This window comes from Nocardia sienata NBRC 100364, assembly GCF_001613205.1.
GTDB classification, from domain to species: domain Bacteria; phylum Actinomycetota; class Actinomycetes; order Mycobacteriales; family Mycobacteriaceae; genus Nocardia; species Nocardia sienata.
Genome location: NZ_BDBX01000039.1, coordinates 57454 through 114412, shown reverse-complemented (window position 1 = coordinate 114412; position 56959 = coordinate 57454). Strand labels below are relative to the sequence as shown.

Here is a 56959-nt window from a genome sequence, read left to right as displayed (position 1 = left end):
CCGGCGTCACCCGACTTCTCCGGATGGAACTGCGTCGCCGAGAGCGCGCCGTTCTCCACCGCGGCCAGGAACCGGCCGGTGCCGTACTCGCACCAGGTCAGTCCGGGAGCGGCGAGGTGGTCGCTGGGAGGCAGCTCCCAGCTGCGGGCGGCGTAGGTGTGCACGAAATAGAAGCGGGTGGTGGGATCCATACCCGCGAAGAGCACGCTGTCGGCCGGCGCGGTGACGGTGTTCCAGCCCATATGCGGAAGCACCGGCGCGTCCAATTTGTCGACGGTGCCGGGCCATTCCCCGCACCCCTCGGTTTCCACACCGAACTCCACACCCCGGTCGAACAGGATCTGCATCCCCACACAGATACCCAGTACCGGCCGCCCACCGGCCAGACGCTGCCCGATGATCCGTTCCCCGCGCACCTCGCGCAGACCGGCCATACAGGCGGCGAAGGCCCCGACACCGGGGACCACCAGGCCGTCGGCGGCGAGCGCGGCCTCGGGATCGGCGGTCACCTCCACCTGCGCACCGGCGCGCACCAGCGCCCGCTCGGCCGAATGCAGATTGCCCGACCCGTAATCCAACAGAACCACCGACGTCATAGCGCTCCCTTCGTCGAGGGCACACCCTGGACGCGCGGATCGGGTTCCACGGCGGCGCGCAGCGCGCGGGCCACCGCCTTGTACTCGGCCTCGGTCACATGGTGCTGGTCGCGGCCGTAGAGCACCCGGACGTGTAACGCGATCCGGGCATTGAGGGCGATCGATTCGAAGACGTGCCGGTTGAGCACCGTCGAATACGGCGCGCCGGGATCGTTGCGGCCACGCACGGGTGCGCCGGGGATGACGGCGTGCAGCAGGTGATCGGGTTCGCCGGTGTGCACACAGTAGGGCCGGCCCGAGACGTCCACCGCGGCATGCGCCAGGGTCTCGTCCATCGGAATGTAGGCGTCGCCGAAGCGGCGGATGCCTTTCTTGTCGCCGAGCGCCTGTCCGAGCGCCTGCCCGAAAACGATCGCGGTGTCCTCGACGGTGTGGTGCGCCTCGATCTCGATATCGCCGTCGGCGCGCACGGTCAGGTCGAAACTGGCGTGGGTGCCGAGCGCGGTGAGCATATGGTCGTAGAACGGGACCCCGGTGGCGATATCGGTCTTGCCGGTGCCATCGAGGTCCAGTTCCACCACGATGCTGGATTCCCTGGTGGTGCGCTCCACCCGCGCGGTTCGGTTCATACTCACTTCCGTCTCGGTGCTCAGCTGTGCGCTGTCGGTTCGGTGGTGGCCAGTTTCGCGCTGACCCGCAGGAATTCGTCGTTCTCGGCGGCCAGCCCGATGGTGGCGCGCAGATAACCGCCGATCCCGACATCGCGGATGAGCACACCTTCGTCCAGGTAGTGCTGCCAGGCGCGCGCGGCATCCGCGAACTTCCCGAACAGCAGGAAGTTCGCGTCGCTGGGGACCACCTCGTACCCCAGCTCGGTCAGCCCCCGGGCGACCCGGTCGCGTTGCGCGGACAGTTCGGCCACGCTCGCCAGTGTCTCGTCGGCATGGCGCAGCGCGGCCCGCGCCGCGGCCTGGGTCACCACCGACAGGTGATAGGGCAACCGCACCAGCAGCAGCGCATCGATGACCGCGGGCGCGGCGACTAGATAACCGAGGCGGCCGCCGGCGAACGCGAACGCCTTGCTCATCGTCCGGCTGACCACCAGTTTGGCGGGGTAGCGGTCGATCAGGCCGACGGCACTGGGTGCGGCGGAGAATTCCGCGTAGGCCTCGTCCACGATCACGATTCCGGGGGCGGCGTCGAGGATCCGGGCCAGATCGGCGGGCGCGATACTGTGCCCGGTGGGATTGTTGGGGCTGGTCACGAAGACCACGTCGGGTCGCCGTTCGGCGAGGGCGGCGAGGGCGGCGTCGATATCGATCGCGAAATCGGCACCCCGCTTGGCCTCGACCCATTCGGTATCGATGCCCCCGGAGATGATCGGATGCATCGAATACGAGGGTACGAAACCCAGTGCCCGCCGGCCGGGCCCGCCGAACGCCTGGAGTAGCTGCTGCAGGATCTCGTTGGACCCGTTGGCCGCCCACACATTGGCCGCGTCCACCGCGACCCCGGTCTGCCGGGTGAGGTAGGCGGCGAGATCGGCGCGCAGGGCCACCGCGTCGCGATCCGGATAGCGGTGCAGATCGGCGGCCGCGGCCCGGACCGCCTCGGCCACATCGTCGATCAGCGCGCGGCTCGGCGGATGCGGGTTCTCATTGGTGTTGAGCTGCACCGGCACGCTGAGTTGCGGTGCGCCGTACGGGGATTTACCGCGCAGGTTCTCCCGCAGCGGGAGCGCGTCGAGACCGATGGCGGATCCGGGAATCGCGGTCGCGGAGGTCGCCGCGGCGTCGGGGGCGGTCACGACAGCGCCTCGAAACGCGCGCGGACGGCCTGGCCGTGGGCGGGCAGGTCTTCGGCATCGGCCAGCGCGACGACATGCCCGGCCACATCTTTCAGGGCCGTCTCGCTGTACTCCACCACGTGGATTCCGCGCAGGAAGGTCTGCACGCTGAGCCCGGAGGAATGCCGGGCACACCCGGCCGTGGGCAGCACGTGATTCGAGCCGGCGCAGTAGTCGCCGAGGCTGACCGGGGCGTAGGGGCCGACGAAGATGGCGCCTGCGCTGCGTACCCGGGCGGCCACGGCCGCGGCATCGGCGGTCTGGATCTCGAGGTGTTCGGCGGCGTAGGCGTTGACCACCCGCAGACCCTGCTCGATATCGTCGACCAGCACGGTGCCCGATTGCGTCCCGGTCAGCGCCGTGGTGACCCGGTCGGCGTGTTTCACCACCGTCAGCTGCGCGGTCAGCGCCGCGTCCACCGCGTCGGCCAGTTCGGGGCTGTCGGTGACCAGCACACTGGCCGCGAGCACATCGTGTTCGGCCTGACTGATCAGGTCGGCGGCCACATGTACCGGATCGGCGGTGGCGTCGGCCAGCACGGCGATCTCGGTGGGACCGGCCTCGGCGTCGATCCCGACCAGGCCGCGGCAGAGCCGTTTGGCGGCGGTCACGTAGATATTGCCGGGGCCGGTGATCAGATCGACCGGCAGGAGCTCGGCGCCGTCGGTATCGGTACCGCCGTAGGACAGCAGCGCCACCGCCTGCGCCCCGCCGACCGCCCATACTTCCTCGACGCCCAGCAGCCGGGCGGCGGCCAGGATGGTGGGGTGCGGGAGCCCGCCGAACTGTTGTTGCGGCGGTGAGGCCACCACCAGCGATTCCACTCCGGCGGCCTGGGCCGGGACGACGTTCATCACGACGCTGGACGGGTAGACCGCGTTACCGCCGGGCACGTACAGCCCGACCCGCTCCACCGGAACCCAGCGCTCGGTCACGGTCCCGCCCGGCACCACCTCGGTGGTGGTGTCGGTGCGCCGCTGATCGGCGTGCACCGCGCGAGTGCGGTCGATCGCGACCTCGAGCGCGGCGCGTACCGCCGGATCGAGCTCGTCCAGGGCCGTGGCGAGTCGCTGCGCCGGGACACGGACGGAGTCCGGGGTGACACCGTCGAATTTCGCGCCGAATTCCAGCGCCGCGGCCGCGCCGCGGTCGCGGACGGCCTCCACCACGGGCCGCACCTGATGCAGTACCGAGTCCACATCGACACCACCGCGCGGCAGCGCGGTGCGCAGTTGCGCGGTCGTGGGAGTGCGACCGCGCAGATCCACGCGGGCGAGCTCGATACGGGATGTCATGGTGGTTTCGGTCCTTGTCTCCGGCCTGGGTACTCAGCACAGGGTGCGGTTCCAAGCCTAACGGGCCGCAACCACCGAATATCCGCGCGGTCGGTGATCAGGAGATCCGGGTGTAGACGAAATCGAGCCAGTGCTCCCAGCTGCGCGGATCCAGCTCGGAGTCCGAGCGCTCCCAGGTGGCGCGGAATGTGGTCCCCGTCTCGTCCAGGTTTCCGGTGAACCGCTGGGAATGACCGGGCGCATCGCGCCACACCCGCCACAGCGGTCCGTCGAAGGAACCCTGGTAGACGCGGTGCTCGCCGAACTGGTCGTAGTGCAGGATGACGAGGCGCTCCTGGTAGAGATCGTCCGCGCCGACGAGCCAGGTCCAGCTGACCCCCGGATCCGGGACCGTGTAGCGGACCGTCAGGAATCGTGCGTCGGGCATCCACTCGATCGCCGTATGCCCGGTGATATCGGGGTACAGGCTCGTGGTCGTCTTCCATTCCCCGGTCATCCTGCCCATCGCGGACAGCGCGGACTCGGTCATCTACGCGTCTCCCATCGGTGGGGCGAACTCTGATGTTCAGCTACAGCGGCGACGCAGTTCCGCCACCCCCTCGCCCTCGAGTTCGTCGAGGACCACCGGACGGCCAACCATCGCCAACGCTAGCGCCTCGCCCCGGCCCCGTACCGCAGGACCGGACCCTTTGACCCAGTCGAAATCTGTCGCGGCGAACTGTAACCCCTTCGTATACCGCCCGGGACGGGCGAACGGGTCGGGCCGGTCGAGCACGGCGCGCAGCCGGTCGGCGGGGATCTCGCGGGGCCGGCCGAGCGGGCGGCGGATGTCCTGCTGGTGGACGAACAGGTCGACCAGACCCAGCCGGGGCCACCAGCGCGATACCGACCCCGCAGCCGCGGCGAACTCCGCCAGCAGCTGCGCCGGCGTCCGCCGCGCACCGATCGCCGCCATGGCGTTGTTGACGCCGTCGATGGAGAAACGGTTACGCACCGTGATCCCGGCGTACTCGGTGAGCGAGATGCTGTCGTAGCGCAGATGGGCCACCAGCTCCCGCACCCGCCAGCCGGTGCACAGGGTGGGCGCGTCCCACTCCGCCTCGGACAGCTCCCGCAGCAGGGCGGTCATCTCGGCGCGCTCGTCGGCGAGCATCCGCCGAATATCCATGTCGCCCACCATAACCGGCCGGACTCCGGTGTGTCCCGGAGCCGACCGGCGGTCAGCGGGTGTCGCTGTCGATCAGCAGACTGCCACCGGAGCTGATGATGCGCAGGGTCGGAGTACGGGTCTGGCCGCCGTAACTGAGATTGTTCACCCGCATATCCACCGAACCGTCGGGATTGTTGCCCTTGTACGCCTCGATCCGGCTGAAATTCTGCACGGTGCGGGTCGACCAGTACTGCTGGAACTCCTGCTGGCTGCCGTACACCTGCTGGGCGGCGGGGGTCAGCAGCGACCAGGACCCGGCGGGATCGAGATAGAACTGTTCGATGAGCTGCCCGGCCTGTACCCATTCCACCGAGCCGGTACTGGCCGTGGCACCGAGCGCGGGACCGCTCGAGGCCGGGGTGTCGGGCGAGTTCGAGACGGTGGCACTGGTGGTGGTGTCGGCCTGCGCCGAACCGCTGTCTCCGGAGTCGGCGGAGTTGAAGAACAGCACCCCGCCGACGACCGCGGCACCGGCGATACCGCCGATCATCACCGCGCGTTTGACTCCGCCGCCCCCGCCCGCTTTCTGCGCGACGGGCTGGGTGGTGGTCGGCGGATGCCCGGCCGGCCGGCGCGGCGGCCGGGACTCCTGCTCGTTACGACCCGGCGACCGTGATTCCGGCCGTCGCCGGGGCGGGGCGTCCTCGGCCGGGGGGCCGTACCGGCCGGGGGCCGGGGATTCCATGGTGCTGACCGCGGCGCCGCCGTGGCCGTTGCGACCGTGGCGGTCGAAGGCCTCGCGCGCCGGAACGAATCCCGCGTGCTCGGCCGCGGCGTTCTCGTAGCCGGCGAATCGGGCCAGTGCTTCCCGGGCCTCGCGCATGTTCGGCCGGTCCCGGGGATCGGAGCTGAGCAGATCCAGTACGAAATCGGTGGCGGGGCCGGCATTCTGCGGTTCGCTCACCTGGCCGTTGGCCGCGGCGTAGAGCACCTTGAGCGGATTGCCCGATCCGAACGGCGGCTCACCCTCCAGTGCGTGGAAGAGCGTGGCGCCGAGAGCGAAGACGTCCGCGGCCGGCGTCGGATCGGCGCCGCGCGCCACTTCCGGCGCGAGATAGGCGGCGGTTCCGCAGATCAGGCCGGTCTCGGTGAGCGTGACATCACCGGTGGCCCGGGAGATACCGAAATCGGTGATCTTCACGGTGCCGTGATCGTCGAGTAGCACATTGCCCGGTTTCACATCGCGGTGCACGATCCCGGCCTGATGGGCCGCGATGAGCGCCGAGGCCACCTGTTCGCCGATCCGGGCGACCTGCGGTAGCGGCAGCGGCCCCTGCGCGGACAGCACCTGCGCCAGGCTGCGGGATTTCATGTACTCCATCACCAGGCACGGATCGCCGCCGTGCTCGGTGATATCGAAGACCACGATGGCATTCGGATGCTGGAACCGGGCAGCGTTGCGGGCCTCCCGGGTCGCGCGCTGGCGGAGCACATCGCGCTCCGCGGGCGGCAGACTGGGTTTGATATGGATCTGCTTGATCGCCACCGACCGTTGCAGACGCTCGTCGACGGCACGCCAGACCACGCCTGTGCCGCCGCTACCAATCTGCTCGACCAGGCGGTAGTGATCCGCGATCAACTGACCGGTATCGATGGCGCCTACTCCGAACCTTCTCGAAATCGTGACATGCCGCGTCCTTGACCACTCACGCGTCCGGGACGAGTGTAGCGGGCACCTCGACCGCCCCAGTGGGTGATGTCACCTTAGCGGGCGGCCGGTCGTGGAGGCGTGCCGGCCGGAGGGCGCGCGGGCGCCGCCCGCGAAACGTGGCGAACGCCGGGCGAACCTGCCCGCCGCCACCGCTGGACCGGCCGGGCGCGGACTGCGGATGGGTCACGCCCGGCCGCACCTACTAGGCTGTTCCGAGTGAGTCTTGTGCTGCTGCCCGCTGTCGATGTCGCCAATGGAGAGGCCGTTCGCCTGGTACAGGGCGCGGCGGGCAGCGAAACCAGTTACGGTTCGCCCCGCGACGCGGCTCTGGCGTGGCAGGAGGCCGGCGCCGAATGGGTCCATCTGGTCGATCTCGACGCGGCGTTCGGCCGCGGCTCCAACCGGGAACTACTCGCGGCGGTCGTCGGTGAACTCGATGTGGCCGTCGAACTGTCCGGTGGGATCCGCGACGACGAATCGCTGAAGGCCGCGATGGCCACCGGCTGCGCCCGGGTCAACCTCGGCACCGCCGCCCTCGAGGACCCGCAGTGGTGTGCCCGGGCGATCGCGGAGTACGGCGAACGGGTCGCGGTCGGGCTCGATGTGCAGAAGGTCGACGGGGAATACCGGCTGCGCGGCCGCGGCTGGGTCAGCGACGGAGGCGACCTGTGGGAGGTACTCGAACGGCTGGAACGCGACGGCTGCTCCCGCTACGTCGTCACCGATGTCACCAAGGACGGCACCCTCACCGGACCGAACCTGGACCTGCTGCGCGAGGTGTGCATGGCCACCGACGCGCCGGTGATCGCCTCGGGCGGGGTGTCGGCCCTGGCCGATCTCACCGCGATCGCCGAACTGGTGCCCGAGGGTGTGGAGGGGGCGATCGTGGGCAAGGCCTTGTACGCGGGCCGGTTCACTCTTCCCGAGGCGCTGGCCGCCGTACGTTGAACCGCGACGATCGAGGTCTGAGGCGATGACCAGGACAGACAGTGAACTGGCCACTCTACTGGCGACCGCCGCCGAGGTCCTCGACGGCGTGAGCGCACGCTTTCTCGAGGGCCGGGGCGCGCCCAGTGCGGTGGCCAAGGGGTCGCGGGATTTCGCGACCGAACTGGATCTGGAGCTCGAACGCACCATCTCCGCCCGGCTGGTCGACCGGACCGGTATCGAGGTGCACGGCGAGGAGTTCGGCGGCCCCACGCTCACCAGCGGCACCGCCTGGGTGCTGGACCCCATCGACGGCACCTTCAACTATTCGAACGGGCATCCGCTCACCGGGACCTTGCTGGCGCTGATCCGCGATGGTGAACCGGTACTCGGCCTGGCGTGGTTTCCGCCGCTGGGCCGCCGGTACGCGGCGGTCGCGGGCGGCCCGCTGCTGCTCGACGGAAAGCCGCAGCCGCCGCTGGCCCCGGCCGTGCTCGACGAGGCGATGATCGGGTTCGGGGCGTTCAACATCGAATCCACCGGACGGGTACCGGGTCTGTTCCGGCATCGGGTCCTCGGTGCGCTCAGCGCGCTGTCCTCCCGGGTGCGGATGCACGGGTCCACCGGTATCGACCTGGCCTTCACCGCCGAGGGCACGCTGGGTGGGGCGATCGTCTTCGGCCACCACCCGTGGGACAACGCGGCCGGCGCGCTCATGGTCCGGTGCGCGGGCGGCGTGGTCACCGACCTCGAGGGCGTGGACTGGACCATCGAATCCGGTTCGGTGCTGGCGGCCGCGCCGGGTGTGCACGCCGAACTGCTGGATATGATCGCCGCGACCAGGGGCAGCGGGTACACCGCCGTCTCCGAGCGGGTGGACACGGCCGGTCCGCGTGGCGGAGAGGAGAACACCTGATGACACTCGCTACCCGGGTGATTCCTTGCCTGGACGTCGATTCGGGGCGCGTGGTCAAGGGCGTGAACTTCCAGAACCTGCGCGATGCCGGTGACCCCGTGGAATTGGCGGCGGTCTACGACGCCCAGGGCGCCGACGAACTCACCTTCCTCGATGTCACCGCCTCCAGCGGCGATCGCGGAACCATGCTCGACGTGGTGACCCGGACCGCCGAGCAGATCTTCATCCCGCTCACCGTCGGCGGCGGGGTCCGCACCGTCGAGGATGTGGACCGGCTGTTGCGCGCGGGAGCCGACAAGGTCTCGGTCAATACCGCCGCCATCGCACGGCCCGAGGTGCTGCACGAGATGTCGCAGCGATTCGGGTCGCAGTGCATCGTGCTGTCGGTGGACGCCCGGACCGTGCCCGAGGGGGAGCCGGCCACCCCGTCGGGCTGGGAGGTCACCACGCACGGCGGGCGGCGCGGGACCGGAATCGACGCAGTCGAATGGGCGATCCGCGGCGCCGAACTCGGGGTGGGGGAGATCCTGCTCAACTCGATGGACGCCGACGGTACCAAGGCCGGTTTCGATCTGCCGATGATCGGCGCGGTGCGGGCCGCGGTCTCGATCCCGGTGATCGCTTCCGGTGGTGCGGGCGCGGTGGAGCATTTCGCCCCGGCCGTGCAGGCCGGTGCCGACGCCGTTCTGGCCGCGAGCGTGTTCCACTTCGGTGATTTGACCATTCCGCAGGTCAAGGACGCCATGCGCGCGGCAGATCTGGTGGTGCGGTGATGGATCAGATCCTCGATCCGGCCATCGCCGCCCGGCTCAAACGCAACGAGGCCGGCTTGGTGGCCGCTGTCGCGCAAGAACGCGCCACCGGCGAGGTGCTGATGATGGCCTGGATGGACGACCAGGCGCTGGCGCGCACCCTGGCCACCCGCCGTGCCACCTACTATTCGCGGTCCCGGCAGCAGTACTGGGTGAAGGGCGAGACCTCCGGGCACACCCAGTACGTGCACGAGGTGCGGCTGGACTGCGACGGTGACACCGTGCTGCTGATCGTCGATCAGGAGGGCGCGGCCTGCCATACCGGTACACATACGTGCTTCGACGCCGATGTACTGCTGGCCGGAGAGTAGGCCGGCGGGTCAGCGTCGCGAATCCGAGGCGGTGGGCGGACCGGACCGTCCGAGGGCTGTTCCCAGGTGGGTAGTGAGGGTCTCGCCCAGGTCGGCCAGGGCCGCGGTCTGTTCGGCGTCCAGGGCCTCGAACACCAGCCGGCGCACCACGTCCATATAGCCGGGCGCTGCCTCCAGGACCTTCTGCTGGCCCTCGTCGGTGAGCAGGGCCAGCACACCGCGACGGCCGGTGGTCGGCGTGCGGGTAGCCCAGCCCATACGCTCGAGCTTGGACACTACATGCGACAGCCTCGATAGCGATGAGTTAGCTCTGTGCGCGAGTTCGCTCATCTGCAGTCGCCGGTCCGGCGCCTCCGAGAGCAGGGTGAGCACCCAGTACTCGAAATGAGTGACCCCGGACTCTCGCTGCAGATCGGTGTCCAAAGCCCCGGGCAGGCGGTTCAACAGTGCGACCAGCGCGCGCCAGGCGCGCCCTTCGACCGGGTTCAGCCAATCCGTCACTTGTCCGCCTTCTCTCCACCCCGGCGACGATTGCGGCAGCGGTCGCTCGGCTATGAAGAGTTTGCCACGACTTCGCTCGGTCGTGTGGCATCTCGGAAACAAGGTGAGTTCACTCACAGGGCCCGCGCGGACCCTGTGAGGGGTCAGGCGTCGGTGCGGCCGCGCAGGAACTCCAGGGCCTTGTCCGCGTGCACATTCGCCCGCAGTTCACTGCTGATCACGGTCAGGATCCGGCGGTCGGTACCGATTACGAAGGTATGCCGTTTCACCGGCATCAGCTTGCCCAGCAGACCACGCTTGACGCCGTATTCCTCGGCGACCGTGCCGTCGGCGTCGGAGAGCAGCGGATACTCCAGTCGTTGCGATCCCGCGAATCCGGCCTGCACGTCCACCGCGTCGGCACTGATCCCGGCGCAGCTCGCGCCGAGCGCGGCGAATTCGGCGGTGAGGTCGCGGAAATGACAGGCCTCCGCGGTGCACACAGGTGTGTTCGCGGCGGGGTAGAAGAACAGCACGAGCGGCCCGTCGGCCAGCAGGGAGTCCAGGGAGCGCAGTGTGCCGCGCTGATCCGGGAGTTCGAACGAGGGGGCGAGCGAGCCGATCTTCATACCCGGACAGTACTGCGGCGGCGTACCGCGCGGGGTGCGTCGCGACGCCTTCGGGTGGAACTGGAATGATAGGCAGATGCACGGCGCGCATACTCCCGCGACTACCTCCCGCGAACAGTTCCTCGAACTCGCTGCCGAACACCGGGTCGTTCCCGTGACCCGGAAGGTGCTGGCGGATTCGGAGACGCCGCTGTCGGCCTATCGCAAACTGGCCGGTGACCGCGCGGGCACTTTCCTGTTCGAATCCGCGGAGAACGGCCGATCGTGGTCGCGCTGGTCGTTCATCGGCGCGGGCAGCCCGTCGGCGCTCACCGCCGTGGACGGCGCCGCCACCTGGCTCGGCGCGACTCCGGCGGGTGCGCCATCGGGCGGCGATCCGCTCGAGGTGTTGCGCGAGACCCTGGAACTGCTGCGCACCGAGCGGCTGCCCGATCTGCCACCACTCACCGGCGGCATGGTCGGTTACCTCGGCTACGACGCGGTGCGCCGCATAGAACGGCTGCCCGAGTACGCGCTCGACGATCTGCGACTGCCGGAGATGGTGCTGCTGCTGGCCACGGATTTGGCCGCGTTCGATCACCACGAGGGCGCGATCACCCTGATCGCCAACGCGGTGAACTGGAACGGCACCTCCGAGAACGTCGACGCGGCCTATGACGACGCCGTCGCCCGGCTGGACCGGATGACCGCCGCCCTCGGCGCGCCCGCCCCCTCCACGGTCTCGGTGTTCGATCAGCCCGAACCGCAGTACCGGCGCGCCCGTACGCCGGACGAGTTCGGCGCCGGCGTGCGTCGCCTGGTGTCGGAGATCGAGGCCGGTGAGGCGTTCCAGGTGGTGCTGTCGCAACGATTCGAGATGGACTACGGCGGCGCGCCGATCGATTTGTACCGCATGCTCCGTGCGGCCAACCCGAGCCCCTACATGTTCCTACTGCACATCCCGGACGGGGACGGCAACACTGCGTTCTCCATCGTCGGCTCCAGCCCGGAAGCGCTGGTGGCGGTGCAGGACGGGGTCGCGACCACGCATCCGATCGCGGGTACCCGGTGGCGCGGCGCCACCGAGGAGGACGATCTGCTGCTCGAGAAGGGGCTGCTGGCCGACGAGAAGGAGAACGCCGAACATCTCATGCTGGTCGACCTCGGCCGTAACGATCTGGGCCGGGTGTGTGTCCCGGGGACGGTGCGCGTCACCGAATACCGGCACGTCGAGCGGTACAGCCATGTGATGCATCTGGTCTCCACGGTCACCGGGCGGCTCGCCCCGGGCAAGATCGCCCTGGACGCGGTGCGCGCGTGTTTCCCGGCGGGCACGCTCTCCGGGGCGCCCAAGGTCCGTGCCATGCAGTTGATCGAGGAACTCGAGCCCACTCGGCGCGGGGTGTACGGCGGGGTGGTCGGCTACCTCGATTTCGCCGGCGACGCCGATACCGCGATCGCCATCCGCACCGCCCTGCTCAAGGACGGTATCGCCTACGTGCAGGCGGGCGCCGGTGTGGTGGCCGACTCCGAGGCCGAATACGAGGACACCGAATCCCGTAACAAGGCGATGGCCGTACTGCGTGCGGTCGCCGCCGCCGAAACGGTGCGCGCCTTCGACGAGGGGACCGATGCCGACCCGCGGCGGGACGGGGCGCGCGAATCCGCCGCAGCGGTGCCCGGGGGCGGCGTATGACAGCGGCGGGCGATCCCGGGCCCGACGGCCCACGCGGTTCCGCCTCGGACGGGGCGGATACCGGCGCCCCTCGACCGGACCCCCTGGACTGGGGCGACGAGAAATCGCCCGCCACCGAACCGGCCGGGCCCGCCCCGGGCAGCCGGTACCCGGTGCCCGCGATCGGGTTGCTCGCCGTGGCCGCGGCCGCGCTGTGGGGGTCCTCGCGATTGACCTGGGTCACGGTGACCTCGGCGGACGGACTCACCGAACCCCGTACCGACGAGCTGAACGGTGGCGTCTGGTTCGGCGCCCTGACCCCGCTGGCGCTGGTGCTGCTGGCCGCGATCGCCGCGATCCTGGCGACCCGCGGCTGGATACGCCGGCTGGTGGGCGTCCTGGTGGCGTTGATCGCCGCGGTGACCGCCGTGCCGGCGCTGGCGTTGCTCACCGGCTCCGGGGCCACCGAGCAGCGAGCGGCGGCGCTGGCCGAACTGCCCGGCCGGGCGCAGGTACAGGAGGTGGTGACGGCGCCGGGCGCCGCCGTGCTCGCGTTGGCCGGGGCGCTGGCCGCATTCGGTGCCGGGTTGCTACTGGCCCGGATGCCGGCCGGTACGAAACAGCTGTCGGGCAAGTACGACGCGCCGGCCACCCGCAAGGCCGCGGCGACGCGGGCGGTGCGGGAGGGACCGGCGGATGGACCGCTACCGGAGCGAGTGCTGTGGGATGCCCTCGACGCCGGTGCGGACCCGACCGATCCTGCGGACACGGAGTCGGCGGCACCGGGCGACACACCGGACACGCGCGATACCCGTTCCGATACGTCGGGAAACATTTCCGGCGCACCCGGAGGCGCCGAGAACCGGCCGGGTACGGCCGGAAAGGCGGATTCGAAGGAATCCGGCGACGCCCCTTAGCAGGTCGGCCGGGGCGGTGTGATCCGCCCCCGGCGTCACGGCGCCGCGCGCTTCCATTTACTCTTGTTCAGCATCGGTGAGACATCGCCTGGGGGAATCCTGCAGGCAGTAACTCGCGTCTCCCCAGAAAGGATTCGAGCCAGATGACGGTACTCGACTCGATTCTCGACGGGGTCCGCTCGGATGTAGCCGCTCGGGAAGCGGTGCTGGACTTCCCGGCGGTGAAGGCAGCGGCCGCCGCCGCGGCCCCGCCGCTCGATGCGAAGGCCGCCCTTCTCGAAGACGGTATCGGCGTGATCGCCGAGGTGAAGCGGGCCAGTCCCTCCAAAGGAGCACTCGCCGAGATCATCGATCCGGCCAGTCTCGCCAAGGCCTACGAGGACGGTGGCGCGCGCGTGATCAGCGTGCTCACCGAGGGCCGCCGCTTCCACGGATCGCTCGACGATCTGGACGCGGTCCGGGCCAGCGTGAACATCCCGGTGCTGCGCAAGGATTTCGTCGTCGGTCCCTACCAGATCCACGAGGCCCGGGCCCACGGCGCCGATGTGATCCTGCTGATCGTCGCGGCACTGGAGCAGGACACCCTGGCCTCGCTCATCGACCGCACCGAATCGCTCGGGATGACCGCGCTGGTCGAGGTGCACACCGAGGAGGAGGCCGATCGGGCCCTCACCGCGGGCGCCACGGTCATCGGTGTCAACGCCCGCAACCTGAAAACTCTCGAGGTCGACCGGGACTGCTTCTCCCGGATCGCCCCGGGCCTGCCCACCGAGGTCATCCGAATCGCCGAATCCGGGGTCCGCGGCACCGCCGATCTGCTCGCCTACGCCGGTGCCGGCGCGGACGCGGTACTGGTCGGCGAGGGCCTGGTCACCAGTGGCGATCCCCGCGCGGCGGTATCCGAACTGGTCACCGCGGGCACGCACCCGTCCTGCCCCAAACCGGCCCGGCGGGGGCGATGATGGCCGCGGGCGGTCCCTCGTCCACCAGTGCTCCGCTGCCCGCCGCCAGCCGGGGGGTGGCCCAGCGTAGCGAGCACGAACCCGACGAGGGCGGCCACTTCGGTGTCTACGGCGGCCGGCATGTGCCCGAGGCGCTGATGGCGGTGATCGAGGAGGTCACCGCCGAATACGACAAGGCCCGGCTGGACCCGGACTTCCTCGCCGAGCTGGACCGGCTGCAGCGCGACTACACCGGCCGTCCGTCCCCGGTCTTCGAATGCGTGAACCTGGCCGAGCACGCCGGGGGCGCGCGAATCCTGCTCAAACGCGAAGACCTGAACCACACCGGGTCGCACAAGATCAACAATGTGCTGGGCCAGGCCCTGCTCGCCAAACGGATGGGCAAGACCCGGATCATCGCCGAAACGGGCGCCGGGCAGCACGGTGTCGCCACCGCCACCGCCTGCGCGTTGTTGGGCCTGAAATGCATCGTCTACATGGGTGCCGTGGATACCGCGCGGCAGGCGCTCAATGTGGCCCGGATGCGGTTGCTCGGCGCCGAGGTCGTCTCGGTGACCCTGGGCTCGCAGACGCTCAAGGACGCGATCAACGAGGCGCTGCGTGACTGGGTCACCAATGCCGACGACACCTACTACTGTTTCGGCACCGCCGCCGGCCCGCACCCCTTCCCGGTGATGGTCCGCGATTTCCAGCGGGTCGTCGGGCTGGAGGCCCGCGCGCAGGTGCAGTCGCTGACCGGGCGACTGCCCGACGCGGTGACCGCCTGTGTGGGCGGCGGCTCCAACGCCATCGGGATCTTCCACGCCTTCATCGACGACCCCGGCGTCCGGCTGATCGGGTACGAGGCGGCCGGCGACGGTGTGGAGACCGGACGGCACGCGGCCACTTTCGCCGGCGGTTCCCCGGGTGCGTTCCAGGGCGCCTACTCGTACCTGCTGCAGGACGAGGACGGCCAGACCATCGACTCGCATTCCATCTCCGCCGGACTGGACTATCCCGGCGTCGGTCCCGAGCACGCTTTCCTGAAGGATATCGGCCGCGCCGAATACCTCCCGGTCACCGATACCGCCGCGATGGACGCCCTGCTGCTGCTGAGCCGCGCCGAGGGCATCATCCCGGCCATCGAATCGGCGCACGCGGTCGCCGGGGCGATCGAACTCGGCCGGGAACTCGGCGAGGGCGCGATCATCCTGGTGAACCTGTCCGGCCGTGGTGACAAGGATATGGATACCGCCGCCCGCTGGTTCGGGCTCTTCGACGATCCGGACACCGGCAAGGAGAACGGTCAGTGAGTTCCGATTCCCGACTCGGCCCCACCTTCGCCGCCTGCCGGGCCGAAAACCGGGCCGCGCTCGTCGGATATCTGCCCGCCGGATACCCGGATCTCGAGGGATCGCGCCAGGTCGTGCGCGCGATGGTCGAATCCGGTTGCGATATCGTCGAAGTCGGTGTCGCCTACTCCGATCCGGTGATGGACGGGCCCACCATCCAGGCCGCGGCCGATCAGGCCCTGCGCGGTGGGGTCCGGGTGCGCGATGTGTTCTCCGTGGTCGAGGCCGTGACGAGCGCGGGCGCGCAGGCCGTGGTGATGACCTACTGGAACCCGGTGCTCAAATACGGTGTGGACCGTTTCGCCCGCGACCTGGCCGCGGCCGGCGGTGCCGGGCTGATCACCCCGAACCTGATCCCGGAGGAGGCCGGCGACTGGTTCGCCGCCTCCGAGGCCCACCACCTCGACCGGATCTTCCTGGTCGCCCCGTCCTCCACCGAGGAGCGTCTGGCCGCCACCCTCGAGGCCAGCTCCGGTTTCGTCTACGCCGCGTCGACCATGGGTGTCACCGGCGCCCGGGACGCCGTCTCGTCCATGGCCCCCGCGCTGTGTGCTCGTATCCGCGAGCACAGCGAGATTCCGATCGGGGTGGGCCTGGGCGTGCGCTCCGGCGCGCAGGCCGCCGAGATCGCCGCGTACGCCGACGGTGTGATCGTCGGATCCGCGCTCGTATCGGCGGCGGCGCAGGGTCTGGACGCGGTCCGCGCGCTCACCGGCGAGCTGGCCGGCGGAGTCCGCGCGGCGGCTGTCGCCTCCTGATCGGTGTGCCGCCCGTGACACACGGGTGGAGCCCGTCCTTGCCTGGATAACCGGCTCGACTACGGTTGCCCCGTGACCGTTATCGCCGCACCGGATACCGTCGCGACCGCCGGAACCCCCGGCGGCGCCGTCCCGCACGCCGCCGATCTACTGGCCTACCTGCCCAGCCCGCCGCAGGGCGTCTGGGATATCGGGCCGTTCCCGCTGCGGGCGTATGCGATCTGCATCATCATCGGCATCATCGTCGCCATCGGGTGGGGGGAGAAACGCTGGCAGGCCCGCGGCGGCGAAGCCGGCACCGTGCTGGATGTCGCGGTCTTCGCGGTCCCGTTCGGTCTCATCGGCGGACGCCTCTACCACGTCGCCACCGACTGGCAGAAGTACTTCGGCGCCGACGGCAATCCGATGGACGCGCTGAAGATCTACCAGGGCGGGCTCGGCATCTGGGGCGCGGTTTTCTTCGGCGCCATCGGTGCCTGGATCGCCTGCCGCATCTACAAGATCCCCCTGCCCGCGCTCGGTGACGCCGTCGCCCCGGCGATCCTGCTGGCGCAGGCCATCGGGCGGCTCGGCAACTATTTCAACCAGGAGCTCTACGGCCGGGAAACCGAGCTGCCGTGGGGTCTGGAGATCTATCTCCGGTTCGACGATTCCGGCCGGCTCGACATGATGAACGGTGTCTCCTCCGGCGAGGTGCATTCGATCGTGCATCCCACGTTCCTCTACGAACTGATCTGGAACGTGCTGGTGGTTGTCGCGCTGGTATTGATCGACCGGCGTTTCCGGATCGGCCACGGCCGACTGTTCGCCCTGTATGTGGCCGGTTACTGCTTCGGCCGGTTCTTCGTCGAACTCATGCGTGACGACGAGGCCACGCAGATCGCGGGGATCCGGATCAACTCGTTCACCTCCGGTCTGGTGTTCCTCGCGGCGGTCGCCTATGTCCTGTTCGCGACCAAGGGGCGCGAAACTCCCGAGCAGCTGAGCCCGGACGCGGCCCCCCGGCCGTGGCCGTGGCAGCTGGGCGCATTGCGTGCGGCGGGAGCCGCCGGCGCGGCGGGTTCGGTGGCGACGGCAGCCGCTCCCGCCGACGAGGCGGTCGAGGACACCGCCGGTGACGCGGCCGAGGACACCGGGGCGGACGCGGCCGAGAACACCGGAACCGCCGGTGCCGCATCGGCTTCCGGGCCTGTGACGGGGAAGGAAGCGCCCGGCGGCGCCGAGGAGGCCGATTCGGTCACCGCGGACTCCGATGCGGCGGAGGCGAAGTCGGGTTCGGGCACGGCTGCGCCGGAATCGGCGGCGACCGCGACCGAGTCATCCGATGGTTCCGTGGCGGAGAAGGACGGTGACACCGCCGAATCCGCTGCTCCGCGAGCCAAATAGGGCTCCGTTCGGCGTTCGGTCCGGGCGTCTGGCAGCATCTTGGCGGAGGGGAGGCGACATCAGGTTGTCTTCCGCTGCCGGGGGCACCGACCAAGGAGGAATGATGACCGATCCGTACCAGCAGGGTGGGCCGCAGTACGGCCCACCCGGAACCGGGCCGGACCTGAGCAAATCGCCCGGTGCGCCGGGTTACCCGTCCCAGCCGCAGCCGCAGCCCTACCAGTCCTATCCGTCCCAGCCGCAGCCGTACCCGCCCCAGGGCGGCCAGTACGGGGCGCCTCCCGGCTACGGCCAGCCGCCGGTCGGTTACGGCCCCCCGATGGGCCCCGGCGGATACAACCCGATGGACCCCGAGGCGCCCTACGGCCGGGATATGAACGGTGTCCCGTACTCGGACAAGCAGAAACTGACCGCCGGCCTGCTGCAGATCTTCCTGGGCGCGTTCGGCGCGGGACGGTTCTACATCGGTGATACCGGTATCGCGATCGCCCAGATCGCGGTCACCTGGCTCACCTGCGGTTTCGGGGGGATCTGGCCGCTCATCGACGGCATCATGATGCTCACCGGCAGTGTGCAGGACCCGCAGGGACGTCCCCTGCGCGAGAACTGACCCGCCACACACTTTCCACAGACCCCCGGCACCCCGGGGGTCTGTTCCGTTTTCCGGATGGTTGGCGTGTCGCTGTGCGGTGGGGCGTTGTCCACGCCCGGGATGCGGTCGCGGGCACGCCGACTTCGGGTGCCGTAGCGTGGAGTTCACCTTCGTGTAGCTATGCAGTTAAATCCGTATGGCAGATTTAGCTTCGCAGGTCTACCCGCTGATTCGCCGCACGGTGGGGTCGGCGGATCGCCCGGGGGTGGAGGCAACGGGACAACTCGGCAGGATTAGGCTCGACACGTGATGCGACGGACGAAGATTGTGTGCACCCTCGGCCCGGCCACTGCCACCGAGGAACGTATTCGAGAGCTCGTCGAGAGTGGTATGGATGTCGCCCGGCTCAATTTCAGCCACGGCGAACACTCCGACCACGCCGAAAACTACAAGAAGGTGCGGCAGGCCTGCGATGATCTCGGCCGCGCCGTCGGCATACTCGCCGATCTGCAAGGCCCCAAGATCCGATTGGGTCGCTTCGCCGAGGACCGGACGGTCTGGGCGACCGGTGAGACCGTGCGTATCACCGTCGACGAGATCGTGGGCAGCCACGACCGCGTCTCCACCACCTACAAACAGCTCGCCGCCGACGCCAAATCGGGCGACCGGCTGCTGGTCGACGACGGCAAGGTCGGACTCGAGGTGATCCGCGTCGAGGGCAACGACGTGGTGTGCGAGGTGACCGAGGGCGGCCCGGTCAGCAACAACAAAGGTGTTTCGCTGCCGGGTATGGACGTTTCGGTGCCCGCGCTCTCCGACAAGGACATCGAAGACCTCGAATTCGCCCTCAACCTGGGCGTGGACTTCATCGCGCTGTCGTTCGTCCGCTCTCCCGCGGATATCGAACTCGTCCACGATGTGATGGACCGGGTCGGCCGCCGGGTGCCGGTGATCGGCAAATTGGAGAAGCCCGAGGCCATCGACAACCTCGAGGCCGTGGTTCTGGCGTTCGACGCGGTGATGGTGGCCCGCGGCGATCTCGGTGTGGAACTGCCGCTCGAGCAGGTGCCGATCGTGCAGAAGCGGGCGATCCAGATGGCGCGGGAAAACGCCAAACCGGTCATCGTGGCGACCCAGATGCTCGAATCGATGATCGAGAATTCCCGGCCCACCCGCGCCGAGGCCTCGGATGTGGCGAACGCGGTGCTCGACGGTGCGGACGCGGTCATGCTGTCCGGGGAGACCTCGGTCGGTAAGTACCCGATCGAGACGGTGCGCACCATGGCCCGCATCGTGCACGCGGTGGAGACCGAATCCACCAACGTTCCCCCGCTCACCCACACGCCGCGGACGAAACGCGGCGTGATCTCCTACGCGGCCCGGGATATCGGCGAGCGCCTCAATGCCAAGGCGCTGGTGGCCTTCACTCAGTCCGGTGACACGGTGCGCCGGCTGGCCCGGCTGCACACGCCGCTGCCGTTGCTGGCGTTCACCCCCCTTCCGGAAGTGCGCAGTCAGTTGGCGCTCACCTGGGGTACCGAAACCTTCATCGTGCCCACCGTGGACAGCACCGACGCCATGATCAAACAGGTCGATCAGGCGCTGCTGAGCATGAACCGGTATCGCAAGGGCGACCTCGTGGTGATCGTCGCCGGCTCCCCGCCCGGTACCGTCGGTTCCACCAACCTGATCCATGTGCACCGTATCGGCGAGGAGGACCACTGATGACCGAGGATCGCGGAGCCGCCCGGTGAGCGCGCCGGTCGAGGAGACCGAGACGGACAACCACACCGATCTCGACACCCTGCTGGAACTGCTCGATCTCGACGAGGTGTCCGAGGACGTCTTCCTCGGACACCATCCGGAGAAGGTGTCCAGCCGCACTTTCGGCGGCCAGCTCGTATCCCAGGCGGTGATCGCGGCGGGCCGGACCGCCGGCCATCGCCCGATCCACGCGCTGAACGCTCATTTCGTGCGCGGCGGCGATGTGAAGAAGCCGATCGAGTACCACGTGGAGCGGCATCGCGACGGCCGGGCATTCGCCAACCGCACGGTCACCGCCACCCAGGACGGCCAGGAGCTGTTCGTCATGCTGGCCTCGTTCCAGGAGTGGGGTAAGGGTCTCGAGCACGCGCACGAGCGGCCGGAGGTGCCCGACCCGGAGACCCTGCCGCGGATCCAGGAGAGTTTCGCCGGGTTCGAGGACAAACTCGAGATGTTCGTGAACGCCCCGCATCCGATCGATATGCGGTACACGAACGACCCGGCCTGGATTCTCAAGGGCACCGGGGAGAAGCTCAACCACAACCGGGTGTGGATGCGCGCCGACGGCACTCTGCCCGACGATCCGCTGATCCATGTCGCGGCACTGAGCTATTCCTCCGATACCACCGTGCTCGATTCGATCATCACCACCCACGGCCTGTCGTGGGGTCTGGACCGGATCGTGGCCGCCACGGTGAACCATTCCATCTGGTTCCATCGGCCGTTCCGTTTCGACGACTGGGCGCTGTACTCCACCGAATCACCGGTCGCCGCGGGATCGCGCGGCCTGGCCACCGGGCGGTTCTACTCGCGCGAGGGCGATCTGCTGGCCACCACCGTGCAGGAGGGCGTGATCCGGCACTTCCCGGCCCGCCGCTGAGCCGACGTGAACTGCCGGATCAAAGCCGCTCCGGCAGCAGCGGCTCCCGGTCGGAATCGGTGCGCTGCGCGGCGCTGAGGGTGAACGGGGCGCCGGGGCCGTGGGTGTCCAGGCCGCGGAGCAGCCGGTGTTCGAGGGCGGCGAGATAGCCGTCGGTGAGTTCGGCCGGATCGCCGGCCAGGCTCAGCGCGATCTCGAATGTCGCGTGCCCCTGCGGCTGCGCCCCCGGATTAGCGGTCCGCCAGCGATCGTCGAACTCGCGGTGCCGGGAATCGTCCTCGGCGACGGGCAAGGTGAAACGCCACGCGCAGATATCACCGTCGCCCAGATGCTCGTCCAATTCCGCTCTGACGGTGTCGACGAGATCGTCCAGGATTTCCGGTGTCACATAAACATGAAGCGAAACATCCGAAATGCGTTTCGGCATGCCTGATTCCTGTCGTGTGTCGAACCTGCAACGGGATCGGATTCTTGGATCGATGGTCCGGATGGCGAGTGTAGTGCCCGGAACCTGAAATGTCATGACGCATGTCGCTATTCGCGGCCCGTCGGAGCGTCGGCGGTCCGGAGGCGGGTTCGCAGGGCCCGGCCTGCCTCGGTACGGCGGGGAATCCGGGAGGCGTATCCGGCGGGGAGACCGGGCGCCGGTCGGACCGGTGTTCTGGCCGGAGTCCTCACGCGTACCAGCCGGTGTGCTGGGCCGCGATCAGCGGTGAGAGCCGGTTCGTCGCGGCACTCGGCTGCACCACCAGCGGCGGCCGGCCCCAATGCTGAGCCCCGGGCGTGGCGGCGGGGGCCAGCGCCACCAGCAGCGGCACGAGGGCATCGGCGATACGGTCACCGACCTCGCAGTACGCCTTTGCCGACAGGCCGACCGGGTCGGCGATGTTCTCCCGTCCGACCCGGGACAGATTGTGTCGGTGGCGATGCAGGTCGGCCACGGTGCGGGCGCCGGTGACGCGGGCGATCCGGTAGGCCTCCGGCAATGTGAAGGTCCGGGAGGCCGATCCGGCAGTCATTTCGCCGACCTCGTCGCGAATGTTCTCGGTCATGGTGAGTACGAGATCCGCGCGATCGATATGCTCTGGCCTGAGTTTGCGAGCACGGAAACCACCGGGATCCCCACCGAGCCCGGTGATGGCCTCGGCCGCCCGCGGTTCCACCGGAAAACCGACCAGGGCCCGGGTGCCGGCACTTTCGGTGGTAATGCCGGAGAGCCGGTATTCGACCGCGATGGAACGGGTGAGCCGTTCGGCGATCACCGAGCGGCACACGTTTCCATTGCAGACGAACAGGATGTGCATAGCGGCAACGGTAATTCGCGCTGTCTGCGGCCGGCACCGTCCTCTGTGTAATATCACAGCGCTTCGGGTGTCAATTCATATGCTTGTAGCGTGCCGTACACGAATCCGGCCCGAGTTTTCCCGGCGGTACAAAAAATGTTTCCGTGAATACTGTGCCGTTGCCCGCGGTGGTTCCGCGCCGCCCGCGCGGTCAGTTCGAATCCGATGCGATCGGTCGCGGATGCCCGGCGGGTTTCTGCGGCCGGTTCACCCGGTTCGGGTGAACCGGGGCACGCAACGTGCGGCGTACGGTCGCCGGGGTGTGCCCGGAAGAACCGTCGAGCGAGGGGAAGGTGGCTGCTCATGGCCGGTTCTGTGGGTTCGGCGGAGTGCGAGATGACTCCGGAATACGCGCGCACGGTGGCGCGGACGGCGTATCTGTGGGGCTGGCCGCTGGTGAACATACACAACCGCCGCGTCGCGATGGCTCGGCTTCCCGAGCCCGGACTGCTGGCCGGTGTCGTGCCCGCCGGTCCACCCGGCACGCTCGGCATGCTGGGCGATTACCTCCGGCCCGAAGAACGCCTCGTGGCGTGCCCGGATCAGGACGTCGTCCACGGGTTCGGGGTACTGGACGCGCGGCTGGAGCCCTCGGTGCTGCAGGTGCCCGAATTCGGTGACCGGTTCTGGGCGTATCAAGCGCTGGATCAGCGCACCGATTCGTTCGCCCGGCTCGGCGCCGTGTACCGGACCGCGCCCGGGTTCTATCTGCTCGCACACCAATCGTGGACGGGCACGATCCCCGCCGGGATCACCGCCGTCCTCCGGTACGACACCCGCTGCGCGGTGGTGATCCCGCGGGTCTTTCTGGACGACACCGCGCGCGACCGTGCGGTGATCGCGCCGCTGGTGGACCGGATCACTATGTATCCGCTCTCGGAGTTCGACGGCAGTGTGCGTATCGCCGACCGGTCGGCGGCGCCCTCCTTCGGCGACGGTTCGGCGACCCGCGGCCGGAGCGAGACACGGTGGGTGAATCCGGAGCAGTTCTTCTGCGTACTCGGTCAGGTGCTCGACGAGGTACCGGCGCGGCCGGGTGAGCAGGCGCTCTACGGTCGGTTCCGGGCAGTGCTCGCCGCGGCCGCGCGTGACCGCGAGATCGCGGAGGTGCTGCGGCAGTCGGCGATCGACACCGATGCGGTGGTGGGGGAGTTGTTCGAGTTCCGCACTCTGGGAATTCCGGTGGCCGGGCACTGGACCACCCAGCACAACGGCGCCGCGTTCGGAACCGACTACCTGTCCCGGACCGCCACGGCGAAATCGAATATCTTCGCCGCCCCCCTGGACGAAACCGCTTACTTCTACCAAGATTTCGACGCCGGCGGCGAGCGCCTGCACGGCGCCCGCACCTACACGGTGCACTTTCCCGCCGGGCAGTTGCCGCCGGTCCGGGGTTTCTGGTCGCTGACGGTCTACAACAAACGGCACTTGTTCCACTCCAACGAACTGGATCGGTATTCGCTGGGGACCAGGAACCGGGAACTCATCTACGGTGACGACGGATCACTCACTCTCACCGTCGGTGGCCCCGGGCCCAGCGATCCGAAAAAACTCGCCGATTGGCTGCCCGCGCCCAATGGCGAATTCTCGTTGTGCCTGCGCGCCTACTGGCCCGAATCCGGCATTCTCGACGGCAGCTGGTCGCCTCCCGCGGTCACGCCGCAGGTGTGATCGCGGCCAACCGTCCGGTAAGCCCCTGACCGGGCGATGCCCGCCGGTTGGCGGAGGGTTAGGGCCGCGGAGTGCGGGCAGCTGCGGACGCACAGCGGACCGCGCGCGGAGAAGAGGAATGGAACGGAGCGGGAAGTGCCCTCCGACCTTGGTGCCGAGTGTGGGACTCGAACCCACACGTCCTTTCGGACAACGGTTTTTGAGACCGTCGCGTCTGCCAGTTCCGCCAACTCGGCGCACCGGGTGCACATAGTATCCGCTGCGTGCCCGGATCGGCGAATCGCGGGGGTCGCGAGAGCACCGGAACCGTGTTACGCAGGGTATATGCACCGCCGATCACTGTGAAAGGTAGTCTCTACACCACCCGATCACGTGACGGCGGATCGACGGCCGTGCCTCGGCCGGGATCCGTCGTCCGTGCTCTCGGGACGAGGCATCGGAACCAGAGGGGTCGTTTATGAGCACTAGTGCGGACGCCGCGGCGAAACGTGTGGTCGTCGCCGAAGACGAGGCGTTGATCCGGATGGATCTGGTCGAGATGCTGACCGAAGAGGGATACCAGGTGGTGGGGGAGGCCGGCGACGGCCAGCAGGCGGTGGATCTCGCGGTGGAGCACCGGCCGGACCTGGTGATCATGGATGTGAAGATGCCGCGCCGGGACGGAATCGACGCCGCGGCCGAGATCGCCTCCAAACGTGTTGCGCCCGTGGTCATCTTGACCGCGTTCAGTCAGCGTGACCTGGTGGAGCGGGCGCGCGATGCCGGTGCCATGGCCTATCTCGTGAAGCCGTTCACCAAGTCCGATCTGGTTCCGGCGATCGAGCTGGCGGCCAGCCGGTTCCACGAGATCACCGCGCTGGAGACCGAGGTGGCGGGCCTGTCCGAGCGGTTGGAGACCCGCAAACTCGTCGAACGGGCCAAGGGTGTGCTCATGCAGACACAGGGGCTCAGCGAACCGCAGGCCTTCAAGTGGATCCAGCGCACCGCCATGGACCGCCGCACCACCATGAAGGCGGTGGCCGAAGTCGTCCTGGAGAATCTCGCCCCGCAGTAAGCCCCGCGTAGCGGCCTTAACAGCCCGGAAACACAAACCGGAAAATAATTTGCGACGACATCATCGGAGATGATCCGAATGTGACACGGGATCAACATGCCGGAGCTATGTTTCTCACGAGTCGGAGTCTTCGGCTCCCTCGGCGCCGGCCGAGGTTGATGAGGAACATAGGGGTAGATCGTGCTCGGTTCGATATGGCTGTCGGGTGCCCCCCGGCGCGGACGCACGGTACGCGGAATACTGAGTCTCGGGGCTGCCGCCGCGCTGGTCCTGACCGGATGCGGTGACAAGACCGCCGAAAGCACGCAGGCATCGGGAGCGGGGGAACTGTCCATCCAGCCGCTGATGCAGATCGACTCCGCGGGTAAGGAAGTGCCGGCCGCCGATACCGGGGCCGCGGCCGATCCGGCCGGCGACGGCACGGCGACCTGCCCGCCGACCACCACCATCGCCATGGCCGGCGCGCTGACCGGCCCCGACGCGGCGCTGGGTATCAATATCGTCAACGGTGTGAAATTGGCGCTGGACCAGCACAACAAGGCGAATCCGGGCTGCCGGATCAATCTGAAGGAATACGACACCGAGGGCGATCCGCAGAAGGCCAGCCAGGTGATCCCGCAGATCGTGAACGATCCGTCGGTGCTGGGCGTGGTCGGTCCGGCGTTCTCCGGTGAGACCAAGGCCACCGGTCAGATCCTCAGCGATGCCGGGCTGGTCGCGGTCTCCTCCTCGGCCACGAACGCCACGCTGACGAAGAACGGCTGGAAAACCTTCTTCCGTGGTCTGGCCAATGACGACGTGCAGGGGCCTTCGGTGGCGAAGTACCTGGTCGGTACGGCCGGCTACAAAAAGGTGTGCGTGGTCCAGGACAACACCGATTACGGTGTCGGCCTGGCCCAGAGCATCACCGCCGGCCTGGGCGCGGCCGCCGATCCGGCCTGCGCGGCCAGTATCAAGAAGGGCGACAAGGACTTCTCCGCCACCGTCACAAAGATCTCCGGTGCCCGGCCGGACGCGATCTTCTACTCCGGGTACTACGCCGAGGCGGCGCCGCTGGTGCAGCAGTTGCGGTCCGGCGGGGTGGAGGCGACCTTCGTCTCCGCCGACGGCACCAACGATCCGCAGTTCGTCTCCCAGGCGGGCGGCTCGTCGGAGGGCGCGCTGCTGTCGTGCCCGTGCGGTCCCGGGCCGGACGAGTTCTCGCAAGCATATGAGGAACTGAACGGCCAGGCCCCGGGCGTGTACTCGGTGGAGGGCTATGACCTCGCCACCATCCTCGCGGCCGGCATCGATGCCGGCAAACTCACCCGCCCCGACCTGCTGGAGTTCGTCCGCGGGTACAGCGGGGACGGCCTGGCCCGGCACTACCAGTGGAATGCCGACGGTGAACTGTCCTCCGCGCTGATCTGGGTCTACAAGGTCGGATAACGGCCGGCGGGCGGTACGCGCACCGGCACTCGCCGGGGCGCGTACCGCGCGCTGCCCGGGTGAGGGTCCGATGATGATGAGGGCGGATTTTCGATGACAGCATCCTTGCCGGCCGCCGCGGCCGTTCTCGCGCAGGGATCGATCGACTTCAACTACCAGGGTGTTATCGATCAGTTCTGGCGGCTCACGGTCGACGGTTTGTCCTACGGTGCGATATACGCGCTGGTAGCGGTGGGGTACACCCTGGTCTACGGGGTACTCCGATTGATCAATTTCGCGCATTCCGAAGTGTTCATGCTCGGGATGTTCGGGCAGTACGTCGGCCTGATGCTGCTGGGGTTCGCGCCCAGCGGCAATGTCTACAGCCAGGGCGTGATCCTCACGGTGACCTATATGGGCCTGGCGATGCTCTTCGGGATGGCGGTGTCGGGCGCGGCCGCGGTCGGATTGGAGCGTACGGCCTATCGGCCGCTGCGCCGCCGCGGTGCCAAACCGCTGACCTTCCTGATCACCGCGATCGGTATGTCGTTCGTACTCCAGGAGTTCGTGCACTTCGTGCTGCCGAAGCTGTGGCCGGACCTGGGCGGTACCAATGCGCAGCAGCCGATCATGCTGGTCGAACCGACGGTGCAGTTCACCATCGGCGGCGCCGACGTCACCAATGTGACGCTGGTGATCGTGGTGTCGGCGGTGACGCTGGCGATTCTGGCCGAGGTGCTCATCAACCGCACCCGGTTCGGGCGTGGTATCCGCGCGGTGGCCCAGGATCCCGATACCGCCACGTTGATGGGGGTGTCGCGGGAACGGGTCATCATGTTGACGTTCCTCATCGGCGGTCTGCTGGCCGGCGCCGCCGCGATGCTGTACGTGATGAAGATACCCAACGCCGTCATCTTCTCCGGCGGGTTCGTGCTCGGTATCAAGGCGTTCAGCGCCGCGGTACTGGGCGGGATCGGGAACCTGCGCGGCGCCCTGCTCGGTGGTCTGCTGCTCGGCCTGGTCGAGAACTACGGCCAGATGCTGTTCGGTACCGAATGGCGGGACGTGGTGGCGTTCGTGGTGCTGGTGCTGGTGCTGTTCTTCCGGCCCACCGGCATTCTCGGTGAAAGTCTCGGAAGGGCCCGCACATGAGCACCGTGCAGATCGAGAAGGCCGCCGGGCACGGTCTGGGCGACGAGATCCGCGCCTGGTGGGCCGGGCTGAGCCGACCGGCGCAATGGGCGGTGGGTATCCCCGCCCTCGCGGTGCTGGCGCTGTTGCCGCTGTTCCCGCCGCCGCTGCTGGGCACCCCCGGGACCAGTTTCGGCGGGGTCATGGCCCAGTTCGCCATGTACGCCCTGATCGCCATCGGCCTGAACGTGGTGGTCGGCCAGGCCGGGCTGCTGGATCTCGGGTATGTCGGCTTCTACGCGGTCGGCGCCTATACCGTCGGCCTGCTGACCAGCCCGAACAGTCCTTGGAACCAGACCGACGGCGGCTGGCTGCACTCCGATTGGGCGTGGCTGGCCTGTGTTCCGCTGGCCATCCTGGTGACCGCGGTGTCCGGGCTGATCCTCGGTTCGCCGACGCTGCGCCTGCGCGGTGACTATCTGGCCATCGTGACCCTCGGTTTCGGCGAGATCGTCCGCCTGCTCGCCGACAACCTGGGCGAACTCACCAACGGCAGCCTGGGTCTGTCCGGTATCGCCTACCCACACATCGGCGAATCGGAAGCCCGGCCCAACGGGGTGTTCTCCGCCGGGAACGTCGGCGACCCGACCGGTTCCGACCTGATCGACCGCGCCAACTCCGGGACCTGGTGGTACTGGGTCGGCATGCTCGCCGTGGTGGCGGTGCTGCTACTGGTGGGCAATCTGGAACGCAGTCGGGTCGGCCGGGCGTGGGTGGCCATCCGCGAGGACGAGGACGCCGCCGAGATCATGGGTGTGCCCACGTTCAAATTCAAGCTGTGGGCGTTCATGATCGGCGCCGGTATCGGTGGCCTGTCGGGTGCCCTGTTCGCGGGGCAGGTGCAGTTCATCAACCCGACCGGGTTCAACATCATCAACTCGATGCTGTTCCTGTGCGCGGTGGTGATCGGCGGCCAGGGCAACAAACTCGGCGTGATCGTCGGGGCCTTCCTGGTGGTGTATCTGCCCAACCGGTTGATGTCGGTGGAGATCATCGATGACGAGACGACCGGATACGTCCAGCTCGCGGTCGCGATCGCGGTGGTCGCCGCGCTGCTGATGGGCTGGCGGCTGCGGGCCCGGGACCTGACCGGCCCGTGGCGCTGGGTGTATCTCACCGTGGCCGTGCTGGCTGCGGTGTACGCCGTGCTCCTGCTGAGCAGTGTGCTGATGTTCTATTCCGGCGGTGCGCAGAGTCTCGGTGACCTCAAATATCTGTACTTCGGAATCGCACTGGTGGTGATGATGATCCTGCGACCCCAGGGTCTGTTCCCGGTCCGGCAGAAACTGCTCGCCTACGGCCGGCAGATCGTGCGGGCCGTCCGCCGGCCCGCCGCGGAGGAGACGTCGTGACCGGGCCGAACGCGGGTGACGCGCTGTTCGACAATGAGGACCTGGCGGCCGGATACGCGACCGGGCAACCGATCGAGTCGGCCGGTGAGGTCGATGTGACCGCCGTCGATCCGGCGCTGGCCGACGCGGCGACGGTGGCCGAGGTGGTGGCAGCGCACCGGGAGATCCGGACCGAGGTCGGGGCGCCGCTGCTGCGGACCGAGAACCTCACCGTGAAGTTCGGCGGGCTCACCGCCCTCGATGGGGTGAGTTTCGAGATCCGGCGCGGGGAGATCCTCGGCCTCATCGGGCCAAACGGCGCCGGGAAGACGACCTGTTTCAACGCGATCACCGGGGTGTACCGGCCCGCGGCGGGCGCGGTGTACTTCGACGGGAAACCGCTCACCAAGAGCAAACGCAACGCGATCACCCGGCTCGGGATCGCCCGCACCTTCCAGAATGTGCGGCTCTTCGGCGAGATGACCGCCCTGGAGAACGTGGTGGTGGGTACCGATGCCCGGCACCGGACCTCGGTGCCGGGAGCGATCCTGCGGACGCGGCGGCATCGCCGGGAGGAACGTGACGCGCTCGAACGCGGAATGGCGCTGCTGGAGTTCGTGGGGATCGCGCCGCGCGCGGTGGAGAAGGCCCGCAATCTCTCCTACGGCGATCAGCGGCGCCTCGAGATCGCGCGGGCGCTGGCGACCGAACCTAAGCTGCTGTGCCTGGACGAACCGGCCGCGGGGTTCAATCCGAGCGAGAAATCCGCGCTCATGGACCTGATCCGCAAGATCCGCGACGACGGGTTCACCGTGCTGCTGATCGAGCACGATATGCGGCTGGTGATGGGAGTCACCGATCGGATCGTGGTGCTGGAGTTCGGACGCAAGATCGCCGACGGCCTGCCCGAGCAGATCCGCACCGATCCCGCCGTGATCGCCGCTTATCTGGGTGTACCGGACGAGGAACTGACCTCGGCGGAGCTCGCGGCGTCCACGGTGGCGCTGCGCGCGCAGCGGGACGCGGCGGATGACGCCGGGCACGGAGCGGAGGAGCGGCGATGACCACGGCACCGGAGAAGTTCGCGAAGGACACCGGCACCGAGCCGCTGCTCGAGGTCGACGATATGGTCGTCGGCTACGGAAGAATCCAAGCCCTGCACGGTATTTCGCTGCGAGTCGCCCCTGGGGAACTGGTCACCCTGCTCGGTGCGAACGGGGCCGGCAAGACCACCACCATGCGCGCTCTGTCGGGGTTGTTGCCGTTGACCCGCGGGCAGATCCGGTTCGAAGGCCGCGATATCAGCCGGGTGAAGGCACACGAACGGGTGATCGCCGGGCTGGTGCAGGCGCCCGAGGGCCGGGGCGTGTTCCCCGGGATGACCGTGCAGGAGAACCTCGATATGGGGTGCTACGCGCGGCCCTTCGCGAAGAAGACCGAGTACGCGGCCACCCTGGACCGGGTCTTCGAACTGTTCCCGCGGCTGCTGGAGCGGCGCAAACAGGCCGGCGGCACCCTCTCGGGCGGTGAACAGCAGATGCTCGCCATCGGCCGGGCGCTCATGGCCCGGCCGCGGCTGCTGCTGCTGGACGAGCCGTCCATGGGGCTGGCGCCGATGGTCATCCAACAGATCTTTCGGATCATCGCCGAGATCAACGCCTCCGGCACCACCGTGCTGCTGGTCGAGCAGAACGCCCGGCAGGCGCTGGCCCGCAGCGACCGCGCCTACATCCTGGAGACCGGGGAGGTCACCAAGACCGGGCGCGGCCGCGAACTGCTGGACGATCCCGCGGTGCAGGCCGCCTATCTGGGCGTCGGGTGAGGTCCGCGGCGCGACATCGGGTGGTGCCGTGCGCGATCGGCCGGTGTCCGCGGCGGTGCGTCGGTTGCGGTCGGCCCGGTGCCGGGTCGCGTCGGGTGCGCGGTCGGCCCGGTAGTCGGCCGGCCGGGTGTGGCCGGCCCGGTGCGTGTCGGGCCCGTCGAGATCGGCCCGGTACAGGTGGCGTCGGCCGGGGCCGGTCCGCCGGCTGTCGGCCGAGGTCGACCCGGTACGGGAGTGGGCGGGTGTCGGTGGGGGTCCCTAGACTCTCGGGGTGTGACCTCACCGACCACTGCGCAGCCGACGACCTCCGCCTCCGCCGCCCCGGGCTCCTCGGGAGATCGGCCCACGCTGCTGCTACTGGACGGGCATTCGCTGGCCTACCGGGCCTTCTACGCGCTTCCCGCGGAGAATTTCCAGACGGTCACCGGGCAGACCACCAATGCGGTGTACGGCTTCACCGCCATGCTCATCAACCTGCTGCGCGACGAGAAGCCGACCCATGTGGCGGCCGCCTTCGATGTCTCGCGGCAGACCTTCCGGGTGGAGGCCTACCCGGAGTACAAGGCCAACCGCTCGGCCACTCCCGACGAATTCCGCGGGCAGGTCGAACTCACCAAAGAGGTTCTGGGCGCGCTCGGCATCCCGGTGATGGCGATCGAGGGTTACGAGGCCGACGACATCATCGCCACGCTCACCACCCAGGCCGTCCCGCAGGGGTACCGGGTGCTGGTGGTCACCGGCGACCGTGACTCGATCCAGCTGGTCTGTGACGATGTGACGGTGCTGTACCCCCGCAAAGGGGTCTCCGATCTCACCCGGTTCACCCCGGAGGAGGTCGAGAGGAAATACGGTCTCACCCCGGCGCAGTACCCCGATTACGCGGCCCTGCGTGGTGACCCCAGCGACAATCTCCCCGGTATCCCCGGCGTGGGGGAGAAGACCGCCGCGAAATGGATCCGTGAGTACGGCGATCTGAACACGCTCGTCGACAAGGTGGACGAGGTCCGCGGCAAGGTCGGCGACTCGCTGCGCGCCAATCTGAGCAGTGTGGTGCTCAACCGGCAGCTCACCGAGATGGTCCGCGACGTCCCGCTGCCCTACACCCCCGATCAGCTGGCCCAGGGGGCCTGGAACCGGGAGCGGATCCACCAGCTGTTCGACGATCTGGAGTTCCGGGTCCTGCGCGACCGGCTCTTCGAAACGCTGGCCCCGCCCACCGTGGAGGCCGAATCGGGCTTCGAGATCAGCGGGCGCACGCTGGAGCCCGGCAGTGTCGCGGACTGGCTCGCCGAACACGCGAAATCCGGTGCCCGGCATGGTATTTCGTTGTCGGGCACCAGCACCCCCGCGGCCGGTGACGTGCGTGCGCTCGCCATCGCCGCCGCGGACGGCGAATCGGCCTATATCGATATCACCGCCCTCACCGCCGAGGACGAATCGGCGCTCGGCGCCTGGCTCACCGATACCACGCATCGCAAGGCCCTGCACGAGGCCAAGGGCGCACTGCACGCGCTGCGCGGTCGCGGGTGGACGCTGGGCGGTCTGAGCAGCGATACCGCGCTGGCCGCCTATCTGGTCCGGCCGGGGCAGCGCAGCTTCAACCTCGACGATCTGTCGCTGCGGTACCTGCATCGGGAACTGCGCACCGAGACCGAGGCCGCGCCGCAGCTCTCCCTGCTGGACGCCGAGGACGCGGTCGACGCCGAACTCGCGCAGAACGAGATGTTGCGCGCCCGCGCGGTCGCCGATCTGGCCGACGCCCTGGACGAAGAGCTCGCCAAGATCGAATCCACGCCGTTGCTCGACGAGATGGAACTGCCGTTGCTCGGAGTGCTCGCCGAACTCGAGAACGCCGGTATCGCCGTGGACACCGATCAGCTCGGCGAATTGCAGCGGCAGTTCGCGGACAAGGTCGCCGAGGCCGCGAACGCCGCCTACGACGTGATCGGCAAGCAGATCAATCTCGGGTCCCCGAAGCAGTTGCAGGTGGTGCTCTTCGACGAACTCGATATGCCCAAGACCAAGCGCACCAAGACCGGCTACACCACCGACGCGGACGCGCTGGAATCGCTCTACGAGAAGACCGAGCATCCCTTCCTGCAGCATCTGCTCGCCCACCGCGACGCCACTCGTCTGAAGGTCACCGTGGACGGCCTGCTGAAATCGGTGGCCGACGACGGCCGGATCCACACCACCTTCAACCAGACCATCGCCGCCACCGGGCGGCTGTCGTCCACCGAGCCCAATCTGCAGAACATTCCCATCCGCACCGATACCGGCCGGATGATCCGCGACACCTTCGTGGTCGGCCCGGGCTACGAATCGCTGATGACCGCCGACTACAGCCAGATCGAAATGCGGATCATGGCCCACCTCTCCGGGGACGAGGGCCTGATCGAAGCCTTCAATTCCGGCGAGGACCTGCACAGTTTCGTCGCCTCCAAGGCGTTCGACATCCCGATCTCCGAGGTCTCCCCCGAGGTGCGCCGCCGGATCAAGGCCATGTCCTACGGCCTCGCGTACGGTCTCAGCTCCTACGGTCTGTCCGCCCAGCTGAAGATCAGCACCCAGGAGGCGAAGGAGCAGATGGATATCTACTTCGCCCGCTTCGGCGGTATCCGCGACTATCTGCACGCCGTGGTGGAGCAGGCCCGCAAGGTGGGTTACACGCAGACCCTCTTCGGCCGCCGTCGCTACCTCCCGGACCTCGACCACAGCAACCGCCAGCGTCGCGAGGCCGCCGAGCGGATGGCGCTCAACGCCCCGATCCAGGGCACCGCCGCCGATATCATCAAGGTCGCGATGATCAACGTGCACAGCGCGCTCGCGGAATCCGGGCTGCGTTCGCGGATGCTGCTGCAGATCCATGACGAACTCGTCTTCGAGGTTGCGCCGGGTGAGCGGGAACAGTTGCAGGAGTTGGCCCGGGAGCAGATGGCCTCGGCCATCGAACTGTCTGTCCCGCTCAGTGTTTCGGTCGGCGTCGGGCGCAGCTGGGACGCGGCGGCGCACTGAGTCGCGCGGGTGGCGGCGGCGGTCCGGATCATCCGCCCGGACGGGTGATCGTGGGTGGCCCGGCCGGGTGCCGTGCTGTGCGGAGCGGACAGCGGTCGTGAGCGATTTCTGCCGTGAGGCGTCGTCCGCCCGCGCCGATCCGCGTTCCGGAATCGGGATGGACGGCGATTGCGCGCCGATCCGTGGAGGATTCGGCGCGTGGCCTGTGCCCGGTATCGGGCGTAACTGTTTATGATGCTCCGCGAGTACTGCTTACCGATTCATCGGCGAATCTCGGCTGCGGTACGGATATTGCTTCCGCGGTAATCGCCTGGAAACCGGTTCGCCTGCGCGATCCGGATTTCGTAACAGTCGGCGGTGTCCGAGTTCGTGTGAATTTTCGATCCGAACATGAGGACTGGAGCACGATGAACCGCAAGTATTCATCCATTGTGGCCACACTCGCCGCGGTGATATCGGCCGTCACCGGCGCTGTCTCCACTGTCGATACCGCGGCGTGGGCAGCGCCGGGGCAGATCGATTCCGGTGGGCTGCGGGTGGTGGCGTCCGCGAATTCCAGTACTTCCGAGCCGTCCGGTGATACGGCGATGGGGGTGCCCTTCGCGCACGCGGTCAAGGTTTCCGGGGACTTCTCGGTCGCCGCCGAGGTCGGGTCACCGCTGCGCGCCGGGGAGATCGTCGCGGGCTATCTGCTCGGCTGCGCTGTCGATATAGCCAACGGCATCTCGGTCGCCATCGCGCCGAGTGTCGCTGTCGCCACCGAGGTCGCACCCGAGGTGGGTGTCGATCTCGGGGTCGATCTCGGCCTCGGGGCGGTCGCACCGCCTTCGGACGAGCAAGATCCCGAGGCGGACGAACAGCAGATGATCGATCCCAACCTCGACGTCGTAGCGCCGCCCGAGGTCGGCGTCAGCGCCGGTGTGGGTGCTGCCCTGGCGCAGGCCTTCGGTATCGAGAAAGGCCTCGCCGGCGAGCTCGCGGTCAACTTGGCGCCCGGCACGGTGACGACGGCCGTGATCGGCGCGGCGGAACTCGACGAGGAGTCGACCTTCCCGTACACCTTCGCCCACAGCAATACCCCGTTGCAGGTCAACGGCTGTCTGTCCCCGGCCTCGGCCATGCCGTTCGTCACCGTGCGCGCCGATACCGCCGGCGGCAGCGTGCAGACGACGGGTTACGGGACATCGTTCACGTTCTGAGCACACCCGCGGGGGCGGCCGTGCTCGCGTGTCGGGGCTCGGGGGTGCCGACGGCTCTCGAAGCGCGGCCCGGGTGGCGCGCAGTGTGTGGTGAAGGTCACCCGCGCGTTGCCGGAAGTCGAGCACGGTCGGCCGGCCTGCCGCTCGGCCGCGTGTCGTGACGGTATGGCCGTCCATCACCGCCGACGCCGCACCGGCTGCGCGCGGGGCGAGGACAGTCCCGGGGGGCGACCACGAGAGCTCCGAATCGGCATGGGAAGGCACCGCTTCCGCGGTAGGAGAGGCGCGGGCCCGCGGGCCGGCCGCTGCGTGGTCGGCGGCCGACGCGGATCACTCGGGTCTCATGGTCGGCAGCGCGGCACCTGTTCGGCCACCGCTACTCCGGCGCCGTTTCGGGTTGCTTACCGGTGACCAGGGAGAACGGTACTCGGCGGTAGGCGAAACGGCGGGCGAATATGGTTGCCATCTTCCCGGGGAGTCTTTATTCTCGACCCCGTGCAAATTCCTGCCGCCGGCCTGTGCGCCGCGCCGATGTTCGCAGATCGCGACGGTGCGGTGCTCCTCTCGCGTACCGCGGAGTCGGCTCGTCGGCTACTTGCCGTAGTAGTAACCCGCCGTAGCGGGGTCTGATTCGGACCGGCCCCCTCGCTGCGGGCCCCCCTTTTCTGCTTTTGCTGGTCCCCCAAACCTGCCGACAATCTCTGGGAAGACCTACGTGCTCATGACCACACTGACTCTGGAAAACGACGCCCTGACCACGGCCGCCCCGCGCAGCCTGCGTACCGAATGCGCGGAACTGACGGCCGGCCAATTCCACGACCGCTACGGCGAATGCGCCGGTCCGATCCGGCTCGCGGGCTGGTCGTCCACCGGTGCGCGCGGTGGCGCCTTCACCGCGACTCTCGAATTCGCGGGCTGGTCCCGTTCGGTCGTGGCGGCGGGCAGCCCCATCGCCGCCATGACCTCGGCGCTCTACGAAGCCGGCTACCCCGTCGAGATCCTGCGGTTCCATCAGCGCCGCACGGCGGCGGGCACCGCGACCTTCGTGCAATGCGAATGCGACGGGCGCCGTGGCTGGGGCGCCGCCCTCGCCGCCGACGGCGCGGAATCCTCGGTGCGGGCGATGATCGCCAGCGTGAACCGCCTGGGGGCGCCGCGCTAGCGGGCTACCGGCCGCTTACGGACGTCGACACGACGGCGGGCTCCACACCATCCCCGGAAAGTGTGGAGCCCGCCGTCGTTCGTCGATTCTATTCGGCTGCTTCGCCGTCGGCCGCCTGCTGCTCGGCGAGTTGCTTACGAACCTCGTCCATATCGAGTGCCTTCACCTGGGACACCAGATCCTCGAGCGCCGCGGGCGGGAGCGCCCCGGGCTGCGCGAAGACGAGCACACCCTCGCGGAAGGCCATGATGGTCGGGATGGACTGGATATTGGCGGCCGCGGCCAGGCCCTGTTCGGCTTCGGTGTCGACCTTGCCGTGCACGACATCGGGGTGTTTCTCCGACGACGCGTCGTAGGTCGGGGCGAAACTGCGGCACGGTCCGCACCAGGAAGCCCAGAAATCGACGAGTACGACGTCGTTACTGGTGACTACGTCATCGAAATTCTGCTGCGTCAGTGTCTGGGTGGCCATGACGTCCTCTCGTGGTCGGTATTCAGGCTGTAACGCCGGCCCCGGCCGCGGTGTTCCGCGGCGGTGTCGTACGCCACCGGCCCCCACCCTACGTGGCAGGGTCCGCGGGCGCGCCGGCTCCGGTCAGCCGTGTTCGGCCACCGCCCACGCCCGGCGCCGGTCGCCGTCCCAGCGCCGGACGCCCACCACGGTCGCGGTGGTGTCCCGGTCGGCGGCCACCGCGGCCACCGCGTCACCGATCCGCTGCGGGAGGACCCGCCGCGCCAGCGTGACATGCGGTGTCCACTGGTTGGGGCGCAGGTTGGCCGGGATATCGGGACATGGCTCGATCACCTGGTGGATGCGGCGATGCCAGGCCAGCAGCTGTTCGGACGGAACCACCGCCCGCACCAGGATCGGCCGCCGCGCGCCGAATACGAGCACACCGCCGAGACGTACCGGGAAGGGCCGGAACGGCAACCGGTCGAGTTCCTGTTCGATCCGCGGCCAGATCTGCCGGGCCACCGCCACCGTGATATGCGGCCGGTGGCCTTCGGTGTCCCCGTCGCGTCTGCCCTGCCCCAGTCCGGGCAGTCCCGCTTCGGCGAGCAGTTCCCACTGCCGCCGGATACGTTGCTCGGCTGCCTCGTCGAGCAGTAATTCCACCGACTGCACCATGCTCTGCAGACGGTAGCGGGTCGGGCGCCGGAGCACCGGGGCGGTGGTTCCAGGGTGCGGCGCGCCCGGAGATCAATCTTGCGTTACCCGGGGTGTGCCGCGGGCCGCGGTCGCCTACTGTGCCTGACAAGGTCGACGAGCGGCCGAGGGTCCGATTCTTCGTGAGCGGCAGGTGGTGGCGGTGATGGATCGATCCGGTGCCCGGGTGCGGCGCATAGTGTGCGGGCTGGCCGGTCTCGCGCTGGTGGCCGGGTGTGTGACCAATGTCGAGGACACCGGGCCGGTGCCGCCCAAGGTCGCGGTGCGCGCGGTGGACGCGCTGGCCGCGCGGGTGCCGGCCGATATCGCCGCCGCCGGGGAGGTGGTGGTCGGGGTCAATGTGCCGTATCAGCCGAACGAGTACCGCGACCGCCACGGTGCGATCGTCGGTTTCGATGTGGATCTGATGGACGCGGTCACCGCGGTCCTCGGGCTGCGCGCCCGCTACACCGAATCGGCGTTCGAGAAGATCATTCCCGCCGTCCAGGCCGGTACCTACGATCTGGGCATGTCCTCGATCACCGATTCGGTGGAGCGGGAGAAGCAGGTCGATTTCGTCACCTATTTCAGCGCGGGCGTGCAGTGGGCGCAGCGCACCGGCCGGCACGTCGACCCTGCGAACGCCTGCGGTAAGCGCGTCGCGGTCCAGGCGACAACGGTGGAGCACATAGAAGAAGTCCCGGCCAAGAGCGAAGCCTGTGTCGCGGCGGGCCGGGACCCGATCATCATCGATGCGTTCGACGAGCAGAGCGCGGTGACCAATGCGCTGGTACTCGGCCAGGTCGACGCCATGTCCGCGGATTCCCCGGTCACCGCGTACGCGATAGCACAGACCGACGGCAAGATCGAACCGGCCGGCCCGATCTTCGACGCGGCGCCCTACGGATGGGCCGTCGCGAAAGGGTCGCCGCTGGCGCCGGTGCTGCGCGATGCGCTGCAGCACCTCATCGACAACGGGCAGTACCGGCAGATCACCGAGAACTGGGGTGTCCAGGAGGGCGCATTGCGCAACTCCGTGATCAACGGTGCGAGGGAGCCGACGTGATGACCGCCGATCCGTTGGGGGCCGCCGAACCCGAACCCATCGCCGCTGTGCCGTTGCGGCGGCCCGGCCGCTGGGTGGCCGCCACGCTGATCCTGGCGCTCGCCGGGTTGTTCGTCTACGGCGCGGCCACCAACCCCGCGTATCGCTGGGATGTGTACTGGCAATATCTCCGCGATACCCGGATCGCGGCGGGCGCGATGGTCACCCTGGAGCTCACCGTGCTCGCGATGGTCATCGCCGTCGTACTCGGTACCACGCTGGCGGTGATGCGGCTGTCGCCGAACCCGGTGCTGCGGGCGAGTGCCTGGGTCTACCTGTGGGTGTTCCGCGGGACCCCGGTGTACGTGCAACTGGTCTTCTGGGGCCTGGTCCCGTCGCTGTACCAGAACGTGGCGTTCGGGGTGCCCTTCGGCCCGCGCCTGTTCGAGGTCGATGTGCAGAGTTTGCAGGCCGGGTTCGCCTTCGCCGTGATCGGGCTGGGACTCAACGAGGCCGCGTATATGGCCGAGATCGTCCGGGCCGGTATCAACTCGGTCGGCGAAGGTCAGCGCGAAGCGTCCATCGCGCTCGGCATGTCCTGGTCCCAGACCATGCGGCGGACGGTGCTGCCGCAGGCCATGCGGGTGATCATCCCGCCGACCGGCAACGAGCTCATCAGCATGCTGAAGACCACCGCGCTGGTCACCGCCATACCGCTCAGTACCGATCTGTTCGGCCGGGCCCGCGATATCTACGGGGTCAACTTCCTGCCCATCCCGCTGTTGCTGGTCACCGCCACCTGGTATCTGGCGATCACCAGCGTGCTGATGGTCGGCCAGTACTATCTGGAGAAATACTTTTCGCGGGGGATCTCCCGGCAACTGACCGCCAAACAACTCCAAGAGCTGGCCGACGCGCGCGGAGAGGTGCGGGCGAAATGAGTGCGACGGAACCGATGGTGCGCGCCGACCGGGTCTGCAAGAGTTTCGGCGCGCTACGGGTGCTCGAGGGCATATCACTGGATGTCCGGCACGGCCAGGTGATGTGCCTGATCGGGCCGTCGGGTTCGGGAAAATCCACTTTTCTGCGGTGTATCAACCATCTGGAGCAGGTCGACGCGGGCCGGTTGTACGTGGACGGGGAACTTGTCGGATACCGCGAGAAAGGCGGCAAACTCTACGAGTTGCACCCCCGCGACGCCGCCCGTCAGCGGCGTGAGATCGGCATGGTCTTCCAGCATTTCAACTTGTTCCCGCATCGCACCGTGCTCGCCAACATCATCGAGGCACCCATCCAGGTCAAGAAGATCCGCCGGGCCGAGGCGGTGTCGCGGGCGAGGGAGCTGCTGGACCGGGTCGGGCTCGCCGACAAGGCAGGCGCCTATCCGGCACAGTTGTCCGGTGGCCAGCAGCAGCGGGTGGCGATCGCCCGGGCGCTGGCGATGGACCCGAAACTCATGTTGTTCGACGAGCCCACCTCCGCGCTGGATCCGGAGCTGGTCGGTGAAGTTCTCACGGTCATGCGTGAGCTCGCGGCCTCGGGTATGACGATGATCGTGGTGACCCATGAGATGGGTTTCGCGCGCGAGGTGGCCGACCAGCTGGTGTTCATGGACGGGGGAGTGGTGGTCGAGGCCGGGGCGCCGGAAGATCTGCTGACGAATCCGACGCACGACCGCACCAGATCGTTTCTCTCCCGGCTGCTGTAGCGACCGTCCGGCCGGGGCGTCAGGATGGCTGCCAATCGGCGGTGACGGTGCCGGTACGCTGCACATACTCCAATCGGTCCAGGTCGTTGTCGATAGCGCTGTCACTGAACCGGAGGTCTTCGAGGCAGCTACCCAGCCGCTCGGGTGGGATCGCCCGGACCGTTCGCAGCAGGTCAGGATCCAACTGCTCGCCGGCCCAACGCTCGATGAACGGGGAGATGATGGCGAAGTCCTGATCGCCGCGTCGCGGGTCGGGCGATTCGGGTCCGGACTGCCCCAGATCGAAGATGACCAGATCGTCATCGGGACGATGGCTCTCGATGTTCCCGTCGTAAGCCGGCCGGAAGTTCGTCTCGTTCCCGTCGTGGCTACCGGCCACGAAATGACCTATCGCGGCCTGCTGCTGTTGCAGCACCGGGTAGCGGCCGACATCCTTACTGGCCTTCATCGGGACGAACAGTTGCGCCATGCCCGGCCCGCGTGGCCCGTCGACGAGTGCCGTCGGTGGCACCCGCGGCGCCTGCAACAGTTCGAATATCCGGAACCCCGCGACCTCTCTGCGCGCCAACTGGCCGGACACGTGCGGCAGCCAGTTCAGGCCGTCGTACATCTCCAGATCGTCTGGTTTGTACACGTACAGGACGCCGTCTTGATCGCGTGTGACATAGATACCGTTCGCGCTGCTGGGCAGTGTCTCCGAGAGTTCTTCGTCGATCACCAGGCGCCGCGTCGCGACGTGGTGTTCGGCGCGGCTCGGTGTGTAGGCCGGAAAGCGGCCGCTGGGCGGCACGGCTCCGCGCGCGCCCGGCTCCGCCACGGAACGCCACTCCATCGGCAGTTCGAAATCGCGGTCGCTGGTGGTCAGCTCTTCGATCAGTACGTCGAGGTGGTAACTGTAGTCGCGAATCAGTCCGGACCGGAATTTACTCACCCGGCCGGCGAGATTGGTCAGGCGCAACAGTGTCTCGTCGGTGATGCCGCGCCACGGGGACAACGCATTCATTGCACTACGTTCGGCTCCGGCGCGGCGGTTCCCCGGAACCGGCCGATCGTCGCCGCCGGACTTCGGCAGCGGCGGGGCCGGGGCTTTCGTCGACCACCCGGCTATATCTGAGCGGGCGCGGCAGCAGCAGAGCGCGCATGAAGGCGGTCCCGTCCTCCGCGGTGACGGTCTGCGAGGTGCCCGGAACGCGGAGGCCGTCGCGCAACCACCGTCGCGCCATCGGACATCCACCGGCTTCGGCGAGCGTCAATGCCACGGTGCCCGTTGCCGCGAGACGGAATTCCGCAACTCGCCGGTACCGCGTCGCCACCAACTCGTAGACGGCGACCACGGTCGGTTCGGGGTTCTGCTGCGGCATATTCGGCTTTGTCCTGCTGTTTATTCTCGCGCGGTTCGTCGTCCGGCACCGGACTCTTCGAACCACAATGACATTCTCGGAGCGGAATTTCACCATATGCGGGTGGGCCGACGGGGCGCTTCGGCCGCGCCGCGCCTCCCGGCACGGCGCGCTGGCGGAGTCTTCGGGACCCGCGGTGGCACGCCCGTATCTTGGCTGCGGCTCGCGGTGGACGGTGTGGCGGTCGCTATCGGAAGTGGACCCGGGCGGTGACCTGTTCGGTGAATTCGCTGGTCGACGCCAGACCACCCAGATCGGCTGTCGCGATACCGGCGGCGAAGGTCGCCGCCACCGCGTGTTCGATCCGCTCCGCTGCCCGGGCGAGCACCGGCTGGTCGCGCCGGTCGGCGAGCCAGCGCAGCAACATGGCGGCGGACAGTTGCGCAGCCACCGGGTCGGCGCGGTTGTGCCCGGCCAGATCGGGGGCCGCGCCGTGGACGGCCTGCGCCATCGCCCGGTCGGCCGAGCAGTTGAGAGAGGCGGCCGTACCCAGTGAGCCGCCGAGTTGTGCGGCCAGGTCGGACAGGATATCGCCGAACAGATTCTCGGTGACCAGCACATCGAAATCGCCGGGGGCGCGAACCAGATGCGCGGCGGCCGCGTCGACGTGCTCGTCGGTCACTGTCACACCGGGGTACTCGCGCGCCACGGCATAGCAGGTATCGCGGAACAATCCCATGCTCAGCGGCAGCACATTCGCTTTGTGCACGATGGTCACCCGGCCGCGCCGGGCGGCGGCCAGCCGGAAGGCCTCGTGCGCGATCCGTTCGGAGGCCGCGCGGGTCACCAGGCCGACCGACAGCGCGATATCCGGGGTGGGACAGAACTCCCCGGAGCCGACCGCCATGTTCCGGTCGGCATAGAAACCCTCGCTGTTCTCGCGGACGACCACCAGATCGATATCCGGCGCGAGCGCGGCGACGCCGGGAAATGCTTTCACGGGCCGGATATTGGCGTACAGGCCGAAATGGCGCCGGATCGCACCGCCGGGGGCGATGCGGTGCTGCGGGGGATAGGAGGCATTGTCGTGCGGGCCGAGGATCCAGCCGTCGGTGTCGAGCAGACCGGTCAGGGTTGATTCCGGTAGGGCGGTGCCGAATTCGTCGATGGCCCGCCGGCCCATCGGCAACGGGACCCAGTCGACCTCGGCCGCGCCGGCGGCGGACAGTGCCTCGTCGACCACCCGCCGCGCCGAACCCACCACTTCGGGCCCGATCCCGTCACCCTCGATCACGCCGAGGCGGAGCCGCTCACCCAGTGCTGTCCGTTCCATCCGCACATGGTCGCAGGCAATCGGCGGTGTCCGGCCGCGGGGCCGGCGGTTCGCGATTCGTATCGTGCGCACCCGGCCCGGCGACCTTCATGCTATCTTGGTGATATCACTTTGATAGAGGGAGGATGTCATGACATTCCGGAACGCCGCGCGGGTCAACGGGTTCGTCGTGCTATTGATCTGGCTGGTGCTCACCATCGCGCTGGCGGCGGTGGCGATCGCGGGATTCGCGGCATTCGCACAGCACCAGAACGCCGCGGGATTGGCGGGGGCGATCGTCGCGTGCGTGCTGGGGGTGATCCTGCTGCTCGGCATCACCGGCCTGACGGTGGTGAATCCCAACGAGGCCAAGGTCGTCCAGTTCTTCGGCCGCTATATCGGCTCGGTGAGTGAGCCCGGATTCTTCTCGGTCCTGCCACTGACCGATCGCCGGAGTATCTCGCTGCGGGTTCGCAACTTCGAAACCCAGAAACTGAAGGTCAACGACGCCGACGGTAACCCGGTGGAGATCGCGGCGGTGGTCGTCTACAAGGTGGTCGACAGTTTCAAGGCGGCCTTCGCCGTGGACGACTACGAGGAATACGTGGAAACCCAGTCCGAGGCCGCGGTCCGGCACCTGGCCACCACCCACCCCTACGACGCCCACGACGCCGGCCGCACCAGCCTGCGCGACGGCGCCGAGGTCGCCGAGGAACTCACCGTGGAATTGCGCGACCGCACCGAAACCGCCGGGATCGAGGTGATCGAGGCGCGGATCACCCACCTCGCCTACGCCCCGGAGATCGCGCAGGCGATGCTGGTCCGTCAGCAGGCGGCGCAGGTGGTGGCCGCTCGGACGCAGATCGTCGAAGGAGCGGTCGGCATGGTCGGACTGGCGCTGAATCGGCTCACCGCCGAGGGCATGGTCGAGCTGGACGAGGAACGCAAGGCCACCATGGTCTCGAATCTCCTGGTGGTGCTGTGCGGTGACCGGCCGACGCAGCCGGTGGTCAATGCGGGATCGCTGTACAACTGATGGCCGAGCGCAAGAAGGTCCTGCTCCGGCTCGACCCCGCGATCCACGACGCGATCGCCAAATGGGCGGCCGACGATCTGCGCAGCGTCAACGCGCAGATCGAGTTCGCCCTGCGGCGCGCGCTGGAGCAGGCCGGGCGCTCCCCGCGGCCGTCGCGCGGCGACGGATCCTGATCGGACCGGAATCCCGGCTCGCTCGTTTTCGAGCGAGCCGGGAGATTCTTGTGTCCGTCACCGCCGAGGTGTCCCGCGTCCGGGCCGCGTCCGCGGCGCACTCTGCTCTTCGACGGGAGGAGCGCTTACCGTCGGGACCTACGGCCGGTCGGGTTTATGGCTCACGAAGATGGCCGTTCCCGGGAACAGTTGCCCGCGTAACGGACTCCACTGGCCCCATTCCCGGTCCAGCCATTCCGGCCACTCCGGTTCGACGATATCGTCGAGCAGCAGTCCGGCCGCCACTATTTCCCGGACCCGGTCGCCGATGGTGCGGTGGTGCTCCGCATAAGTGCAGCGGCCCTCGCTGTCGATCTCGGTGTACGGGGTGCGGTCGAAGTAGGGGATCACCGCTTCGAGGCCGTCGGGACCGGGATCGTCGCGGAAGATCCACCGCATCGGATGGTTCACCGCGAACACCCAGCGCCCGCCCGGCCGCAGTACCCGCGCGACCTCTCGCATCACCAGGGCGGAATCGGCGACGAAAGGGACCGCGCCGAAAGCCGAGCAGGCCAGATCGAAGGATTCGTCCGCGAACGGCAGGGCCTCGGCGCCCGCCTGCACCAGCGGCACGCGCGGTCCGCCCCGCGCCATGGCGGCAAGCCCCCGTGACAGCATTCCCCGCGAGATATCCAGTCCGACCGGATGGGCTCCCCGGCCGGCCAGCCAGCGCGCGCAGGGCGCCGATCCGCAGCCGACCTCGAGTATCCGTTTACCGGTGACCTCGCCGAGGAACCGCATATCGCCCTCGTGCAGGCCCTCCGGGCACCAGACGAATTCGCCGCCGACACTGTCGACACCGAGGAAATCGCCGTGCGTATCGTGGTACTGGCCGGCGTCGGCGTCCCACCAGCGCCGGTTCGCGCGTTCGCTCTCGGCCGAGCCGATCCGCAGGCGTGCCGCACCCGCGGTGCCCAGCAGTTCGGTGGCCTGAGCGTGGCGATCTTGAACGAGGTCGTCGGACACGATTTCAAGCCTATAGATTCGCTGCGGGGGGTCGTTTGCCCGCCCGGTTCCGGGTCGCGTACGCTGAACGCGCAAGTGATCACACCTGGAGCCGCTGGGTGTATCGCAGCGTACCGAAAGTCTCAATGTCCGCAACCGATCACAATCCGTCCGGAGCAAACCGCCACATGCCCACCACCGTCACCTCGCCGCAGGTAGCCGTTAACGACATCGGCTCCGCCGAGGATTTCCTCGCCGCCATCGACGCCACGATCAAGTACTTCAACGACGGCGATATCGTCGAAGGAACCATCGTCAAAGTCGACCGCGACGAGGTCCTGCTCGACATCGGTTACAAGACCGAAGGCGTCATTCCGTCTCGCGAGCTCTCCATCAAACACGATGTCGACCCGAACGAGGTCGTTTCCGTGGGCGATGAGGTGGAGGCTCTTGTCCTCACCAAGGAGGACAAAGAGGGTCGCCTGATCCTGTCCAAGAAGCGGGCGCAGTACGAGCGCGCCTGGGGCACGATCGAGGAGCTCAAGGAGAAGGACGAGGCCGTCCGCGGCACCGTGATCGAGGTCGTGAAGGGCGGTCTGATCCTCGATATCGGTCTGCGCGGCTTCCTGCCCGCCTCGCTGGTCGAGATGCGCCGGGTCCGCGATCTGCAGCCGTATGTCGGCAAGGAGATCGAGGCCAAGATCATCGAGCTGGACAAGAACCGCAACAACGTGGTCCTGTCCCGCCGCGCCTGGCTGGAGCAGACCCAGTCCGAGGTGCGCAGCGAATTCCTGCACCAGCTGCAGAAGGGCCAGGTCCGCAAGGGTGTGGTCTCCTCCATCGTCAACTTCGGCGCCTTCGTCGATCTCGGCGGTGTCGACGGCCTGGTGCACGTCTCCGAGCTCTCCTGGAAGCACATCGATCACCCCTCCGAGGTGGTCGAGGTGGGCAACGAGGTCACCGTCGAGGTGCTCGACGTCGACCTGGACCGGGAGCGCGTCTCGCTGTCTCTGAAGGCCACCCAGGAAGATCCGTGGCGGCAGTTCGCCCGCACCCACGCCATCGGCCAGATCGTGCCGGGCAAGGTCACCAAGCTGGTGCCGTTCGGTGCGTTCGTACGCGTCGAAGAGGGCATCGAGGGCCTGGTGCACATCTCCGAGCTGGCCGAGCGCCACGTGGAGGTCCCGGACCAGGTCGTGGTCGTGGGCGACGACGCGATGGTCAAGGTCATCGACATCGACCTGGAGCGTCGCCGGATCTCGCTGAGCCTCAAGCAGGCCAACGAGGACTACAGCTCCGAGTTCGATCCGTCGAAGTACGGCATGGCCGACAGCTACGACGAGCAGGGCAACTACATCTTCCCCGAGGGCTTCGATCCCGAGACCAACGAATGGCTCGAGGGCTTCGACAAGCAGCGCGAAGAGTGGGAAGGCCGCTACGCCGAGGCGGAGCGCCGGCACAAGATGCACACCGCGCAGATGGAGAAGATGGCGGCCGACGCCGCGGCCGAGGCCGCGGGCGGCGGCGGTTCGTCGAACTACTCCTCCGAGAGCGGCGCGCAGTCCAGCGCCGGCCAGCAGGAGTCGGCCGGCGGATCGCTCGCCAGCGACGCCCAGCTCGCGGCTCTGCGGGAGAAGCTGTCCGGTAACGCCTGAGGCGAATACCGCTAGCGGATAGCCGAACGTAGGAAGACCCCGGCCCCCATCAGGGGACCGGGGTCTTCTGCGTATCCGACCGGTTCTGCTCAACCGGTCGAAACGGTGACAGAACCACGTTGTTTGCCGCTCTGGCCCGGCTGGATGACCGCGGGTTTCCCACTCGGTGCGCGAGGTCGGCATCCGACCCGGACATCGAATGCCGACGCAACCCGCATGAGTCGAGTCCTACGAGACACCTCAAAGGGTTGAGGCCCGTCTCGCCCCTTGACCGAAGGTGCTCAAAGGTCGCACTCCATGGACGGACCACCGCACATCGCATGCGCGAAGCGCGAGTCTCGAGGCCGAAACGGCGAGACCGAGGGGGCCTCGAGCCCGCGGCGCCGAAGGCGCCGCACATGAACACAGCACAACAGTGGCCCGGTCCGAGGACCGGGCCACCGTTGTCCGTCGAGGAACTAACCTGCCGGGACCGGGACCCAGCGCGGCCAGACGATCGACGGACGCGGGCGATGAGCGGCAAGACTGTGACGAGGCGCGATAGTGAAAAGGCTGAGCCAGGGGCGGCGATTCTTCGCCAGATACGCCGCCACGGCCGGAATGGTGAGACAGTGCACCCGCCCCGGCGCTCCCAGCCGGTGCCGGCCTGTGCGGTAGTGCCTGATGCGCATGCTCGTTCCTTTGCTATCCGTAACAGAAGCGGTGAATCGGGGCGTGCACTCAGGCCGAACACTAACGCAGCAGCCGGCGTAATCAGGACATTTGCGCCGTTCTGCCACCCGTGGGCGTGTCGAGCGGGTAATGCGTGAAACCTCGCCGCCATGCCGGTAGGGGCGAATGCGAGACTGAGCGAATGTTACGAATCGGCCTCACCGGCGGTATGGGAGCGGGCAAATCGACGGTCGCGCGAGCGCTCGTGGAACGGGGCGCGGTGCTCATCGACTCCGATGTCATCGCGCGGGAAGTGGTCGCGGTCGGCACGCCGGGGCTCGCCGCCCTGGTCGAAGCGTTCGGTGTGGATATTCTCGCCGCGGACGGCAGCCTGGATCGTCCGGCGCTGGCGGCCAGAGCGTTTCGCGACGACGAATCCCGCACCACCCTGAACTCCATCACCCATCCGCTGGTCGGGCAGCGCACGGCCGAACTCTTCGCCGCCGCCGCGCCGGACGCCATTGTGGTTCAGGACGTTCCGCTGCTGGTGGAAAACCATATGGCGCCCTTCATGAACCTGGTGCTGGTGGTGGATGTCGCCGCCGAAACCCGCATCCGGCGCCTGGTCGAATTCCGCGGGGTGGCCGAGGACGACGCGCGGGCGCGGATCGCGGCGCAGGCGACCGACGAACAGCGCCGCGCGGCCGCCGATGTGCTGCTGGACAACAACGGCCCGGCCGCAGCGGTCGAGGCCGCTGTGGCGCGGCTGTGGGAGGAACGGTTGATCCCATTCGAGGCGAATATGCGTTCCGGTAGCGCGGTGCGCCCGGTGCCACGGCTCGTGGACCCGGATCCGGGATGGTCCGCGCAGGCGCAGCGGCTGATCGCGCGGCTGCGAGTGGCCGCCGGTGCCGCCGCGGTGCGGATCGACCATATCGGCTCCACCGCGGTGCCCGGTCTGCCCGCGAAAGATCTTCTCGACCTGCAGATCACCGTGCCGGATCTCGCCGCGGCCGACAGTATCCGCGACGCGCTGGCCGCCGCCGGGTTCCCGGCGATCCCACAGCACACCCACGACAATCCGAAGCCCGGTGCCGGGGCCGAGGTGGATCCGGGGCATTGGGAGAAACGCGTGCACGGCAGCGCCGATCCCGGGCGCCCGGCCTATGTCCATCTGCGGGTCGCCGGAGGGCCCGGGCAGGTGTTCGCGCTCGCCTTCCGCGACTGGCTGCGCGCCGAACCGGCCGCGCGGGCGGAATACGCCGAGGTGAAGCGGAAGGCGGCGGCCGCGGCGGGCGGGCTCGATCGAGAGGAAGCCGTCGCCGCCTACCTGGCGGTCAAGGAACCCTGGTTCGATGCGGTGTACCAGCGGGTGCTCACCTGGCGGGCCGCGCATCCGGAGTAGCGGTAGGGGGACGTGCCCGGGCTGTGACCCGCTCCGCGCAGCGGGCCGGTCGGGTTCGGCCGCGCCGTGCCTGGCCGGCTGGGGCGGGTCAGAGCCAGCTGAGCGGCATATCCAGCGAGGCCGTCCAGGCCAGGAAGTCGTGTCCGTGGGCGGCGATACCGTCGATGGCCCGGGTGGCCGTGGCCACCGCTCGCTCCGCGGCGCGGGGGTCCAGCAGGCCCATGGTGTGCGCGGCCAGGAGCTCGTCGACATCCAGGAGTTCGGTCTCCCGGCCCGTGCGAACCACCAGGTCCAGATAATGGTCCACCGAGCGCCATTTCTTCGGCCCGACCTCACCGAATTCGCCGATGTCGAGGTAATAGTCCTGATCGCGTCGATGGGCCGGATGGAAATGGAACACTGTCGCGCGCAGGTTCAATTCGGGGAGCAGCCACGATTCGATGTAGTGGAATTGCGGGTGGTCGGCGGTCCGCGCCATGTACAGCCCCCAGGGCTCGAGGTGGTAGCGCTCCACATCGCGGACGAAACCTTTCGGGTCGGTGTTCGTCAATTCCGCGATATCGAAGTACTCCACCTTGGGCCGGTGGACGTCCACGGTCGATGCCTCTGTCACAGCTGCTGAATCTACCCACTCGACTGTCCGCGCGTGGGGGCCGCCGCCCGTCGCGCCGGGACCGGCCGCGGGATGTGTGCTCCGGCACCGGTAGCGGGCGGGATTCTGTCGGTGTGCGCGCCTAGTCTTGGGACATGGCATTCGCAACCGAACTCCGTGCGGCCGGCGTCAGCGGGACCGAGGCCGACGGGGAGACTCCGCTGGCCCGATCGGAGTTCCGCCCGGTCGGTGAGATCGAACGCACCGGTGGGCGGTTCGAGGTGGTCAGCCCCCATCGGCCGGCCGGTGATCAGCCCGCCGCGATCGAGGAGCTGGAGCGCCGGATCACCGCGGGCGAGCCCGATGTGGTGCTACTCGGCGCCACCGGTACCGGTAAATCGGCGACCACGGCATGGCTCATCGAACGGCTGCAGCGGCCGACACTGGTGATGGCGCCGAACAAGACGCTGGCGGCGCAGCTGGCCAACGAACTGCGCGAAATGTTCCCGCACAACGCGGTGGAGTATTTCGTCTCCTATTACGACTATTACCAGCCCGAGGCGTATATCGCGCAGACCGATACCTATATCGAGAAGGACAGCTCGATCAACGACGATGTGGAGCGGCTGCGCCATTCGGCGACCTCCGCGCTGCTGTCGCGCCGGGATGTGGTGGTGGTCGCGTCGGTGTCCTGTATCTACGGTCTGGGTACGCCGCAGTCCTATCTGGACCGCTCCGTCCTGCTCGAGGTGGGTTCGGAGGTCGATCGCGACGCTTTCCTGCGGATGCTGGTGGATGTCCAGTACACGCGCAACGATATGTCGTTCACGCGGGGCTCGTTCCGGGTGCGCGGCGATACCGTCGAGATCATCCCCTCCTACGAGGAGTTGGCCGTCCGTATCGAATTCTTCGGCGACGAGATCGAAGAACTCTATTATCTACACCCGCTCACCGGGGATGTCGTGCGCAAGGTGGATACCGTGCGTATCTTCCCGGCCACGCACTATGTGGCGGGCCCGGAGCGGATGGAACGGGCCGTCGTCGCTATCGAGGCCGAGCTCGAGGAACGCCTCGCCGAGCTCGAGCGCAAGGGCAAATTGCTCGAGGCGCAGCGGTTGCGGATGCGTACCCAGTACGACCTCGAAATGATCCGGCAGGTCGGATTCTGCTCCGGTATCGAGAATTATTCGCGTCATATCGACGGCCGGCCCGCCGGTTCGGCACCGGCCACCCTGCTGGACTATTTCCCCGACGATTTCCTGCTGGTGATCGACGAATCCCATGTGACCGTGCCGCAGATCGGCGGGATGTACGAGGGGGATATGTCGCGGAAGCGCAACCTCGTGGAATACGGTTTCCGGCTGCCCTCGGCGGTGGACAACCGACCGCTCACCTGGGAGGAGTTCGCCGAACGGATCGGGCAGGCGGTATATCTGTCGGCCACCCCCGGCGACTACGAGCTCGGCCGCACCGGTGGCGAGGTGGTGGAGCAGGTCATCCGTCCCACCGGCCTGGTCGATCCCAAGGTCGAGGTGAAACCCACCAAGGGGCAGATCGACGACCTGGTGCACGAGATCCGGTTGCGGACCGAGCGCGACGAGCGGGTCCTGGTCACCACGCTCACCAAGAAGATGGCCGAGGATCTCACCGACTATCTGCTGGGTCTCGGTGTGCGGGTGCGTTATCTGCACTCCGAGATCGACACCCTGCGCCGGGTCGAGTTGCTGCGCCAGCTACGGCTGGGGGAGTACGACGTGCTGGTCGGGATCAATCTCCTGCGCGAGGGCCTGGACCTGCCCGAGGTCTCGCTGGTCGCGATTCTGGACGCCGACAAGGAAGGCTTCCTGCGCAGTACGAAGAGCTTGATCCAGACCATCGGCCGGGCCGCCCGCAATGTGTCCGGTGAGGTGCACATGTACGCGGACAAGATCACCGACTCGATGCGCGACGCCATCGACGAGACCGAGCGCCGGCGCGCCAAACAGCTCGCCTACAACGCGGAAATGGGTATCGATCCGCAGCCGCTGCGCAAGAAGATCGCCGATATCCTCGATCAGGTCTATTCCGAGGCCGGTGACGAGGTGGAAGTCGGCGGTTCCGGCCGCAACGCCAGCCGTGGCCGGCGGGCGCAGGGTGAGCCCGGCCGGGCGGTCAGCGCGGGCATCGTGGAGGGACGCGATATCAAGTCGATGCCGCGCGCCGAGCTGGCCGATCTGGTCGCCGAGCTCACCGATCAAATGATGAACGCGGCCCGCGAGCTGCAGTTCGAGCTCGCGGGCCGGCTGCGCGACGAGATCGCCGACCTGAAGAAGGAGTTGCGCGGGATGGACGCGGCCGGATTGCAGTGACCGGATCCGGACGCCGCCGGCCACCGGGCTCAGGCCTGCGTGGCCATCCATTCGTTCACGCGCCGCTCGGCCTCCTCGCGGGAGACATCCTCCACCCGGGTCATCACGACCCAGCGATGGCCGAAGGGGTCCTTCAGGGCGCCGTACCGGTCGCCGGTGACGAAGGTGGCCGGGTCCTCGGCCACCCGGGCACCGTGCTCGCGGGCGCGGGCGATCACCGCGTCGACATCGGGGCAGTAGTGGACCAGCGAGGTGTGCACCCAGTCGCCGCTGGGTGCCAGCACGTTCTGGTCCGGTACCGGGATCCCCAGCTGGATGGTGGAATCGCCGATCTTCAGTTCGGCGTGGGCGGGCTGCCCGTCGGGCATATCGTTGCGCGAGATCACTTCGGCGCCGAACACCGCGGTGTAGAAGTCGATGGCGGCGTTGCCGTCGGAGACCGCGATGAACACGGTGATGGAGTGGTAGCCCTCGGGAATGGGATCGACTGCTTTGCTCATGCCTGTGACTCTGCCGGGCGCGCGCCGCGAATTCTTGTAAGAAAGCGACAGCTCACGACTGCTCCGCCAGGACCCGCCGATACACCCGAGCCGCGGCGTCCGGCGGGCGGCGATCGCCCGCCGTTTCCGGCAGCCTGCGCCGCGCCGCGCCCACGGGCCGGAGCCGGGCGCGAAAACTTGCCTCCGGCCGCTCGGTATCCAGGGGTGCGCCGGGGCAGCTGTACACCCCGCGTGGTCCCTCCCGATTCGGCGGGCGCGGGTACCGGTGGCCGCCTGCTCCGGCCGGACGGAGTCGCCGCCGGACCGGTAACCGGATGTGTGCGCGTATCCGTGCGCTTGTCACCCTCCGGCGGCCGGAAACCGGCGCCGATACGCGTCGGCGCGGAAGGCCGTGGCCATGGTTGACATGGGAATACCGGCTCCCGGTGTCCCCGCGGCCGGTGACCGTAAGGCGATCCTGCATCCCCACGAGCAGGAGCGATACCGCACGCTGAACCGCCTGCCGGTGGGCGGCGCGGTATCGGACTACGTGGACTGGTACTGGTCGGTGCGCTGGGATATGCGCGGCCGGGCGCCCTACCACGCCGAGGTCCTGCCGTACCCCTGTGTGCACATCACGTTCGAACGCGACGGCGACCGCCGCGGTGGCTTCGTCAACGGCGTCTGCACCAGGAAGTACGTCCGCGAACTGATCGGCCGGGGGGAGACCTTCGGCGTCCGGTTCCGGCCCGGCGGGTTCGGGGCGTTCACCGGGCTCGACGTCGGTGCGTTCCGGGATCGCGCGGTACCACTGCAGGATGTGCTGCCCGATACCGGTGACCTCGTCGACCGGGTACTCGCCGAACCCGGCGATACCGGCCGCCGCCGCCTGGTCGAGGAATATCTCGGCACCCGTGCGCACCGCGAAGACCCCAACTACCGGCTCGTGCTCACGATCGCCGCCGCGATGGCCGGCGATCCCGAACTGACCCGGGTCGATCAGGTCACCGAGCGATTCGGAGTACCGGTGCGCACACTGCAGCGGTTGTTCCGTCGCTACATCGGTGCGGGTCCGAAATGGGTGCTGCGACGATATCGGTTACAGGACGGGGCCGATCTACTGGCCCGCGGTCGTATCGCGGATCTGGCGGCGCTGGCCGCCGAACTCGGTTATTTCGATCAGGCGCATTTCACCCGTGAGTTCACGGCCGAAGTCGGAATGGCTCCACTGGAATATGCCAAGAATTCGTTACGCTCGCGCGATGAGGTGACCTCCAAGGTTCTGCCGGCCTCATGAGCGCAAGAGCGCATCTCGGCGCAGCGGTACCGTCGGCGACAGATGAGGAGCTGTACATGGATGTCGTGGTATTGATCGGCCGCGTGATGTTCGTCATTCTGTTCCTGAGTTCGGCGCTGGGGCATTTCACCCAGACCAAGGCCATGGCGGGCTACGCGCGGGCCAAGGGCATACCGGTGCCGGAGCCGGCCGTTCTGGGGTCCGGGCTGCTCATGCTGCTGGGCAGTATCAGCATCCTGTTCGGGATCTGGGCCGATCTGGGCGCCCTGCTGCTGTTGCTCATGCTGGTTCCCACCATGATCATGATGCACGCCTTCTGGAAGGAAACCGAGGCCGAGGCCACCCAGGCGGAGACGATCCAGTTCAACAAGGACCTCGCGCTCGCCGGTGCCTGCCTGATGCTGTTCGCGTTTTTCGCGCACACCGAGGAATTGGGCCTCACGATTACCGGTCCGCTGTTCTCCCTCTGATCACGGCCGAAATGCGTGGGTTCCTCCGGGGCCGGCGGGCCTGCACTGTGAGGAAAGTCCTACGGCGCCAAGGCCGTTGGTATTCATTGTGACGCCTCACAGGTTTACCCGTATCGGCGGGAGAAGTGCCAGGTAGACGTGACGTTCGTCGTTCGTCCGGTTCGAAATGTGAAACGTCACCGCCGTCGAACACGTCTGTGATGTACAACGAATCCGGTTATTCGGGCCGGTGTTCCGGTTATGGTCTACGCAGTCGCCGCGCCGTCGCCCGACATTCCACGAGCTCTCGGCGCGGCCGCGTTTATACCCCGCACAGTTGGAGGAGAGAATGACCGCCTACCGGACCATTGTCGTCGGTACCGACGGCTCGGACTCGTCGTACGTCGCCGTGGAAAAGGCCGCGTCACTGGCCGGAGCCGCGGGCTCGACGTTGATCGTGGCCTGCGCCTACTATCCGACCGACGACCGTGACGTCGCCGCCGCGAGCGATATGCTCAAGGACGAGGCGTACCAGGTTCGCGGTTCGGCGCCCACCAACGAGATCCTGCGCACCGCCCGCGACAAGGCCAGTGCTGCCGGGGCCAAGGAGATCGTCGAGAAGGCCATTGTCGGTGAGCCGGTCGAATCCCTGCTCGACCTGGTCAAAGAGACTCAGGCGGATCTGCTCGTGGTCGGTAACCGGGGCCTGAACACCCTGGCCGGCCGGCTGCTGGGCTCCGTGCCCTCCGATGTGGCGCGTAAATCGAAGTCCGATGTGCTGATCGTGCACACCGTGCGCTGATACCGCGGACCACCGCCCCGCCCGGAGCCCGGCTCCGGACGGGGCGGCCGCGTTCCAGCGGCCTCACTCGGCCAGACGCCGCAGCTCCGGTGGGAGATCGCCGCTGTGCACCACGGTGAGCCGCTGGGTGGCGCGGGTGATCGCGACGTACAGATCGTTGCGGCCGCGCGGTGACTCGGCGATCACCGCACCCGGCTCCACCAGGTACACCGCGTCGAACTCCAGGCCCTTCGCTTCGGTCACCGTCAGTACGCGTACGTATTCGCTTGCCACCCCGGATAATTCGTCCACCAGGGCAGCGGGTGTCAGCACGGCGGCGGTGCCCGGACCCTGCTCCTCGGCGAGCAGACCGGAAAGCTTCGCCGACAGGTGCGCCGCCGGGACCCGGTGTGCCCGCGGCGGCACGCCCGAATCGCGCACCGAGCGTGGCACCTCGGCGGTGGGGTCGATCGCGGCCAGTACGTCCGCCGCCACCGCCATGATCTCCGACGGAGTCCGGTAGTTGACGGTGAGCTCGGTGCGTTTCCACCGTTTGGCCACATACGGCTCCAGCATGTCCGCCCAGGACCGCGCGCCCGCCGGATCACCGGTCTGCGCGATATCGCCGACCACGGTGATCCATCGATTCGGGATCCGTCGCATCACCATTCGCCAGGCCATCTCCGACAGTTCCTGCGCTTCGTCCACGATCACGTGCCCGTAGGTCCAGGTGCGATCGCCCGCGGCGCGTTCGGCGGTGGTCTGGCGGTTGCGCACCTGCTGGCGTTCGGCCAGCTGGCTCGCGTCGATGAGGTCGTAGGCCATCAGGATCTCCGGGTCGAGTTCGTCCTCGAGGTCCTGCGGGGCCGATCCGGTCAGGATGTCCAGGGCGTCCTGGGCCTCGGCCAGCTGGGCGCGCCAGCGCCGCCGGGCGCGTTCGCGTTCCTCGGCGTCGTCGGTGCCCAGGAGTTCGGCCAGTTCGTCCAGCAGCGGAGCATCGGCGGCGCTGAATTCGCCGGTACCGGTGCGCAACAGTTCGGCCCGGTCGGCCGGATCGAGCACCTTGCCGGCGGCGCGCTCCAGCCGGTCCGGGTCGGCGAACAGATCGCCCAGCACCTGCTGTGGGGTGAGCATCGGCCACAACTCGGCCAGCACGCGCTGGACTTTCGGGTCGGCGCGCAATTCGTCGCTGATCTCGGACAGATCCGCCGCACTGAGCAGGCTGCGGCCGTTACCGGCCGGGTCGGCGCCCATGGTCTGCGCGAGCTGATCGGTGAGTGCCTCGATCACCATCGACGCGAAGATGGGCCGCGCCAGGTTGTGCGGGCGACGTGAGGAGCGGGCCCGGCCGCGGGCCCGGGTGACGATCTTGCGGTCCAGGGTCACCGGATAGCCGTCGAAGCTCAGGGTGATCGGTTCACTCGGCACCTGCTGGCGATCCCGAACGGCGTTCTTCAGGATGCCCAGCACATTCGTCGAGCCCTTCAACTCCCCGGCGCGCAGCGAATCGGTGAGCGTGGCCTTCACACCCGGGTACAGATCGCCGATGGTGGACAGCAGCACCCCGGTCTCACCGAGCGACGGCAGCACCTGACCGATGTAGTCCAGGAAGGTGGCATTGGGGCCGATGATGAGGACGCCGCTCTTGGCCAGTTGCTGGCGGTAGGTGTACAGGAGATAGGCGGCGCGGTGCAGGGCGACCGCGGTCTTACCGGTGCCCGGGCCACCCTGCACGACCAGCACGCTCTTGTGCTCGGCGCGGATGATCGCGTCCTGTTCGCTCTGGATCGTCTCGACGATGTCGGCCATCTGGCCGGTGCGGGCGGCGTTCAGCGCGGCCAGCAGGGCGCTCTCGCTGCCGACACCACCGTCGGAGGTGGTGACCCCGGCCCGGTGCGCGGCCTCGAGATCGAGGTATTCGTCGTTGACCGCGGTCACCCGGCGGTTGCGGGAGCGGATGTGGCGCCGCCGCAGCACCCCGTCCGGTGCGGCGGTGGTGGCCAGGTAGAACGGCCGCGCCAGCGGGGCCCGCCAATCGAGCAGCAGGGGTTCGTAGTCGTTGTCCTCGTCGAGGATGCCCAGCCGGCCGATATAGCGCTGTTCGGGATCGTTGTCCGCGGTGCCGAGATCGATGCGGCCGAAACACAGGCCGTGCTCGGCGGCGTCGTATTTGGCCAGGTCCTCGGTGTAGAGCTGGGTGAACGACTCCCGTTCGGTGCGGGCCTGCGGGGTCCCTCCGGTTTCCAGCAGCACGGTGCGCAGCCGGTTGTCGGCGTAGGCGCGCATCCCGTCGAGCCGCTCGTACAGCACCGACAGGTACGCCTGTTCACGGTCGAGGTCCCGCGTCGCCGTATCCGGGGGCGCCACATCGGGAGCCGGTTCGGTGGGGCGTTCCTCGGTGCGGTTGTCGGGCAAGTTCGGACTCCTTCTCACCCACGGAGGGAC

54 protein-coding genes and 1 tRNA gene (1 of these 55 cut by a window edge) are annotated in these 56959 nt (G+C 68.2%); 34 read left to right on the top strand and 21 right to left on the bottom strand.

What is annotated here, in order from left to right:
* The 7 genes from hisH to NS4_RS21505 all read right to left on the bottom strand — a co-directional run.
* A protein-coding gene (hisH, locus tag NS4_RS21535; RefSeq protein WP_063061318.1) for an imidazole glycerol phosphate synthase subunit HisH crosses the window boundary here: on the bottom strand, nucleotides 1-596 show its 5' portion. It extends 37 nt beyond the left edge of the window; 596 of the gene's 633 nt are visible here — the first part of the coding sequence; its start codon is at nucleotides 594-596; its stop codon lies beyond the left edge, outside the window.
* Entirely contained in the window at nucleotides 593-1225 is a 633-nt protein-coding gene (hisB, locus tag NS4_RS21530) for an imidazoleglycerol-phosphate dehydratase HisB (RefSeq protein WP_063061355.1), read from the bottom strand. The genes hisH and hisB overlap by 4 nt, the downstream gene beginning before the upstream one ends.
* A 20-nt stretch (nucleotides 1226-1245) precedes the next feature.
* Entirely contained in the window at nucleotides 1246-2403 is a 1158-nt protein-coding gene (locus NS4_RS21525; RefSeq protein WP_063061317.1) for a histidinol-phosphate transaminase, read from the bottom strand.
* Nucleotides 2400-3737 carry a histidinol dehydrogenase gene (hisD, locus tag NS4_RS21520; RefSeq protein ID WP_063061316.1) on the bottom strand — a complete coding sequence of 446 codons (1338 nt, stop codon included), beginning with the start codon at nucleotides 3735-3737 and terminating at the stop codon, nucleotides 2400-2402. Before hisD ends, NS4_RS21525 begins: the two co-directional genes overlap by 4 nt.
* A gap of 97 nt (nucleotides 3738-3834) precedes the next feature.
* The gene (locus NS4_RS21515; RefSeq protein ID WP_063061315.1) at nucleotides 3835-4266 is read right to left on the bottom strand and encodes a hypothetical protein; all 432 of its coding nucleotides are present in this window, start codon (nucleotides 4264-4266) and stop codon (nucleotides 3835-3837) included.
* A gap of 36 nt (nucleotides 4267-4302) precedes the next feature.
* Complete coding sequence (locus NS4_RS21510) at nucleotides 4303-4905, bottom strand: maleylpyruvate isomerase family mycothiol-dependent enzyme (RefSeq protein ID WP_245665609.1); 603 nt, start codon at nucleotides 4903-4905, stop codon at nucleotides 4303-4305.
* A 52-nt stretch (nucleotides 4906-4957) separates the two neighbouring features.
* Nucleotides 4958-6526 (bottom strand): serine/threonine-protein kinase, encoded by a 1569-nt coding sequence (locus NS4_RS21505; protein WP_063061314.1) that lies wholly within the window; start codon nucleotides 6524-6526, stop codon nucleotides 4958-4960.
* 288 nt (nucleotides 6527-6814) lie between these two features.
* Here NS4_RS21505 and priA point away from each other — a divergent pair, with 288 nt between their 5' ends.
* The 4 genes from priA to hisI are packed head-to-tail and all read left to right on the top strand — an operon-like array spanning nucleotide 6815 to nucleotide 9564.
* Complete coding sequence (gene priA, locus NS4_RS21500; RefSeq protein WP_063061313.1) at nucleotides 6815-7546, top strand: bifunctional 1-(5-phosphoribosyl)-5-((5-phosphoribosylamino)methylideneamino)imidazole-4-carboxamide isomerase/phosphoribosylanthranilate isomerase PriA; 732 nt, start codon at nucleotides 6815-6817, stop codon at nucleotides 7544-7546.
* A gap of 25 nt (nucleotides 7547-7571) precedes the next feature.
* Nucleotides 7572-8441: an inositol monophosphatase family protein gene (locus NS4_RS21495; protein ID WP_084487567.1), complete on the top strand. Its 870-nt coding sequence runs from the start codon at nucleotides 7572-7574 to the stop codon at nucleotides 8439-8441.
* Nucleotides 8441-9214, top strand: a complete 774-nt coding sequence (gene hisF / locus NS4_RS21490) for an imidazole glycerol phosphate synthase subunit HisF (protein WP_063061312.1) — start codon at nucleotides 8441-8443, stop codon at nucleotides 9212-9214. Before NS4_RS21495 ends, hisF begins: the two co-directional genes overlap by 1 nt.
* Nucleotides 9214-9564 (top strand): phosphoribosyl-AMP cyclohydrolase, encoded by a 351-nt coding sequence (hisI, locus tag NS4_RS21485; protein WP_063061311.1) that lies wholly within the window; start codon nucleotides 9214-9216, stop codon nucleotides 9562-9564. Before hisF ends, hisI begins: the two co-directional genes overlap by 1 nt.
* Nucleotides 9565-9573: 9 nt before the next feature.
* On the opposite strand, the gene NS4_RS21480 is transcribed toward hisI, so the two are convergent.
* Together NS4_RS21480 and NS4_RS21475 are read right to left on the bottom strand one after the other, a co-directional pair.
* Nucleotides 9574-10065, bottom strand: coding sequence for a MarR family winged helix-turn-helix transcriptional regulator (locus NS4_RS21480; RefSeq protein WP_063061310.1), 492 nt, complete (start codon nucleotides 10063-10065; stop codon nucleotides 9574-9576).
* A 143-nt stretch (nucleotides 10066-10208) separates the two neighbouring features.
* Nucleotides 10209-10673, bottom strand: coding sequence for a peroxiredoxin (locus NS4_RS21475; protein WP_063061309.1), 465 nt, complete (start codon nucleotides 10671-10673; stop codon nucleotides 10209-10211).
* Nucleotides 10674-10749: 76 nt separating this feature from the next.
* Here NS4_RS21475 and NS4_RS21470 point away from each other — a divergent pair, with 76 nt between their 5' ends.
* The 9 genes from NS4_RS21470 (at nucleotide 10750) to NS4_RS21430 (ending at nucleotide 20917) form a co-directional block, all read left to right on the top strand.
* Complete coding sequence (locus NS4_RS21470; RefSeq protein ID WP_063061308.1) at nucleotides 10750-12348, top strand: anthranilate synthase component I; 1599 nt, start codon at nucleotides 10750-10752, stop codon at nucleotides 12346-12348.
* Nucleotides 12345-13244, top strand: a complete 900-nt coding sequence (locus tag NS4_RS21465; protein ID WP_084487566.1) for a TIGR02234 family membrane protein — start codon at nucleotides 12345-12347, stop codon at nucleotides 13242-13244. Before NS4_RS21470 ends, NS4_RS21465 begins: the two co-directional genes overlap by 4 nt.
* 143 nt (nucleotides 13245-13387) lie before the next feature.
* Nucleotides 13388-14206, top strand: coding sequence for an indole-3-glycerol phosphate synthase TrpC (trpC, locus tag NS4_RS21460; RefSeq protein ID WP_030523755.1), 819 nt, complete (start codon nucleotides 13388-13390; stop codon nucleotides 14204-14206).
* A complete protein-coding gene (gene trpB / locus NS4_RS21455; RefSeq protein WP_156059136.1) occupies nucleotides 14203-15498 on the top strand; it encodes a tryptophan synthase subunit beta in 1296 nt (431 codons plus the stop codon). Before trpC ends, trpB begins: the two co-directional genes overlap by 4 nt.
* Nucleotides 15495-16295, top strand: coding sequence for a tryptophan synthase subunit alpha (gene trpA, locus NS4_RS21450; protein ID WP_063061307.1), 801 nt, complete (start codon nucleotides 15495-15497; stop codon nucleotides 16293-16295). Before trpB ends, trpA begins: the two co-directional genes overlap by 4 nt.
* Before the next feature lie 72 nt (nucleotides 16296-16367).
* Nucleotides 16368-17681: a prolipoprotein diacylglyceryl transferase gene (lgt, locus tag NS4_RS21445; protein ID WP_439955800.1), complete on the top strand. Its 1314-nt coding sequence runs from the start codon at nucleotides 16368-16370 to the stop codon at nucleotides 17679-17681.
* Between the two features lie 103 nt (nucleotides 17682-17784).
* Nucleotides 17785-18291, top strand: a complete 507-nt coding sequence (locus tag NS4_RS21440; protein ID WP_039823913.1) for a TM2 domain-containing protein — start codon at nucleotides 17785-17787, stop codon at nucleotides 18289-18291.
* Between the two features lie 288 nt (nucleotides 18292-18579).
* Nucleotides 18580-19998 (top strand): pyruvate kinase, encoded by a 1419-nt coding sequence (pyk, locus tag NS4_RS21435; protein WP_084487565.1) that lies wholly within the window; start codon nucleotides 18580-18582, stop codon nucleotides 19996-19998.
* 25 nt (nucleotides 19999-20023) lie between these two features.
* Nucleotides 20024-20917, top strand: a complete 894-nt coding sequence (locus tag NS4_RS21430) for an acyl-CoA thioesterase (RefSeq protein WP_063061306.1) — start codon at nucleotides 20024-20026, stop codon at nucleotides 20915-20917.
* A gap of 19 nt (nucleotides 20918-20936) precedes the next feature.
* Here NS4_RS21430 and NS4_RS21425 read toward each other — a convergent pair whose 3' ends face one another.
* On the bottom strand, nucleotides 20937-21344 hold the full coding sequence (locus tag NS4_RS21425) for a type 1 periplasmic-binding domain-containing protein (protein ID WP_063061305.1): 408 nt from the start codon (nucleotides 21342-21344) through the stop codon (nucleotides 20937-20939).
* Nucleotides 21345-21591: 247 nt separating this feature from the next.
* Complete coding sequence (locus NS4_RS21420) at nucleotides 21592-22221, bottom strand: arsenate reductase/protein-tyrosine-phosphatase family protein (RefSeq protein ID WP_063061304.1); 630 nt, start codon at nucleotides 22219-22221, stop codon at nucleotides 21592-21594.
* A gap of 342 nt (nucleotides 22222-22563) precedes the next feature.
* Between NS4_RS21420 and NS4_RS21415 the strand changes: the two genes are divergently transcribed.
* Entirely contained in the window at nucleotides 22564-23931 is a 1368-nt protein-coding gene (locus tag NS4_RS21415) for a DUF1214 domain-containing protein (protein WP_063061303.1), read from the top strand.
* A gap of 149 nt (nucleotides 23932-24080) precedes the next feature.
* On the opposite strand, the gene NS4_RS21410 is transcribed toward NS4_RS21415, so the two are convergent.
* Nucleotides 24081-24167: transfer RNA gene (locus tag NS4_RS21410), tRNA-Leu, on the bottom strand.
* A gap of 221 nt (nucleotides 24168-24388) precedes the next feature.
* Between NS4_RS21410 and NS4_RS21405 the strand changes: the two genes are divergently transcribed.
* From NS4_RS21405 to NS4_RS21365, 9 genes are all read left to right on the top strand, one after another.
* Complete coding sequence (locus tag NS4_RS21405; protein WP_063061302.1) at nucleotides 24389-24985, top strand: ANTAR domain-containing response regulator; 597 nt, start codon at nucleotides 24389-24391, stop codon at nucleotides 24983-24985.
* Nucleotides 24986-25222: 237 nt separating this feature from the next.
* Nucleotides 25223-26413, top strand: a complete 1191-nt coding sequence (locus tag NS4_RS21400) for a branched-chain amino acid ABC transporter substrate-binding protein (RefSeq protein ID WP_063061351.1) — start codon at nucleotides 25223-25225, stop codon at nucleotides 26411-26413.
* Nucleotides 26414-26506: 93 nt separating this feature from the next.
* Nucleotides 26507-27544, top strand: coding sequence for a branched-chain amino acid ABC transporter permease (locus NS4_RS21395; protein ID WP_063061301.1), 1038 nt, complete (start codon nucleotides 26507-26509; stop codon nucleotides 27542-27544).
* Nucleotides 27541-28935, top strand: a complete 1395-nt coding sequence (locus tag NS4_RS21390) for a branched-chain amino acid ABC transporter permease (RefSeq protein WP_063061300.1) — start codon at nucleotides 27541-27543, stop codon at nucleotides 28933-28935. The genes NS4_RS21395 and NS4_RS21390 overlap by 4 nt, the downstream gene beginning before the upstream one ends.
* Nucleotides 28936-29030: 95 nt before the next feature.
* Nucleotides 29031-29978: an ABC transporter ATP-binding protein gene (locus NS4_RS21385; protein WP_245665611.1), complete on the top strand. Its 948-nt coding sequence runs from the start codon at nucleotides 29031-29033 to the stop codon at nucleotides 29976-29978.
* Nucleotides 29975-30736: an ABC transporter ATP-binding protein gene (locus tag NS4_RS21380; RefSeq protein ID WP_063061299.1), complete on the top strand. Its 762-nt coding sequence runs from the start codon at nucleotides 29975-29977 to the stop codon at nucleotides 30734-30736. The genes NS4_RS21385 and NS4_RS21380 overlap by 4 nt, the downstream gene beginning before the upstream one ends.
* A gap of 273 nt (nucleotides 30737-31009) precedes the next feature.
* On the top strand, nucleotides 31010-33751 hold the full coding sequence (gene polA, locus NS4_RS21375) for a DNA polymerase I (protein ID WP_063061298.1): 2742 nt from the start codon (nucleotides 31010-31012) through the stop codon (nucleotides 33749-33751).
* Nucleotides 33752-34182: 431 nt separating this feature from the next.
* Entirely contained in the window at nucleotides 34183-34950 is a 768-nt protein-coding gene (locus tag NS4_RS21370) for an MspA family porin (protein WP_169811793.1), read from the top strand.
* Nucleotides 34951-35671: 721 nt separating this feature from the next.
* Nucleotides 35672-36112 carry a 2-isopropylmalate synthase gene (locus tag NS4_RS21365; protein ID WP_063061296.1) on the top strand — a complete coding sequence of 147 codons (441 nt, stop codon included), beginning with the start codon at nucleotides 35672-35674 and terminating at the stop codon, nucleotides 36110-36112.
* An 88-nt stretch (nucleotides 36113-36200) separates the two neighbouring features.
* Here NS4_RS21365 and trxA read toward each other — a convergent pair whose 3' ends face one another.
* Together trxA and NS4_RS21355 are read right to left on the bottom strand one after the other, a co-directional pair.
* Nucleotides 36201-36584 carry a thioredoxin gene (gene trxA, locus NS4_RS21360; protein WP_063061295.1) on the bottom strand — a complete coding sequence of 128 codons (384 nt, stop codon included), beginning with the start codon at nucleotides 36582-36584 and terminating at the stop codon, nucleotides 36201-36203.
* 123 nt (nucleotides 36585-36707) lie between these two features.
* Nucleotides 36708-37241 (bottom strand): 2'-5' RNA ligase family protein, encoded by a 534-nt coding sequence (locus NS4_RS21355; RefSeq protein ID WP_063061350.1) that lies wholly within the window; start codon nucleotides 37239-37241, stop codon nucleotides 36708-36710.
* Nucleotides 37242-37425: 184 nt separating this feature from the next.
* Between NS4_RS21355 and NS4_RS21350 the strand changes: the two genes are divergently transcribed.
* Genes NS4_RS21350 through NS4_RS21340 form a run of 3 tightly spaced genes read left to right on the top strand, consistent with a single transcriptional unit; the run spans nucleotide 37426 to nucleotide 40012 of the window.
* On the top strand, nucleotides 37426-38325 hold the full coding sequence (locus NS4_RS21350) for an ABC transporter substrate-binding protein (protein WP_063061349.1): 900 nt from the start codon (nucleotides 37426-37428) through the stop codon (nucleotides 38323-38325).
* Complete coding sequence (locus NS4_RS21345) at nucleotides 38325-39245, top strand: amino acid ABC transporter permease (protein ID WP_063061294.1); 921 nt, start codon at nucleotides 38325-38327, stop codon at nucleotides 39243-39245. The genes NS4_RS21350 and NS4_RS21345 overlap by 1 nt, the downstream gene beginning before the upstream one ends.
* A gap of 14 nt (nucleotides 39246-39259) precedes the next feature.
* Nucleotides 39260-40012: an amino acid ABC transporter ATP-binding protein gene (locus NS4_RS21340; RefSeq protein ID WP_169811794.1), complete on the top strand. Its 753-nt coding sequence runs from the start codon at nucleotides 39260-39262 to the stop codon at nucleotides 40010-40012.
* 19 nt (nucleotides 40013-40031) lie between these two features.
* Here NS4_RS21340 and NS4_RS21335 read toward each other — a convergent pair whose 3' ends face one another.
* The 3 genes from NS4_RS21335 to NS4_RS21325 all read right to left on the bottom strand — a co-directional run bounded on the left by NS4_RS21335 (nucleotide 40032) and on the right by NS4_RS21325 (nucleotide 42685).
* Nucleotides 40032-41015, bottom strand: a complete 984-nt coding sequence (locus NS4_RS21335) for a protein kinase family protein (protein WP_063061292.1) — start codon at nucleotides 41013-41015, stop codon at nucleotides 40032-40034.
* A gap of 4 nt (nucleotides 41016-41019) precedes the next feature.
* A complete protein-coding gene (locus tag NS4_RS21330) occupies nucleotides 41020-41373 on the bottom strand; it encodes a hypothetical protein (protein ID WP_063061291.1) in 354 nt (117 codons plus the stop codon).
* 226 nt (nucleotides 41374-41599) lie between these two features.
* Nucleotides 41600-42685: an isocitrate/isopropylmalate dehydrogenase family protein gene (locus tag NS4_RS21325; protein ID WP_063061290.1), complete on the bottom strand. Its 1086-nt coding sequence runs from the start codon at nucleotides 42683-42685 to the stop codon at nucleotides 41600-41602.
* 130 nt (nucleotides 42686-42815) lie between these two features.
* On the opposite strand from NS4_RS21325, the gene NS4_RS21320 reads away from it, so the two are divergent.
* Both NS4_RS21320 and NS4_RS32685 read left to right on the top strand, forming a co-directional pair.
* On the top strand, nucleotides 42816-43700 hold the full coding sequence (locus tag NS4_RS21320; RefSeq protein WP_063061289.1) for an SPFH domain-containing protein: 885 nt from the start codon (nucleotides 42816-42818) through the stop codon (nucleotides 43698-43700).
* Nucleotides 43700-43873, top strand: a complete 174-nt coding sequence (locus NS4_RS32685; protein WP_169811792.1) for a type II toxin-antitoxin system antitoxin — start codon at nucleotides 43700-43702, stop codon at nucleotides 43871-43873. Before NS4_RS21320 ends, NS4_RS32685 begins: the two co-directional genes overlap by 1 nt.
* A gap of 138 nt (nucleotides 43874-44011) precedes the next feature.
* Here NS4_RS32685 and NS4_RS21315 read toward each other — a convergent pair whose 3' ends face one another.
* On the bottom strand, nucleotides 44012-44878 hold the full coding sequence (locus tag NS4_RS21315) for a class I SAM-dependent methyltransferase (protein WP_063061288.1): 867 nt from the start codon (nucleotides 44876-44878) through the stop codon (nucleotides 44012-44014).
* A 167-nt stretch (nucleotides 44879-45045) separates the two neighbouring features.
* Here NS4_RS21315 and rpsA point away from each other — a divergent pair, with 167 nt between their 5' ends.
* Together rpsA and coaE are read left to right on the top strand one after the other, a co-directional pair.
* Entirely contained in the window at nucleotides 45046-46512 is a 1467-nt protein-coding gene (gene rpsA / locus NS4_RS21310; protein WP_063061287.1) for a 30S ribosomal protein S1, read from the top strand.
* Nucleotides 46513-47365: 853 nt separating this feature from the next.
* Nucleotides 47366-48568: a dephospho-CoA kinase gene (coaE, locus tag NS4_RS21305; protein WP_063061286.1), complete on the top strand. Its 1203-nt coding sequence runs from the start codon at nucleotides 47366-47368 to the stop codon at nucleotides 48566-48568.
* Between the two features lie 88 nt (nucleotides 48569-48656).
* On the opposite strand, the gene NS4_RS21300 is transcribed toward coaE, so the two are convergent.
* Complete coding sequence (locus NS4_RS21300; protein WP_063061285.1) at nucleotides 48657-49181, bottom strand: ribonuclease FAU-1 family protein; 525 nt, start codon at nucleotides 49179-49181, stop codon at nucleotides 48657-48659.
* Nucleotides 49182-49315: 134 nt separating this feature from the next.
* Here NS4_RS21300 and uvrB point away from each other — a divergent pair, with 134 nt between their 5' ends.
* Complete coding sequence (uvrB, locus tag NS4_RS21295) at nucleotides 49316-51508, top strand: excinuclease ABC subunit UvrB (protein ID WP_281004606.1); 2193 nt, start codon at nucleotides 49316-49318, stop codon at nucleotides 51506-51508.
* A 29-nt stretch (nucleotides 51509-51537) separates the two neighbouring features.
* Here uvrB and NS4_RS21290 read toward each other — a convergent pair whose 3' ends face one another.
* A complete protein-coding gene (locus NS4_RS21290; RefSeq protein WP_063061284.1) occupies nucleotides 51538-52008 on the bottom strand; it encodes a VOC family protein in 471 nt (156 codons plus the stop codon).
* 397 nt (nucleotides 52009-52405) lie between these two features.
* On the opposite strand from NS4_RS21290, the gene NS4_RS21285 reads away from it, so the two are divergent.
* The 3 genes from NS4_RS21285 (at nucleotide 52406) to NS4_RS21275 (ending at nucleotide 54535) form a co-directional block, all read left to right on the top strand.
* A complete protein-coding gene (locus tag NS4_RS21285) occupies nucleotides 52406-53284 on the top strand; it encodes a DUF6597 domain-containing transcriptional factor (RefSeq protein ID WP_245665608.1) in 879 nt (292 codons plus the stop codon).
* Between the two features lie 56 nt (nucleotides 53285-53340).
* Complete coding sequence (locus NS4_RS21280) at nucleotides 53341-53754, top strand: DoxX family protein (RefSeq protein ID WP_063061282.1); 414 nt, start codon at nucleotides 53341-53343, stop codon at nucleotides 53752-53754.
* Nucleotides 53755-54082: 328 nt separating this feature from the next.
* On the top strand, nucleotides 54083-54535 hold the full coding sequence (locus NS4_RS21275) for a universal stress protein (protein WP_063061281.1): 453 nt from the start codon (nucleotides 54083-54085) through the stop codon (nucleotides 54533-54535).
* Between the two features lie 63 nt (nucleotides 54536-54598).
* Here NS4_RS21275 and NS4_RS21270 read toward each other — a convergent pair whose 3' ends face one another.
* Nucleotides 54599-56881, bottom strand: coding sequence for a HelD family protein (locus NS4_RS21270; protein ID WP_063061348.1), 2283 nt, complete (start codon nucleotides 56879-56881; stop codon nucleotides 54599-54601).
* Nucleotides 56882-56959: the final 78 nt, after the last annotated feature.

Excerpts from the sequence above, each read along its gene's own strand:
- hisB (WP_063061355.1), bottom strand. The coding sequence starts at position 1,225 with ATGAACCGAACCGCGCGGGTGGAGCGCACCACCAGGGAATCCAGCATC.
- hisD (WP_063061316.1), bottom strand. The coding sequence starts at position 3,737 with ATGACATCCCGTATCGAGCTCGCCCGCGTGGATCTGCGCGGTCGCACT.
- NS4_RS21515 (WP_063061315.1), bottom strand. The coding sequence starts at position 4,266 with ATGACCGAGTCCGCGCTGTCCGCGATGGGCAGGATGACCGGGGAATGG.
- NS4_RS21510 (WP_245665609.1), bottom strand. The coding sequence starts at position 4,905 with ATGGATATTCGGCGGATGCTCGCCGACGAGCGCGCCGAGATGACCGCC.
- NS4_RS21495 (WP_084487567.1), top strand. The coding sequence starts at position 7,572 with ATGACCAGGACAGACAGTGAACTGGCCACTCTACTGGCGACCGCCGCC.
- hisF (WP_063061312.1), top strand. The coding sequence starts at position 8,441 with ATGACACTCGCTACCCGGGTGATTCCTTGCCTGGACGTCGATTCGGGG.
- hisI (WP_063061311.1), top strand. The coding sequence starts at position 9,214 with ATGGATCAGATCCTCGATCCGGCCATCGCCGCCCGGCTCAAACGCAAC.
- NS4_RS21475 (WP_063061309.1), bottom strand. The coding sequence starts at position 10,673 with ATGAAGATCGGCTCGCTCGCCCCCTCGTTCGAACTCCCGGATCAGCGC.
- NS4_RS21470 (WP_063061308.1), top strand. The coding sequence starts at position 10,750 with ATGCACGGCGCGCATACTCCCGCGACTACCTCCCGCGAACAGTTCCTC.
- NS4_RS21465 (WP_084487566.1), top strand. The coding sequence starts at position 12,345 with ATGACAGCGGCGGGCGATCCCGGGCCCGACGGCCCACGCGGTTCCGCC.
- trpC (WP_030523755.1), top strand. The coding sequence starts at position 13,388 with ATGACGGTACTCGACTCGATTCTCGACGGGGTCCGCTCGGATGTAGCC.
- trpB (WP_156059136.1), top strand. The coding sequence starts at position 14,203 with ATGATGGCCGCGGGCGGTCCCTCGTCCACCAGTGCTCCGCTGCCCGCC.
- NS4_RS21440 (WP_039823913.1), top strand. The coding sequence starts at position 17,785 with ATGACCGATCCGTACCAGCAGGGTGGGCCGCAGTACGGCCCACCCGGA.
- NS4_RS21425 (WP_063061305.1), bottom strand. The coding sequence starts at position 21,344 with ATGCCGAAACGCATTTCGGATGTTTCGCTTCATGTTTATGTGACACCG.
- NS4_RS21420 (WP_063061304.1), bottom strand. The coding sequence starts at position 22,221 with ATGCACATCCTGTTCGTCTGCAATGGAAACGTGTGCCGCTCGGTGATC.
- NS4_RS21415 (WP_063061303.1), top strand. The coding sequence starts at position 22,564 with ATGGCCGGTTCTGTGGGTTCGGCGGAGTGCGAGATGACTCCGGAATAC.
- NS4_RS21405 (WP_063061302.1), top strand. The coding sequence starts at position 24,389 with ATGAGCACTAGTGCGGACGCCGCGGCGAAACGTGTGGTCGTCGCCGAA.
- NS4_RS21395 (WP_063061301.1), top strand. The coding sequence starts at position 26,507 with ATGACAGCATCCTTGCCGGCCGCCGCGGCCGTTCTCGCGCAGGGATCG.
- NS4_RS21390 (WP_063061300.1), top strand. The coding sequence starts at position 27,541 with ATGAGCACCGTGCAGATCGAGAAGGCCGCCGGGCACGGTCTGGGCGAC.
- NS4_RS21380 (WP_063061299.1), top strand. The coding sequence starts at position 29,975 with ATGACCACGGCACCGGAGAAGTTCGCGAAGGACACCGGCACCGAGCCG.
- NS4_RS21365 (WP_063061296.1), top strand. The coding sequence starts at position 35,672 with ATGACCACACTGACTCTGGAAAACGACGCCCTGACCACGGCCGCCCCG.
- trxA (WP_063061295.1), bottom strand. The coding sequence starts at position 36,584 with ATGGCCACCCAGACACTGACGCAGCAGAATTTCGATGACGTAGTCACC.
- NS4_RS21355 (WP_063061350.1), bottom strand. The coding sequence starts at position 37,241 with ATGGTGCAGTCGGTGGAATTACTGCTCGACGAGGCAGCCGAGCAACGT.
- NS4_RS21350 (WP_063061349.1), top strand. The coding sequence starts at position 37,426 with ATGGATCGATCCGGTGCCCGGGTGCGGCGCATAGTGTGCGGGCTGGCC.
- NS4_RS21345 (WP_063061294.1), top strand. The coding sequence starts at position 38,325 with ATGACCGCCGATCCGTTGGGGGCCGCCGAACCCGAACCCATCGCCGCT.
- NS4_RS21340 (WP_169811794.1), top strand. The coding sequence starts at position 39,260 with ATGGTGCGCGCCGACCGGGTCTGCAAGAGTTTCGGCGCGCTACGGGTG.
- NS4_RS21335 (WP_063061292.1), bottom strand. The coding sequence starts at position 41,015 with ATGAATGCGTTGTCCCCGTGGCGCGGCATCACCGACGAGACACTGTTG.
- NS4_RS21330 (WP_063061291.1), bottom strand. The coding sequence starts at position 41,373 with ATGCCGCAGCAGAACCCCGAACCGACCGTGGTCGCCGTCTACGAGTTG.
- NS4_RS21325 (WP_063061290.1), bottom strand. The coding sequence starts at position 42,685 with ATGGAACGGACAGCACTGGGTGAGCGGCTCCGCCTCGGCGTGATCGAG.
- NS4_RS21320 (WP_063061289.1), top strand. The coding sequence starts at position 42,816 with ATGACATTCCGGAACGCCGCGCGGGTCAACGGGTTCGTCGTGCTATTG.
- NS4_RS32685 (WP_169811792.1), top strand. The coding sequence starts at position 43,700 with ATGGCCGAGCGCAAGAAGGTCCTGCTCCGGCTCGACCCCGCGATCCAC.
- rpsA (WP_063061287.1), top strand. The coding sequence starts at position 45,046 with ATGCCCACCACCGTCACCTCGCCGCAGGTAGCCGTTAACGACATCGGC.
- coaE (WP_063061286.1), top strand. The coding sequence starts at position 47,366 with ATGTTACGAATCGGCCTCACCGGCGGTATGGGAGCGGGCAAATCGACG.
- uvrB (WP_281004606.1), top strand. The coding sequence starts at position 49,316 with ATGGCATTCGCAACCGAACTCCGTGCGGCCGGCGTCAGCGGGACCGAG.
- NS4_RS21290 (WP_063061284.1), bottom strand. The coding sequence starts at position 52,008 with ATGAGCAAAGCAGTCGATCCCATTCCCGAGGGCTACCACTCCATCACC.
- NS4_RS21285 (WP_245665608.1), top strand. The coding sequence starts at position 52,406 with ATGGTTGACATGGGAATACCGGCTCCCGGTGTCCCCGCGGCCGGTGAC.
- NS4_RS21280 (WP_063061282.1), top strand. The coding sequence starts at position 53,341 with ATGGATGTCGTGGTATTGATCGGCCGCGTGATGTTCGTCATTCTGTTC.
- NS4_RS21275 (WP_063061281.1), top strand. The coding sequence starts at position 54,083 with ATGACCGCCTACCGGACCATTGTCGTCGGTACCGACGGCTCGGACTCG.